The 53,445-nt window shown below is 70.5% G+C and carries 51 protein-coding genes and 2 riboswitches; of the genes, 32 read left to right on the top strand and 19 right to left on the bottom strand.

Annotation, left to right across the window (positions count from 1 at the left end; all coding sequences use genetic code 11):
• Positions 1–66: 66 nt before the first annotated feature.
• Entirely contained in the window at positions 67–1,575 is a 1,509-nt protein-coding gene (locus ACFVT5_RS24760) for a hypothetical protein (protein WP_389891912.1), read from the bottom strand.
• A gap of 142 nt (positions 1,576–1,717) precedes the next feature.
• Positions 1,718–1,930, bottom strand: a complete 213-nt coding sequence (locus ACFVT5_RS24755; protein WP_389891909.1) for a hypothetical protein — start codon at positions 1,928–1,930, stop codon at positions 1,718–1,720.
• A gap of 138 nt (positions 1,931–2,068) precedes the next feature.
• On the opposite strand from ACFVT5_RS24755, the gene ACFVT5_RS24750 reads away from it, so the two are divergent.
• Positions 2,069–3,043, top strand: coding sequence for a carbohydrate kinase family protein (locus ACFVT5_RS24750; RefSeq protein WP_389891906.1), 975 nt, complete (start codon positions 2,069–2,071; stop codon positions 3,041–3,043).
• Positions 3,044–3,066: 23 nt separating this feature from the next.
• Here the strand turns inward: ACFVT5_RS24750 and ACFVT5_RS24745 are convergent, their stop codons facing one another.
• Complete coding sequence (locus ACFVT5_RS24745) at positions 3,067–4,449, bottom strand: cysteine desulfurase/sulfurtransferase TusA family protein (protein WP_389891903.1); 1,383 nt, start codon at positions 4,447–4,449, stop codon at positions 3,067–3,069.
• 272 nt (positions 4,450–4,721) lie between these two features.
• Here ACFVT5_RS24745 and coxB point away from each other — a divergent pair, with 272 nt between their 5' ends.
• The 4 genes from coxB (at position 4,722) to ACFVT5_RS24725 (ending at position 9,272) form a co-directional block, all read left to right on the top strand.
• Entirely contained in the window at positions 4,722–5,714 is a 993-nt protein-coding gene (coxB, locus tag ACFVT5_RS24740) for a cytochrome c oxidase subunit II (RefSeq protein WP_389891900.1), read from the top strand.
• Entirely contained in the window at positions 5,711–7,456 is a 1,746-nt protein-coding gene (gene ctaD, locus ACFVT5_RS24735) for a cytochrome c oxidase subunit I (protein WP_389891897.1), read from the top strand. The genes coxB and ctaD overlap by 4 nt, the downstream gene beginning before the upstream one ends.
• Positions 7,453–7,851 (top strand): cytochrome c oxidase subunit 4, encoded by a 399-nt coding sequence (locus ACFVT5_RS24730; protein WP_389891894.1) that lies wholly within the window; start codon positions 7,453–7,455, stop codon positions 7,849–7,851. The genes ctaD and ACFVT5_RS24730 overlap by 4 nt, the downstream gene beginning before the upstream one ends.
• A 158-nt stretch (positions 7,852–8,009) precedes the next feature.
• Complete coding sequence (locus ACFVT5_RS24725; RefSeq protein WP_389891891.1) at positions 8,010–9,272, top strand: Ig-like domain-containing protein; 1,263 nt, start codon at positions 8,010–8,012, stop codon at positions 9,270–9,272.
• 53 nt (positions 9,273–9,325) lie between these two features.
• Here the strand turns inward: ACFVT5_RS24725 and ACFVT5_RS24720 are convergent, their stop codons facing one another.
• Complete coding sequence (locus ACFVT5_RS24720) at positions 9,326–9,727, bottom strand: hypothetical protein (RefSeq protein ID WP_389891888.1); 402 nt, start codon at positions 9,725–9,727, stop codon at positions 9,326–9,328.
• A 177-nt stretch (positions 9,728–9,904) separates the two neighbouring features.
• Here ACFVT5_RS24720 and ACFVT5_RS24715 point away from each other — a divergent pair, with 177 nt between their 5' ends.
• From ACFVT5_RS24715 to ACFVT5_RS24690, 6 genes are all read left to right on the top strand, one after another.
• A complete protein-coding gene (locus tag ACFVT5_RS24715; protein ID WP_389891885.1) occupies positions 9,905–10,525 on the top strand; it encodes a heme-copper oxidase subunit III in 621 nt (206 codons plus the stop codon).
• A 77-nt stretch (positions 10,526–10,602) separates the two neighbouring features.
• The gene (locus tag ACFVT5_RS24710; RefSeq protein ID WP_389891882.1) at positions 10,603–11,412 is read left to right on the top strand and encodes a c-type cytochrome; all 810 of its coding nucleotides are present in this window, start codon (positions 10,603–10,605) and stop codon (positions 11,410–11,412) included.
• Complete coding sequence (locus tag ACFVT5_RS24705; protein WP_389891880.1) at positions 11,409–12,467, top strand: Rieske 2Fe-2S domain-containing protein; 1,059 nt, start codon at positions 11,409–11,411, stop codon at positions 12,465–12,467. The genes ACFVT5_RS24710 and ACFVT5_RS24705 overlap by 4 nt, the downstream gene beginning before the upstream one ends.
• Positions 12,464–14,101, top strand: a complete 1,638-nt coding sequence (locus tag ACFVT5_RS24700) for a cytochrome bc complex cytochrome b subunit (RefSeq protein WP_389891878.1) — start codon at positions 12,464–12,466, stop codon at positions 14,099–14,101. Before ACFVT5_RS24705 ends, ACFVT5_RS24700 begins: the two co-directional genes overlap by 4 nt.
• 138 nt (positions 14,102–14,239) lie before the next feature.
• Complete coding sequence (gene trpD / locus ACFVT5_RS24695) at positions 14,240–15,304, top strand: anthranilate phosphoribosyltransferase (RefSeq protein ID WP_389891875.1); 1,065 nt, start codon at positions 14,240–14,242, stop codon at positions 15,302–15,304.
• Between the two features lie 93 nt (positions 15,305–15,397).
• Positions 15,398–15,514: riboswitch (SAM riboswitch) on the top strand.
• A gap of 198 nt (positions 15,515–15,712) precedes the next feature.
• Positions 15,713–17,083, top strand: a complete 1,371-nt coding sequence (locus ACFVT5_RS24690) for an aminotransferase class V-fold PLP-dependent enzyme (protein WP_389891872.1) — start codon at positions 15,713–15,715, stop codon at positions 17,081–17,083.
• Between the two features lie 37 nt (positions 17,084–17,120).
• Here ACFVT5_RS24690 and ACFVT5_RS24685 read toward each other — a convergent pair whose 3' ends face one another.
• Both ACFVT5_RS24685 and ACFVT5_RS24680 read right to left on the bottom strand, forming a co-directional pair.
• Entirely contained in the window at positions 17,121–17,402 is a 282-nt protein-coding gene (locus ACFVT5_RS24685) for an Lrp/AsnC family transcriptional regulator (RefSeq protein ID WP_389891869.1), read from the bottom strand.
• Positions 17,399–18,145, bottom strand: a complete 747-nt coding sequence (locus ACFVT5_RS24680; protein WP_389891866.1) for a rhomboid family intramembrane serine protease — start codon at positions 18,143–18,145, stop codon at positions 17,399–17,401. Before ACFVT5_RS24680 ends, ACFVT5_RS24685 begins: the two co-directional genes overlap by 4 nt.
• A 181-nt stretch (positions 18,146–18,326) precedes the next feature.
• Between ACFVT5_RS24680 and ACFVT5_RS24675 the strand changes: the two genes are divergently transcribed.
• From ACFVT5_RS24675 to ACFVT5_RS24655, 5 genes are all read left to right on the top strand, one after another.
• Positions 18,327–18,566, top strand: coding sequence for a hypothetical protein (locus ACFVT5_RS24675; protein ID WP_389891863.1), 240 nt, complete (start codon positions 18,327–18,329; stop codon positions 18,564–18,566).
• A gap of 34 nt (positions 18,567–18,600) precedes the next feature.
• Positions 18,601–19,950, top strand: coding sequence for an NYN domain-containing protein (locus ACFVT5_RS24670; protein ID WP_389891859.1), 1,350 nt, complete (start codon positions 18,601–18,603; stop codon positions 19,948–19,950).
• A gap of 342 nt (positions 19,951–20,292) precedes the next feature.
• Entirely contained in the window at positions 20,293–21,327 is a 1,035-nt protein-coding gene (locus ACFVT5_RS24665) for an NlpC/P60 family protein (protein WP_389891856.1), read from the top strand.
• 208 nt (positions 21,328–21,535) lie between these two features.
• Positions 21,536–22,564 carry an NlpC/P60 family protein gene (locus ACFVT5_RS24660; RefSeq protein WP_389891853.1) on the top strand — a complete coding sequence of 343 codons (1,029 nt, stop codon included), beginning with the start codon at positions 21,536–21,538 and terminating at the stop codon, positions 22,562–22,564.
• An 88-nt stretch (positions 22,565–22,652) separates the two neighbouring features.
• Positions 22,653–23,879 (top strand): hypothetical protein, encoded by a 1,227-nt coding sequence (locus ACFVT5_RS24655; protein WP_389891850.1) that lies wholly within the window; start codon positions 22,653–22,655, stop codon positions 23,877–23,879.
• Here the strand turns inward: ACFVT5_RS24655 and ACFVT5_RS24650 are convergent.
• Positions 23,836–25,110, bottom strand: a complete 1,275-nt coding sequence (locus ACFVT5_RS24650; RefSeq protein WP_389891847.1) for a glycosyltransferase 87 family protein — start codon at positions 25,108–25,110, stop codon at positions 23,836–23,838. The two genes, ACFVT5_RS24655 and ACFVT5_RS24650, sit on opposite strands and share 44 nt — an antisense overlap.
• Before the next feature lie 163 nt (positions 25,111–25,273).
• On the opposite strand from ACFVT5_RS24650, the gene ACFVT5_RS24645 reads away from it, so the two are divergent.
• A complete protein-coding gene (locus ACFVT5_RS24645) occupies positions 25,274–26,416 on the top strand; it encodes a glycosyltransferase family 4 protein (protein WP_389891844.1) in 1,143 nt (380 codons plus the stop codon).
• 78 nt (positions 26,417–26,494) lie between these two features.
• On the opposite strand, the gene ACFVT5_RS24640 is transcribed toward ACFVT5_RS24645, so the two are convergent.
• Positions 26,495–28,306: an AMP-dependent synthetase/ligase gene (locus ACFVT5_RS24640; RefSeq protein ID WP_389891841.1), complete on the bottom strand. Its 1,812-nt coding sequence runs from the start codon at positions 28,304–28,306 to the stop codon at positions 26,495–26,497.
• A gap of 268 nt (positions 28,307–28,574) precedes the next feature.
• Between ACFVT5_RS24640 and ACFVT5_RS24635 the strand changes: the two genes are divergently transcribed.
• From ACFVT5_RS24635 to ACFVT5_RS24610, 6 genes are all read left to right on the top strand, one after another.
• On the top strand, positions 28,575–29,369 hold the full coding sequence (locus tag ACFVT5_RS24635; RefSeq protein ID WP_389891838.1) for a metallophosphoesterase: 795 nt from the start codon (positions 28,575–28,577) through the stop codon (positions 29,367–29,369).
• 88 nt (positions 29,370–29,457) lie between these two features.
• Positions 29,458–29,898 (top strand): SRPBCC family protein, encoded by a 441-nt coding sequence (locus ACFVT5_RS24630; protein WP_389891835.1) that lies wholly within the window; start codon positions 29,458–29,460, stop codon positions 29,896–29,898.
• Between the two features lie 127 nt (positions 29,899–30,025).
• Positions 30,026–31,249, top strand: a complete 1,224-nt coding sequence (locus ACFVT5_RS24625; RefSeq protein ID WP_389891832.1) for an ArsA family ATPase — start codon at positions 30,026–30,028, stop codon at positions 31,247–31,249.
• Positions 31,250–31,317: 68 nt separating this feature from the next.
• Positions 31,318–31,860, top strand: a complete 543-nt coding sequence (locus ACFVT5_RS24620) for a DUF5304 domain-containing protein (RefSeq protein WP_389891829.1) — start codon at positions 31,318–31,320, stop codon at positions 31,858–31,860.
• Between the two features lie 54 nt (positions 31,861–31,914).
• Complete coding sequence (locus ACFVT5_RS24615; protein WP_389891826.1) at positions 31,915–32,856, top strand: ROK family glucokinase; 942 nt, start codon at positions 31,915–31,917, stop codon at positions 32,854–32,856.
• Between the two features lie 86 nt (positions 32,857–32,942).
• A complete protein-coding gene (locus ACFVT5_RS24610) occupies positions 32,943–33,683 on the top strand; it encodes an endonuclease/exonuclease/phosphatase family protein (protein ID WP_389891824.1) in 741 nt (246 codons plus the stop codon).
• Positions 33,684–33,716: 33 nt separating this feature from the next.
• Here the strand turns inward: ACFVT5_RS24610 and ACFVT5_RS24605 are convergent, their stop codons facing one another.
• Together ACFVT5_RS24605 and ACFVT5_RS24600 are read right to left on the bottom strand one after the other, a co-directional pair.
• Positions 33,717–34,409: a hypothetical protein gene (locus ACFVT5_RS24605; RefSeq protein WP_389891821.1), complete on the bottom strand. Its 693-nt coding sequence runs from the start codon at positions 34,407–34,409 to the stop codon at positions 33,717–33,719.
• Positions 34,402–35,181: an alpha/beta hydrolase gene (locus ACFVT5_RS24600; RefSeq protein WP_389891814.1), complete on the bottom strand. Its 780-nt coding sequence runs from the start codon at positions 35,179–35,181 to the stop codon at positions 34,402–34,404. Before ACFVT5_RS24600 ends, ACFVT5_RS24605 begins: the two co-directional genes overlap by 8 nt.
• A 282-nt stretch (positions 35,182–35,463) precedes the next feature.
• On the opposite strand from ACFVT5_RS24600, the gene ACFVT5_RS24595 reads away from it, so the two are divergent.
• The 5 genes from ACFVT5_RS24595 (at position 35,464) to ACFVT5_RS24575 (ending at position 40,639) form a co-directional block, all read left to right on the top strand.
• Positions 35,464–36,249: a lysophospholipid acyltransferase family protein gene (locus ACFVT5_RS24595; protein WP_389891811.1), complete on the top strand. Its 786-nt coding sequence runs from the start codon at positions 35,464–35,466 to the stop codon at positions 36,247–36,249.
• A gap of 59 nt (positions 36,250–36,308) precedes the next feature.
• Positions 36,309–37,520, top strand: coding sequence for a MacS family sensor histidine kinase (macS, locus tag ACFVT5_RS24590; RefSeq protein ID WP_389891809.1), 1,212 nt, complete (start codon positions 36,309–36,311; stop codon positions 37,518–37,520).
• Between the two features lie 103 nt (positions 37,521–37,623).
• A complete protein-coding gene (locus ACFVT5_RS24585) occupies positions 37,624–38,268 on the top strand; it encodes a response regulator (RefSeq protein WP_389891972.1) in 645 nt (214 codons plus the stop codon).
• Positions 38,269–38,443: 175 nt separating this feature from the next.
• Entirely contained in the window at positions 38,444–39,472 is a 1,029-nt protein-coding gene (locus ACFVT5_RS24580) for a 6-phosphofructokinase (protein WP_389891806.1), read from the top strand.
• A 162-nt stretch (positions 39,473–39,634) separates the two neighbouring features.
• Positions 39,635–40,639 carry a 2-hydroxyacid dehydrogenase gene (locus tag ACFVT5_RS24575; protein WP_389891803.1) on the top strand — a complete coding sequence of 335 codons (1,005 nt, stop codon included), beginning with the start codon at positions 39,635–39,637 and terminating at the stop codon, positions 40,637–40,639.
• Here the strand turns inward: ACFVT5_RS24575 and ACFVT5_RS24570 are convergent.
• Together ACFVT5_RS24570 and ACFVT5_RS24565 are read right to left on the bottom strand one after the other, a co-directional pair.
• Entirely contained in the window at positions 40,582–42,501 is a 1,920-nt protein-coding gene (locus tag ACFVT5_RS24570) for an anthranilate synthase family protein (RefSeq protein ID WP_389891800.1), read from the bottom strand. The genes ACFVT5_RS24575 and ACFVT5_RS24570 overlap by 58 nt on opposite strands.
• A gap of 123 nt (positions 42,502–42,624) precedes the next feature.
• On the bottom strand, positions 42,625–42,693 hold the full coding sequence (locus tag ACFVT5_RS24565; RefSeq protein ID WP_389891969.1) for a trp operon leader peptide: 69 nt from the start codon (positions 42,691–42,693) through the stop codon (positions 42,625–42,627).
• Positions 42,694–42,794: 101 nt separating this feature from the next.
• Between ACFVT5_RS24565 and ACFVT5_RS24560 the strand changes: the two genes are divergently transcribed.
• Positions 42,795–44,147 (top strand): class II 3-deoxy-7-phosphoheptulonate synthase, encoded by a 1,353-nt coding sequence (locus tag ACFVT5_RS24560; protein WP_389891798.1) that lies wholly within the window; start codon positions 42,795–42,797, stop codon positions 44,145–44,147.
• Positions 44,148–44,297: 150 nt separating this feature from the next.
• A complete protein-coding gene (locus ACFVT5_RS24555; RefSeq protein ID WP_389891795.1) occupies positions 44,298–44,588 on the top strand; it encodes a bacterioferritin-associated ferredoxin in 291 nt (96 codons plus the stop codon).
• A gap of 31 nt (positions 44,589–44,619) precedes the next feature.
• Here ACFVT5_RS24555 and bfr read toward each other — a convergent pair whose 3' ends face one another.
• On the bottom strand, positions 44,620–45,099 hold the full coding sequence (gene bfr / locus ACFVT5_RS24550; RefSeq protein ID WP_389891792.1) for a bacterioferritin: 480 nt from the start codon (positions 45,097–45,099) through the stop codon (positions 44,620–44,622).
• A 175-nt stretch (positions 45,100–45,274) separates the two neighbouring features.
• On the opposite strand from bfr, the gene ACFVT5_RS24545 reads away from it, so the two are divergent.
• The gene (locus ACFVT5_RS24545; protein ID WP_389891789.1) at positions 45,275–45,907 is read left to right on the top strand and encodes a sulfite oxidase-like oxidoreductase; all 633 of its coding nucleotides are present in this window, start codon (positions 45,275–45,277) and stop codon (positions 45,905–45,907) included.
• Between the two features lie 48 nt (positions 45,908–45,955).
• Here the strand turns inward: ACFVT5_RS24545 and ACFVT5_RS24540 are convergent, their stop codons facing one another.
• The 6 genes from ACFVT5_RS24540 to thiO all read right to left on the bottom strand — a co-directional run bounded on the left by ACFVT5_RS24540 (position 45,956) and on the right by thiO (position 51,852).
• On the bottom strand, positions 45,956–46,498 hold the full coding sequence (locus tag ACFVT5_RS24540) for a DUF4396 domain-containing protein (RefSeq protein WP_389891786.1): 543 nt from the start codon (positions 46,496–46,498) through the stop codon (positions 45,956–45,958).
• A 69-nt stretch (positions 46,499–46,567) separates the two neighbouring features.
• A complete protein-coding gene (locus ACFVT5_RS24535) occupies positions 46,568–47,434 on the bottom strand; it encodes a deoxyribonuclease IV (protein ID WP_389891783.1) in 867 nt (288 codons plus the stop codon).
• Between the two features lie 106 nt (positions 47,435–47,540).
• A complete protein-coding gene (gene pknB, locus ACFVT5_RS24530; protein ID WP_389891780.1) occupies positions 47,541–49,466 on the bottom strand; it encodes a Stk1 family PASTA domain-containing Ser/Thr kinase in 1,926 nt (641 codons plus the stop codon).
• A 135-nt stretch (positions 49,467–49,601) separates the two neighbouring features.
• Positions 49,602–50,396, bottom strand: coding sequence for a thiazole synthase (locus ACFVT5_RS24525; RefSeq protein ID WP_389891778.1), 795 nt, complete (start codon positions 50,394–50,396; stop codon positions 49,602–49,604).
• A gap of 5 nt (positions 50,397–50,401) precedes the next feature.
• The gene (thiS, locus tag ACFVT5_RS24520) at positions 50,402–50,632 is read right to left on the bottom strand and encodes a sulfur carrier protein ThiS (RefSeq protein WP_389891775.1); all 231 of its coding nucleotides are present in this window, start codon (positions 50,630–50,632) and stop codon (positions 50,402–50,404) included.
• Entirely contained in the window at positions 50,629–51,852 is a 1,224-nt protein-coding gene (gene thiO / locus ACFVT5_RS24515; RefSeq protein WP_389891772.1) for a glycine oxidase ThiO, read from the bottom strand. The genes thiS and thiO overlap by 4 nt, the downstream gene beginning before the upstream one ends.
• A riboswitch (TPP riboswitch) is annotated at positions 51,850–51,962 on the bottom strand. Its footprint overlaps the gene before it by 3 nt.
• A gap of 82 nt (positions 51,963–52,044) precedes the next feature.
• Here thiO and ACFVT5_RS24510 point away from each other — a divergent pair.
• Positions 52,045–53,289 carry an NAD(P)/FAD-dependent oxidoreductase gene (locus tag ACFVT5_RS24510; protein WP_389891769.1) on the top strand — a complete coding sequence of 415 codons (1,245 nt, stop codon included), beginning with the start codon at positions 52,045–52,047 and terminating at the stop codon, positions 53,287–53,289.
• Positions 53,290–53,445 lie beyond the last annotated feature (156 nt).

Below are 53,445 nucleotides of genomic sequence, written 5' to 3'. Positions count from 1 at the left end.
GGGGCGCCCCCCCCTCTTTTGCGGGGGGCGCCGCCACCGTCGTACCCGATGCCGTCCGATGCCCGGTCAGCGCACCCGGGGCGTGCCCTTCGGCGCGCTCTTCGCGACCGCCTTGCCGTGCGTGTCCACGACCGTCCGGTCACCGAGAGGCGCGTCGAGCCGTACGGTCCGCTTCTCCATGACGGCCATCGCGACGCAGATCGCGTCCTTCTCCGAGGTCCCGGTGACCTTCACGGTCACCTGGTCACCGCTCGCGCTCGCCGACGCCTCGTAGGTGCTGCACACCCCGGCGGTGAAGTGCAGCGTCAGCTCCGATCCCGACACCGTGTACCAGTCGACGGGGACGGTGCTGGTGACCGTGTCGCCGTTGCCGGACGGCGGCTCGGCGGGCTTCGCCGGCTCCTGGGGCGTCGCCGGTGTCTTCGGGGCCGCGAGATACGCGGGGTCCACCGCCGGATACGTCACGGTGAACGCGTCCCCCGCGCCCCGCGGCTCCACCGTGAACAGCCAGGACGGTACGAGTGCCTGCTGCCCGGCGACCGACTGGGCCGCGAGGCCGAAGGTGGCGTCCGTGACGTCGATCGCCGCCTGCTGCGGCAGCTCGGTGGTAGACCCGGTCCCGCAGGGCGCCTCCGGCCGGTCCTCGTGGGGGACGGGCGTCGCGCAGCCACCGATACCGACGCGTGAGCTGCCCTCCTTGTTCAGCAGGTCCAGCGTCTCCCGCGCGCCGAGCACCGGATACGTCGCCGACTTCGCGGGCGCCTTCAACTGCCCGCTCCCGCCGACGACTTCACCACCCGCCCCGATCTGCACCCCGGTCGTCCAGCCGTACGTGGGCAGCCCGCCGACCTCCGGCTGCGCGTTCACCACCCGTACCGCGCCCATGAGTTGACGTGCGTCGAGCTTGGCGTCGTCCTGGCCCAGGGCCTTCAGTACGGGAGCTGCGGCGGCCTTCGCGTCCCGCTCGCTCACGGGCTTCCCCGTGTCCGCGCGGATGTCCGTGGGGGTGTCCGGCGCGCAGGTGGTCCTGGCCGCGCAGTTGTCCGTGCCCGGCGCGTACCGCGAGAACGTCCAGGTGCCCGGCGCCTTCACGCTCACCCGCAGCGCCGGACCCGAACCGTCCTTCGCGCCACCCATGCGCCACGCGTCACCGGACCGCAAGGGTGTGCCCTCAAGGCCCAACGCCCGTGCGAGCCGCGTCACTTCACCCGCGCCGACCTCACCGCCCGGCCGGTACACGGCCGCGCTGCCAGGTCCGTCCGGCAGTGTGCCGGTGGCCCGGTACGTCGTCCCGTTCGGGTCGGGTTCACCCGGCGCGATGCCCGGCGGCGTACTTCCCGTGCCCGCCGGCGCACCCGCGTACCCGTCCAGCGCGAGCGGCGGCGGTACGGGCCCGTCGCCGCCCGGCGTACCGGACTTGCCGTCGCTGTGCCCGCTGTCCGACGCGGTCGCGAGATACATGCCGCCGCCCCCGGCCAGCAGCACCGCCGCCGCGACGGAGACGATCGTCAACGGGGAACGCCGCGTTCGCGTTCGCGTCCCGGTCGCGTCCTGGTCGCCTCGTTCGGTGCTCACCGCATCGCCCCTTCGCCTGTGCCGAGGTCACCGGGACCCGGCGGGTCTCTGGCCCATGTCCCCCGCGCGGGGGACGGCGATGGGACGTACCGGGGGAGCGCACGGTTCCCGCACGCGTCCCGGGACGATCCGTACGGGCGCCTCAGTCGCCGTACTCGGACATGGCGTCGAGCAGCTTCGCGGACGCGGCGGGGACGACCACACCGTGGATACCGTGGACGGGCGGCACCGGTCGCGGGGCGCCCGCCGGGGGCGTCACCCAGTGCGGCACCATCCGGGCGCAGTCGCCGCGCAGCGAGGCGAGCCCGCCTTCGAGGTCGAGCGGAGCGGAATCCCGGAACTGGAGGTTCTTCATACCTGAACCGTAGGCACCCCGGACCTTGCCGAAAAAGAGCTACTATCGGGTAGTTTTCCCACCTCGGAGCTGTTACCGGCGTCGTGGCGACCCGATAGCGTGAGATGTCAGCCCCCGCCACCCAGGAGCAGCCTCGCCGTGCGTATCGCAGTCACCGGCTCCATCGCCACCGACCATCTGATGACCTTCCCCGGCCGATTCGCCGACCAACTCGTCGCGGATCAGCTGCACACGGTCTCCCTCTCCTTCCTCGTCGACAGCCTCAACGTCCGCAGGGGCGGCGTCGGGGCGAACATCGCCTTCGGTATGGGACAGCTCGGCGCGACGCCGATCCTGGTGGGCGCGGCCGGTGCCGACTTCGGCGAGTACCGGGCCTGGCTGGACCGGCACGGCGTCGACACCGCGTCCGTCCGTATCTCCGAGGTGCTGCACACCGCCCGCTTCGTCGTCACCACCGACGCCGACCACAACCAGATCGGCTCCTTCTACACGGGCGCGATGAGCGAGGCCCGGCTGATCGAACTCAAGGCCGTCGCCGACCGCGTGGGCGGGCTCGACCTCGTCCTGATCGGCGCCGACGACCCGGAGGGCATGCTCCGGCACACCGAGGAGTGCCGCTCCCGGTCGATCCCGTTCGCCGCGGACTTCTCGCAGCAGATCGCCCGGATGAACGGCGACGAGATCCGGATACTGCTCGACGGCGCGACCTACCTCTTCTCCAACGAGTACGAGAAGGGGCTCATCGAGTCCAAGACGGACTGGTCCGACAAGGAGATCCTCGGCCGGGTCGGACACCGGGTCACCACGCTCGGCTCGCGGGGCGTCCGGATCGAGCGGGTCGGTCACGACCCGATCGAGGTCGGGGTGCCGGAGGAGAACGCCAAGGTCGACCCGACAGGTGTCGGCGACGCCTTCCGCGCCGGATTCCTCTCGGGCCTCGCGTGGGGCGTCGAACTGGAGCGGGCGGCCCAGGTCGGCTGCATGCTCGCGACGCTGGTCATCGAAACCGTGGGGACCCAGGAGTACCAGGTCCGCCGGGCCCACTTCATGGAACGCTTCACCAAGGCGTACGGCGACACGGCCGCGAGTGAGGTCCGGACCCACCTCGGCTGACCCGGAGCACCGGCGGGCCGGGGTCAGTGGGTGCGGCGGACCACATAGGCCGCACCCACGGGCGCCGGTTGTTCGCCCACGTACTCCTGGCCTCGCATCTCGCACCACGCCGGGATGTCCAGCCGGGCCGCCTCGTCGTCGGCGAGTACCGTCACGGTGCCGCCGACCGGCACGTCCCCGATCACCTTGGCCAGCTCGATCACCGGAACCGGGCAGCGCCGGCCCAGGGCGTCGACGACCAGCGACGACGGTGACCCGGAGGCATCGGGCCGGGTCACCGGAGCGCCCAGCCGTTCGCGGACCGAGGCGACCACACCCGGCAGCACCCCGAGGAACCGGTCCACCTCCGCACCGGTGACGCCCAGCGGCAACGACACCCGGACATTGCCCTCACTCAGTACGCCCATCGCCTTGAGCACATGGCTCGGCGTCAGCGTGCTGCTCGTACAGGAGGAGCCGGACGACACCGAGAACCCCGCGCGGTCCAGCTCGTGCAGCAGTGTCTCCCCGTCGACATAGAGACAGGAGAAGGTGACGAGGTGGGGCAGCCGTCGCACCGGGTCGCCCACCACCTCCACATCCGGCACCAGACCGGGCACCCGCACCCGGATCCGTTCCGTCAGCTCCCGCAGCCGCGCCCCCTCGGCCGCCGCTTCGGCCCGTACCGCACGCAGCGCGGCAGCCGCCGCCACGATCGCGGGGATGTTCTCGAAGCCGGCCGCCCGCCCCGACTCCCTTTCGTCCGCGGGCCCTTGCGGCGCGAACCGCACCCCCTTGCGCACCGCGAGCAGCCCCACGCCCGCCGGACCGCCCCACTTGTGCGCGCTCGCCGTCAGCAGCGACCACCCCCCGGCCACCGGCCCCCACCCGAGGGACTGCGCCGCGTCCACCAGGAGCGGCACCCCCGCCGCCCCGCACACCTCGGCGACCTCGGCCACCGGCTGCTCGGTGCCCACCTCGTGGTTCGCCGACTGAAGACAGGCCAGCGCGGTGTCCGCCCGCAGCGCGGCACTGTAGGTGTCCACCGCCACCGCACCGGACCGCGCCACCGGCACCTCGGTCACCTCGCCGCCCGCCGCCGCGTGGACCTCGGCGGCGTGCAGGACCGCGGAGTGCTCGACCGCCGACACCACCAGGTGCCGGCCGACCCGGCGCCGGCCCGCGAGCGCGCCGGCGACCGCGGTGTGCAGCGCACGTGTACCCGAAGAGGTGAAGACCAGCTCGTCCGGACGGCACCCCACGGCCTCCGCCGCCGCCTCACGCGCGGCGTCGAGCAGCATCCGGGCACGCCGGCCCTCGCGGTACAGCCGTGCCGGGTCGGCCCACCCCTCGTCGAGCGACGCCTGGAGCGCCTGTCGGGCGACGGGATGCAGCGGAGCGGAGGACGCGACGTCGAAATAGGACACGTCAGTAAGCTAACCCCTGTTCCGGAGGGGGCGTCAGAAGGGCATCCCGAGCGCCCGATCCGGGCCCCGCCACAGGGCTTCTACCAGGCCCGGCCACACCTTCGGGGAGTCGGGCGGCGCGTTGGGCACCCTCCCCGCGCGACCCCAAATTGCGTCCAGTAGGGTTTGGTCCGCATAAACATCCAAACCCCTGCCCGCGGCAGGGGGCGGCGACCGGACCAGCGTGAAGGCCGCAGCCGACCGCGCGGGCGAGACTCTCGGGAAGGCGCTACGTGAGTCCCAACGGCTCCGACCTCCCCCACTGCCTGAAGGGCGTGGGTGGTACCCCCAAGCCGCGGCGCCCGGTGCGGCGGACGCTGCTCCAGGCATTGACCGCGGGCCTGGTCCTGGCGACCGCCACCGGTTGCACATACGAGGACTTTCCCCGCCTCGGTATGCCCACCCCGGTCACGGAAGAGGCTCCGCGGATCCTCTCCCTGTGGCAGGGCTCGTGGGCAGCCGCGCTCGCCGTGGGCGTGCTGGTGTGGGGGCTGATCCTGTGGAGTGTGTTCTTCCACCGGCGCAGCCGCACCAAGGTCGAAGTTCCCTCGCAGACCCGGTACAACATGCCCATCGAGGCGCTGTACACCGTGGTCCCCATCATCATCGTCTCGGTGCTGTTCTACTTCACGGCCCGTGACGAGTCGAAGCTCCTCGACCTCAGCCCGAAGCCCGACCACACGGTCAACGTGGTCGGCTTCCAGTGGAGCTGGGGCTTCAACTACATCGAGGATGTGCCCGGTTCCACGGGCAACGCCAACACGGACCCGAACCTGGCGGCCATTCCGGACCGGTTCAGGAAGGACTACCCGGCCAACGCCGGCGGTGTCTACGACGTCGGCGTCCCCGGTACCCGTAACCCGCAGACGGGCAACCCCGGCCCCACCCTCTGGCTGCCCAAGGGAGAGAGCGTCCGCTTCGTCCTCACGTCGCGCGATGTCATCCACTCCTTCTGGGTGGTGCCCTTCCTGATGAAGATGGACGTCATCCCGGGCCACACCAACGCCTTCCAGGTGACCCCCGACAAGGAGGGCACCTTCCTCGGCAAGTGCGCCGAGCTGTGCGGCACCGACCACTCCCGCATGCTCTTCAATGTGAAGGTCGTCTCGCCCGAGCGCTACCAGCAGCACCTCAAGGAGCTGGCGGACAAGGGTCAGACCGGTTACGTCCCGGCCGGCATCGAGCAGACGCCCCACGAAAAGAACCGGGAGACGAACAACCTGTGAGCATCCTCAACGAACCCAAGGGTGCCGACGAGGCCGACGACTCGTACGAGAACGAGCTGCCGGTCAGGCGCAAGCGGCCAGGAAGCGTCGTGGTCTCGTGGCTCACGACCACCGACCACAAGACCATCGGTACGTTGTATCTGGTCACGTCGTTCGCGTTCTTCTGCATCGGTGGGGTCATGGCGCTGTTCATGCGCGCCGAGTTGGCCCGGCCGGGTACGCAGATCATGTCGAACGAGCAGTTCAACCAGGCGTTCACGATGCACGGCACGATCATGCTGCTGATGTTCGCGACGCCGTTGTTCGCGGGTTTCGCGAACTGGATCATGCCGCTGCAGATCGGTGCGCCGGATGTGGCGTTCCCGCGACTGAACATGTTCGCCTACTGGCTGTACCTGTTCGGGTCGATCATCGCGGTGGCGGGATTCCTGACACCGAGTGGTGCGGCGGACTTCGGCTGGTTCGCGTACTCGCCGCTGTCGGACGCGGTGCGGTCGCCGGGTATCGGCGCGGACATGTGGATCATGGGTCTGGCGTTCTCCGGTTTCGGAACGATCCTGGGCTCCGTCAACTTCATCACCACGATCATCTGCATGCGGGCACCGGGCATGACGATGTTCCGTATGCCCATCTTCGTGTGGAACGTGCTGCTCACCGGTGTGCTGGTGCTGCTGGCGTTCCCGGTCCTCGCGGCGGCGCTGCTGGCCCTTGAGGCGGACCGGAAGTTCGGGGCGCACATCTTCGACGCGGCCAACGGCGGCGCGTTGTTGTGGCAACACCTGTTCTGGTTCTTCGGGCATCCAGAGGTCTACATCATCGCGTTGCCCTTCTTCGGGATCATCTCGGAAGTGCTACCGGTGTTCTCGCGTAAACCGATGTTCGGTTACTCGGGTCTGATCGGCGCGACGATCGCTATCGCCGGTCTGTCGGTGACGGTGTGGGCGCACCACATGTATGTCACCGGTGGTGTGCTCCTACCGTTCTTCTCGTTCATGACGTTCCTCATCGCGGTGCCAACCGGTGTGAAGTTCTTCAACTGGATCGGCACGATGTGGAAGGGGTCATTGTCGTTCGAGACACCGATGTTGTGGGCGGTCGGCTTCTTGATCACCTTCACCTTCGGTGGTCTCACCGGTGTGATCCTGGCGTCGCCGCCCATGGACTTCCATGTCTCGGACTCGTACTTCGTGGTCGCGCACTTCCACTACGTCATCTTCGGCACCGTGGTCTTCGCGATGTTCTCCGGCTTCCACTTCTGGTGGCCGAAGTTCACCGGCAAGATGCTCGACGAACGCCTCGGGAAGATCACGTTCTGGACGCTGTTCGTCGGATTCCACGGCACCTTCCTCGTCCAGCACTGGCTGGGCGCCGAGGGCATGCCGCGCCGGTACGCGGACTATCTGGCCGCCGACGGGTTCACCGCCCTGAACACCATCTCCACGATCAGCTCGTTCCTCCTCGGACTCTCCGTCCTGCCGTTCTTCTACAACGTGTGGAAGACCGCCAAGTACGGCAAGAAGGTCGAGGTCGACGACCCCTGGGGCTACGGCCGTTCGCTGGAGTGGGCCACGTCCTGCCCGCCGCCGCGGCACAACTTCCTCACGCTGCCGCGGATCCGCTCCGAATCTCCGGCGTTCGACCTCCACCACCCGGAGATCGCGGCGCTCGACCAGCTCCAGAACGCGGGCTACGGCCCCACCGGTGACGCCGCCATCGCGGGCGGCAGGGAGGCCGGCAAGTGAAGATCCAAGGCAAGATGTTCATCTGGCTGAGCGTCTTCGTCCTCGCCATGGCGGTCGTCTACGGCGTGTGGTCGAAGGAGCCGGCCGGTACCACGGCGCTCTTCCTGACGTTCGGCCTGTGCATCATGATCGGCTACTACCTGGCCTTCACGGCCCGGCGGGTCGACGTGGGCGCGCAGGACAACAAGGAGGCGGACGTCGCGGACGACGCCGGCGATGTGGGCTTCTTCAGCCCGCACAGCTGGCAGCCCCTGACGCTCGCCACTGGTGGCGCGCTCGCCTTCTCGGGCATCGTCTTCGGCTGGTGGCTGCTGTTCTTCTCGATCCCGTTCATCCTGGTCGGACTCTGGGGCTGGGTCTTCGAGTACTACCACGGCGAGAACCAGAACCAGTAGGCGCAAGCCCTGGTCGGCATCAGCAGTCGCGCCCTTCACCGGCGCTCGGGCCCGGATCCTCCTCCTGGAGGGTCCGGGTCCGCCGTTTGCCGGACGGTGCCCCCTCGGACGGCTCACCCGCCGCGCTGGCCCGCGCGAAGCTTCTTACCGTGAGCTACATGAGCCACACACCGCGTACCCGTACGGTACTGAGCTGCAGTCTGCTGGTGGTCGCCCTCTGCGTGGGCGGCACCGCCTGCGGCGAAACCGACGACCATCCCCTGTCGGCGAAGCCGTACGACGCGGCGCGCCAGATCGTCTTCAGCGGTCCTTCGGGCAACCAGAAGGCGGACCCCGACAAGCCCCTTGAGGTCACATCCAAGGGCGGCGAGGGACGCATCACCGATGTGACCGCGACCGACGCTGTCGGCCGCTATGTGGCGGGAGAACTCTCCGCCGACGGCACCCGCTGGCACACCACCGTCCCGCTGGCCGCGGCGGCCCACTACACGCTCCGCGTCAGCGCCGAGGACAAGGAGGGCGCCCCCGGCAACAAGGTCATCACCTTCGACACCGGAACCCCGAAGGAGAAGAACACCCTGGAGGTCGGCTTCGGCCCCGACGAGGGCACCTACGGCGTCGGACAGCCCGTCATCGCCGAACTCAGCGAACCCGTCAAGGACAAGGCGTCCCGCCGCATCGTCGAGCGCGGCCTCAAGGTCGAGTCGAAGCCCGTCGTCGAGGGCTCCTGGTACTGGGTCGACGACCAGACCCTGCACTACCGCCCCAAGGAGTACTGGCCCGCCGACGCGAAGGTCACGGCGCGCAGCAACCTCAAGGGCATCAAGATCGCCGACCGCCTCTGGGGCGACGAGACGAAGCCCCTGAACCTCACCATCGGCGACCGCATCGTCGCCGTCACCGACGCCGCGGCACACGTCATGACCGTGTACCGCAACGGCGAGGAGATCAACGAGATCCCGGTCACCACCGGCAAGCCCGGCTACGAGACCCGCAACGGCGTCAAGGTGATCCTCGGCAAGGAGTACTTCGTACGGATGCGCGGTACCAGCATCGGTATCGCCAGCGGCAGCTCCGACTCGTACGACCTGCCCGTGTACTGGGCGACCCGGGTCACCTGGAGCGGTGAGTACGTGCACGCCGCGCCCTGGTCCGTCGGCTCCCAGGGAGCGGCCAACGTCAGCCACGGATGCACCGGTATGAGCACCGGGAACGCCGCGTGGTTCTTCGAGACCGTGAAGGAGGGCGACCTGGTGCAGGTCATCAACAGCAACGGCGAGGACATGGACGCGTTCGGCAACGGCTACGGCGACTGGAACCTGGACTGGGGCGACTGGGAAGAGGGCAGCTCGATCCTCGGCAAGCCCAGCGAGCGCAGGCCCCCCGCCGCCCAGATCGCCCGCCTGCGCCCCCAGGTCTGACACCGCGTGACACACGTACGGGCGGCACCGCCACAAGCCGCCCGTACGTCGGGTCAGGCGTCGAGGGAGAGTCGGCCGCGGATCAGACGGGCCAGCGCGGCGGCGAACTCGACCGGGTCGATCGGAAGGGTCACCGCCGCCTCCGCGCGGCTCCAGGTGGCCAGCCAGGCGTCCTGGGGCCGCCCCATGAGCAGCAGCACGGGCGGGCAGTTGAAGACCTCGTCCTTGATCTGCCGGCAGACGCCCATCCCGCCGGCGGGCACCGCCTCGCCGTCGAGCACGCACACGTCGATGCCGCCGCGGTCCAGTTCCTTGAGCACCGCGGGCAGCGTGGCGCACTCGATGAACTTGACCTCGGGAACGTCGGTCGCCGGCCTGCGGCCGGTCGCCAACCGGACCTGCTCGCGGGTGTTCGCGTTATCGCTGTACACCAGCACCGTGGCGGTCGGCTGCATGGTTCCTCCGTGTCGCTGGGGGCCTTGATCGGATCCGATGCCGCGGATGCTACTCCCTCACCCACCGCGTCAACACCGGTTCGGACACCGCTTCGATGGGCCATCCGGGCTGGACAGAACCGATGGACACTCCGAACGGGACCCCCCGGAGTGAGCGCAAGATAAGCGACCGACATAATGTCGGTCGTGGCGACAGCAACGACAGTAGACACCGGGCCCGCGCACCCGTCGGTCAACCGACCGAACCTCACCAGCGTCGGAACCATCATCTGGTTGAGTTCCGAGCTGATGTTCTTCGCGGCCCTCTTCGCGATGTACTTCACCCTGCGATCGGTGACCGGTCCCGCGCACTGGAAGGAAATGGCGCACAGCCTCAACATTCCTTTCTCGGCGACCAACACCACGATCCTGGTGCTCTCCTCCCTCACCTGCCAGCTCGGTGTGTTCGCCGCCGAGCGCGGTGATGTGAAGAAGCTCCGGATGTGGTTCATCGTCACCTTCATCATGGGTGCGGTCTTCATCGGCGGTCAGGTATTCGAGTACACCGAGCTGGTCATCAAGGACGGACTCTCCCTGTCCTCCGACCCGTACGGCTCGGTGTTCTATCTGACCACCGGCTTCCACGGACTGCATGTGACAGGCGGCCTGATCGCCTTCCTGCTGGTCCTGGGCCGCACCTACGCGGCCAGGAGGTTCACCCACGAGCAGGCGACCGCCGCGATCGTCGTGTCCTACTACTGGCACTTCGTCGATGTCGTGTGGATCGGCCTCTTCGCCACGATCTACCTGATCAAGTAATCGGACGGCGGCCACGAAGGCCGCACGCCCGACACCCAGAAGCATCGACGCAGAAGATCCTGACACCGGGGTAATCCGTGAAAAAGCTCTCCGCACGACGACGCCATCCGCTGGCGGCTGTCGTCGTCCTACTCCTCGCGCTGGCGGCCACCGGGGGGCTGTACGCCGTATTCGCCCCGGCGGACAAGGCACAGGCCGACACCACCGCCCAGTCCCTCGCCATCGAAGAGGGGAAGAAGCTGTACGCCGTGGGCTGCGCGAGCTGCCACGGCACCGGCGGTCAGGGCAGTACCGACGGCCCGCCCCTGGTCGGTGTGGGCGCCGCCGCCGTCGACTTCCAGGTCGGCACCGGACGTATGCCGCTCCAGCAGCAGAGCGCGCAGGCGCCCAAGAAGAAGGTCATCTACACACAGGCCGAGATCGACCAGCTCGCGGCGTTCGTCGCGTCGCTCGGCGCCGGCCCCGAGATCCCGACCGAGAACCAGTACAACCCCGCGGGCGCGGACATCGCCAACGGCGGTGAGCTGTTCCGCACCAACTGCGCGCAGTGCCACAACTTCACCGGTCAGGGTGGTGCGTTGACGCACGGCAAGTACGCGCCGAGTCTGGAGGGCGTAAGCCCGAAGCACATGTACGAGGCCATGCAGACCGGTCCGCAGAACATGCCGTCCTTCCCCGACACGACGATGACCGAGCAGAACAAGAAGGACATCATCGCGTACGTCGACGCCGTCAACGGTGACAAGACCGTGAACCCCGGTGGTCTCAACCTGGGCGGCCTCGGGCCGGTCAGTGAGGGACTGTTCGCCTGGATCTTCGGACTCGGCGCGCTGGTCGCCGTCGCCGTCTGGGTCGCCGCTCGGACCGCAAAGGCCAAGAAGTCATGAGTAGCCAAGACATTCCAGAAGAGAACCTGCCGGCTGAGCAGGACACCGCCCACGGGACCGTCGCCCTCGCGGACACCGACAACCCGTTCGCGGACCCCGGACTGCCGCCGCACGAGCACCGGGTCCAGGACATCGACGACCGGGCCGCCAGGCGGTCCGAGCGCGTCGTCGCCTTCCTGTTCACCCTGTCGATGCTGGCCGCCGTCGGCTTCATCGCCTCGTACGTGGGCATCCCCAAGGAGAAGTCCATCTACGTGTGGCCGATCGGCCACATCAACGCGCTGAACTTCGCGCTGGGCATGACCCTCGGTGTTGCGCTGTTCTGCATCGGCGCGGGCGCGGTCCACTGGGCCCGCACCCTGATGTCCGACGTGGAGATCGCCGACGAGCGGCACCCCATCGCGGCCGAACCCGAGGTCAAGGCCAAGGTTCTGGCCGACTTCAAGCAGGGCGCCAAGGAGTCCGCGCTCGGCCGGCGCAAGCTGATCCGCAACACCATGTTCGGCGCGCTGACCCTGGTGCCGCTCTCCGGTGTGGTGCTGCTGCGCGACCTGGGCCCGCTGCCCGGGACCAAGCTCCGGCACACCGCGTGGCGCAAGGGCAAGCTGCTCGTCAACATGAACACGAACGAGCCGCTGCGTCCCGAGGACGTGGCCGTCGGCTCGCTCACCTTCGCCAAGCCCGAGGGCCTGGAGGAGCACGACCACGACTTCCAGGTGGAGATCGCCAAGTCGGCCCTGTTGATCGTCCGGCTCCAGCCGCAGGACATCAAGGACAAGCAGGAACTGGCCTGGTCGCACGACGGCATCGTGGCCTACTCCAAGATCTGCACCCACGTCGGCTGCCCGATCAGTCTCTACGAGCAGCAGACGCACCACGTCCTCTGCCCGTGCCACCAGTCCACCTTCGACCTCTCCGACGGCGCCCGGGTCATCTTCGGCCCGGCCGGGCACGCCCTGCCGCAGCTGGAAATCGGAGTGAACGCGGACGGATACCTTGAGGCGCTCCGCGACTTCGCAGAGCCCGTCGGTCCTTCCTTCTGGGAGCGCGGATGAGTACTGAGAAGAACGAGACGAACGACGCCCGCCGCGAGGCACCCAAGGGCGAGCGCGTCGCCGACTGGGCGGACGGCCGGCTGGGGATCTACTCCCTCGCCAAGGCCAACATGCGCAAGATCTTCCCGGACCACTGGTCCTTCATGCTGGGCGAGGTCTGCCTCTACAGCTTCATCATCATCATCCTGACGGGTGTGTATCTGACGCTGTTCTTCCACCCGTCGATGAACGAGGTGGAGTACGCGGGGCCTTACGTCCCGCTCCAGGGCCAGCTGATGTCCGAGGCGTTCAACTCGACGATGCACATCAGCTTCGACGTCCGCGGCGGTCTGCTGATCCGGCAGATCCACCACTGGGCGGCGCTGGTCTTCCTGGGCGGCATGTTCGTCCACATGATGCGTGTCTTCTTCACCGGTGCGTTCCGCAAGCCGCGTGAGGTCAACTGGCTGTTCGGCTTCCTGCTGTTCGTCCTCGGCATGTTCACCGGATTCACCGGTTACTCGCTCCCCGACGACCTGCTGTCCGGCACCGGTGTCCGCTTCATGGAGGGCGCGGTCCTGTCCGTGCCGATCGTGGGCACGTACCTGTCGTTCTTCCTGTTCGGCGGCGAGTTCCCGGGCGGCGACTTCGTGGCCCGGTTCTACTCGGTGCACGTCCTGCTGCTCCCGGGCATCATGCTCGGCCTGGTCGTCGGCCACCTGATCCTGGTCTTCTACCACAAACACACCCAGTTCGCGGGCCCCGGCCGGACCAACAAGAACGTCGTCGGCATGCCGCTGCTTCCGGTCTACATGGCCAAGGCCGGAGGCTTCTTCTTCCTGGTCTTCGGTGTGATCGCGGTCATCTCGGCGCTCGTCACGATCAACCCGATCTGGGCGCTCGGCCCCTACCGCCCGGACCAGGTGTCCACCGGCGCGCAGCCCGACTGGTACATGGGCTTCTCCGAGGGACTGATCCGCACCATGCCGGGCTGGGAGATCAACTTCCTGGGCCACACACTCGCCCTGGGTGTGTTCATCCCGCTGATGATCTTCCCGATGGTCCTGGTCGCCATCGCGGTGTACCCGTTCATCGAGTCCTGGGTCACCGGCGACAAGCGCGAGCACCACATCCTGGACCGCCCGCGCAACGCCCCGACCCGTACCGGTGTCGGTGTCGCGTGGATCACCTGGTACGTGGTCATGCTGATCGGCGGTGGCAACGACCTCGTCGCCACGCACTTCCATCTGTCGATCAACGTCATCACCTGGTTCGTACGGATCGCGTTCTTCGTGGCGCCGGTCATCGCGTTCATCGTCACCAAGCGGATCTGTCTCGGGCTCCAGCGCCGGGACCGGGACAAGGTGCTGCACGGACGCGAGTCCGGCATCATCAAGCGCCTGCCGCACGGTGAGTTCATCGAGGTGCACGAGCCGCTCAACCAGCAGACGCTGCACACGCTCACCGCGCACGAGCAGTACCAGCCGGAGGCCATCGGCCCCGAGGTCGACGAGAACGGTGTCAGGCGCAAGATCTCGCGCGGCCAGAAGCTGCGGGCGAAGCTGTCCAAGGGCTACTACGGCGAGGACGGCCAGATCCCGAAGCCGACGGTCGAGGAGTACGAGGAGATCACCAGCGGTCACGGTCACCACTGATGCCCTGACCTGACGCCCTGACCTGAGAAGGTCGCCACGGCGAGAGCCCCGTCCATTGCCCGGACGGGGCTCTTCGCTGTCTCCGGGGCTGGATAGGGTGGCCCTGTCGGCACGAACGTCTACGACCCAGGAGCGACCATGAGCGCTGTGACCCCCGCTGGAGGCGACACCACGGCGGGCCGTTCCTGGCCCCGGGTCCTGGACGCGCTTCTGTCCGGGCAGGACCAGGGCGCGGACGCGACGGCGTGGGCGATGGACCGGATCCTGCGCGGTGAGGCCACCAACGCGCAGATCGCCGGGTTCGCGGTCGCGCTGCGGGCCAAGGGCGAGACCGTCGAGGAGATCACCGGACTCGTCCGGACCATGTACGAGCACGCCCGGGTGATCGAGGTGCCGGGGCCCAGCGTGGACATCGTGGGCACCGGCGGGGACGGCGCCCGTACCGTCAACATCTCCACGATGTCGGCGATCGTCGTCGCCGGGACCGGCGCGAAGGTGGTCAAGCACGGCAACCGCGCGGCCTCCTCGGCGAGCGGTGCGTCGGACGTCCTGGAGAAGCTCGGCGTCAATCTGAACCTGACCCCCGAGCGGGTCGTCGAGGTCGCCGAAGAGGCCGGGATCACCTTCTGCTTCGCGGTGAAGTTCCACCCGGCGCTGCGCCATGTGGCGGCGGCCCGCGGTGAGTTGGGCATCAGGACCACCTTCAACTTCCTTGGCCCGCTGACCAATCCGGCCCGGGTGAAGGCTCAGGCGACCGGCGTCGCGGATGCCCGGATGGCGCCGATCATGGCCGGGGTCCTCGCCGAGCGCGGCTCGTCGGCGCTGGTGTTCCGCGGCGACGACGGTCTGGACGAGCTGACGACGACCGCGACCTCGAAGGTGTGGGTCGTACGCGGCGGCGCGGTCAGTGAGCAGGCGTTCGACCCGCGCGACGTGGGGATCGAACTGGTGCCGGTGGAGGCGCTGCGCGGGGCCGATGCCTCGTACAACGCCGATGTCGCCCGCCGGCTGCTCGCCGGCGAGACCGGGCCCGTACGGGACGCGGTGCTGCTCAACTCGGCGGCTGCGCTGGTCGCTCTGACGCCGGGGGACGGGTCGCTCACGGAGCAGATCCGTGCCCAGATGTCCCGTGCGGCCGAGTCCATCGACTCGGGGGCGGCGCGGCGGGTCCTGGAGCGTTGGGTGAACGCGACCACCAAGTGACCGGTCGCTCCTGCGGGGGAGAGCCTCCCCCGCAGGGGTCCGGTATCTGGACGCGCGTGGCCCACGGTCCGCGTGTCTGTCATAATTTCGGCAGGTCATGAGTGACGGCGAATCGGCCCCGGCCCGCTGTCCGGCAACCCTCCGTCCGTGGCGGGGTGCCCCGGGTGAAGACCAGGTCGTAGGCAGCGAGGTCTACGGCAAGCGCGGACCCCTCGCGTCACCAGGGGTCCTGGTCGTCGAGGGAGCAGTCTCGTGAGCAAGCGAATGCGATAGGGCGCAGCGCCCCGCCTCCGCCCACACCCCAGTCCGGTGTGATCGTCCCCTTTCCCGTGCCGTCCTGGTGCGGCCCGCGTTGTCGCGTGGCCCCGACGGCACGGTCAACTCGCTTGCCACTCACGGGAGTTCGCCATGTCCGTCGCCACTGTCGCCACCGTCGCCCCGACCACGTGTACGCCGCTGCCCGTCCTCGGTCGTGAGGTGAGCGTGCCCCTCGTCACCGGGGGCGAGGTCACGTACGCAGCCCTCGACTACGCCGCCAGCGCCCCCGCCCTCCAGCGCGTCTGGGACGACGTCGCCGCCTACGCGCCCTACTACGGCAGCGTCCACCGTGGCGCCGGATATCTCTCGCAGCTCTCCACCGACCTGTTCGAGAACGCCCGGGAGACCGTCGCCCGCTTCCTGGACTGCCGCGCCGACGACCAGGTCGTGTTCACCCGCTCGACCACCGACTCGCTGAACCTGCTCGCCGCCGCCCTGCCCGCGGGCTGCCAGGTCTTCGTCTTCGAGACCGAGCACCACGCCTCGCTGCTGCCCTGGCGCGAGGCCCACGTCACCTACCTCGACGCGCCCCGCACCCACGCCGACGCCGTCCGCACCCTGGAGCGCGCCCTCGCCGACCGTGACACACGGGGACCCGCCCTGGTCTGTGTCACCGGCGCGTCCAATGTGACCGGCGAGCTGTGGCCGGTGCGGGAGCTGGCCGCCGCCGCGCACGCGCACGGCGCCCGGATCGTCCTCGACGCCGCCCAGCTCGCGCCCCACCACCCCGTCTCCGTACAGGAGTTGGACGTCGACTGGGTCGCCTTCTCGGGCCACAAGCTGTACGCGCCGTTCGGCTCCGGTGTGCTCGCCGGACGCGCCGACTGGCTGCGGGACGCCGAGCCGTACCTCGCCGGCGGCGGTGCCTCACGCAAGGTCGCCCGCCGTGCCGACGGAGGTGTCGACGTCGAGTGGCACGACAGCGCCGCCCGGCACGAGGCCGGCTCGCCCAATGTGATCGGCGCCTACTCCATCGCCTCCGCCTGTACGGCCCTTCAGGAAGCGGGTTTCGACACGCTCGTGGCGCGGGAGCTGCGGCTCATCGACACCGTGCGCACGGGCCTCGCCGAGGTGCCCGAGGTGCGGATCCTGTCGCTGTTCGGCGACGACGCCCCGCGCGTGGGCGTCCTCTCCTTCGTCGTCGACGGCTGGAACAGCTCGCACTTCGCGGCGGCGCTCTCCGCCGAGTACGGCATCGGCGTACGCGACGGTCTGTTCTGCGCCCACCCGCTGGTCCGCACGCTCCTGGGCGCGGACCCGGGGGACACCGGCGAGTGCGGCGCGCCCGAGGCGGCGCCGGGGGAGCCGTCCCTCAACGCCATCCGCGTCAGCTTCGGCGCCGGCACACCCGACGAGCACGTGGAGCGTTTCGTACGGGCCGTCCGGGAACTGGTCACCCAGGGCGCCCGGTGGAGCTACCGCACCGAGGACGGCCGCTGCGTCCCGGACACCGGGGAGTGAACCCCGTCGGACAGGGTCGGGCAGGGGCGGAGAGGACCTAGGAGTCCAGGCCGATCGCGAACGCGGCCTCCAGGTCGTGCTGCGAGTACGTACGGAACGCCACATGCGTGTCCGTGCCCTCGACACCCTGGATCTTGCTGATACGGCCGGGGATGACATCCGCCAGATCGTCATGGGCCTGAACCCGGACCATGGCGATCAGGTCGTAGGTGCCGGTGACCGAGAAGACCTCGCTGACGCTGTCCAGCGCGGCGATCGACTCGGCGATCTCCGGAATACGGTCCACGCTGGTCTTGATGAGCACGATCGCGGTGATCACGGCTGGCTGTCTCCCTCGGTGGCCGTGGCTGGTGGTTTCACTCTAGCCGTCCGGCCGAAACGGCCCCACGCGTAGAGGAACCCCAGCGAGAAGCCCACCACATGCGCCAGATAGGCGACCCCAGGACCCTGGTGGGCCTGGCGCGCGGCCAGCCATTGCAGTGTCGCCCAGAACGGCAGCACCACCCACGCCGGAAAGCGCAGCGGCAGGAAGAAGAGGAACGGGAACAGGCTGGTGACCCGCGCCTTGGGGAAGAGGAGGAGGAAGGCGCCGAGCACCGCCGAGATCGCGCCCGAGGCGCCCACCAGAGTCTCCGCCGAATCGGCGTGCGCCAGCGCGTACCCGAACAGCGCGAGGTAGCCGCAGCTCAGATAGAACAGCGCGTAGTGCACCCGGCCCATCCGCTCCTCGGCCATGATCCCGAACACGTACAGGAACAGCACGTTGCCCAGCAGGTGCAGCCAGGAGCCGTGGACGAACAGGGCGGTCGCCGGGGTGAGCAAGGCCGCGGGGTTCCCGCTGAACAGGTCCGCCGGAATCACCCCCCAGCGCGCGAAGTACGCCCGCTGCGCCATGAGGATCTGGTCTCCGGTCCCGTACTCCGGATTGAGCCCGGAGGCGGGTCCGACGAAGAAGACCAGACAGCAGACGGCGATGAGGGTGTAGGTCACCGGGGCGGCCGGCCGGCCGTGTGTCAGGCGTTCGATCGCTGTCCCTGTGGTGCCACCCCGAGTGCCGATCATGACCAGATGATGACGGAAAGCGGCCATACCTGACAGATCGCCTCGCCGGTTCCGATGCCGGAGCGGGGGCGCCCGGCCAGGCCGTAGGGTTACGGCCACACGCGCCGGGTAGGACGGGCGCACCATGGAGGAGACGGGTGCACCACGGCGCGCCCCCGGTACGAAGGAAGCGACGGCCCCGATGACGGTTCCCCTGCCGACCGACCGCACCCGCTGGCGGTGCACGCTCTGCGGCAACCTCACCCGCTTCGACGTGACCCGCTCGTCGAAGGTCGTCGAGTACGTCCACCTCGACCTGGCCGGTGAGCCGAAGGTCGAGGAACGCGACGTGGTCAGTGAGAGCATCGAGTCCGTGCGCTGTCGCTGGTGCAACGCGGTGGATCAGGTGGAACTCGTGGACAGGCCGGGCGCCGGCTCCTGACGGAGCGGGCCCCGCACAGCTAGTGGGGTGAGCGATGGTGGAGAGCGGAGGCGGGGAGCTGGACGACGGCGCCGCCGAGGTGCTCGACCGCCCGCTGCCCGAAGGTGTGCGGCGCCGGGTCGTCCAGATCGTGTCGGACGGTTTCGGCGGGCTCACCGTGGCCGAACTGCCCACACCCCTACGGCAGTACGCGCGCTTCACCCCGACCCGGCGCGTCAAGTTCGCGGGCAACGCCATGGCCGCGGCGCTGGAGAGCGACACCCTGTTCCGGCAGCGCATCGCCGAACGCCTGCGCGAGACACAGCCGGAACTCGTCGGCGCCCTCGACTCCGGGGCGCCACCGCCCGCCGCCGATCCGCTGGACGTCGCCGCCGCCGCGTATGTGCTGCGCCCCACCGGCTGGGTGAAGCTGGTCGCCGCCGCGGGCGAGGAGGCCCAGCGCGCGGACGCCGAGCGCGTCGACGAGGAGACCCGCCAGGAGCTGGAGCGGCTGCGCGAGGAACTCGCCGGTGCCAGGGCGCAGATCCGCGGCGAGACGGAACGGCTGCGCGCCGAAGTCGACGCGGCGAAGAAGGAAGCGGAATCGCTTCACCGCAAGCTGCGCGGGGCCCTCAGCGACGTCAAGCGCGGTGAGGCGGCGGTCCGCAAGGCCCACGCCGAGACGGACACGGTACGGAGCGAGGCGCACGCACAGGTGTCGGCGGCCGAGAGCGAGACCCGCCGGCTCAGGACACGGCTCGGGGAGGCCGAGGCCGCGCTGGAGGCCAGCCGCAGGGCCGCCCGTGAGGGGCGCAGCGTCGAGGACATGCGGGTGCGGCTGCTGCTCGACACCGTCCTGGAGTCCGCCCAGGGACTGCGCAGGGAACTCGCCCTGCCGCCCGTGTCCGTACGGCCCGCCGAGACCGTGGACGCCGTCGAGCCGGGCCGGATGACACCCAAGGACATCGCCGCGCGCGCCCTGTCCGAGCACGACCCGGCCATCATCGACCAGTTGCTCGCGCTGCCGCAGGCCCATCTCGTGGTCGACGGCTACAACGTCACGAAGACCGGCTATCCGCAGATGCCGCTGGAGAAGCAGCGGCTGCGGCTCCTCGGACAGCTGTCGCTGCTCGCCGCGCAGACCGGTGCCGAGGTCACCTGTGTCTTCGACGGCGCCGAACTCGCCGCGCCCGTGCTGCTGGCGCCGCCGCGCGGAGTGCGGGTGCTGTTCTCCAAACCCGGGGTCACCGCCGACGAGTTGATCCGCCGGCTGGTGCGCGCCGAGCCGCCGGGGCGGCCCGTGATCGTCGTGTCCACGGACCGCGAGGTGGCCGACGGGGTCGCCAAGGCGGGCGCGCGTCCGGTCGCCTCCGTGGTGCTGCTCAAGCGTCTCTCGCACGGCTGAGCGTCCCGTCGGTTCCGGTGCCCCGCTGTGCGCGCGGCATAAGGCTCGTAGGCACCCTAAGTCCCCTCCATCCCCTCCGTAACGTCTGTTCCGCATGCCCGAATTGGCGGGATCTGATCGCGACGTAGGGTCAATCGAGCATCACTGCACGTGAGTTGTCGGCAAAGAAACCTCGTAGTGACAGAGTTTTTTCTCGTCAGGATTTGAACTGATCACAAGAAGGTCACTAAGGTCAGGCACCGAACCTCCACTCGGGTGATCACTCATAAGGAGTGACGGTGGAGGGGCACCGCCCACCGGATGTTGTCGGTAGGCGGCTGAGGGAAGAAGGAGCTCGCCTCCGTGGCGTCCCACCGTCGACCGAAGCAGCCGAGCCGCACCCGCGTGACCGTGCTCACCGCGACCGCCGCCGCAGCCGTGGCACTGACCTCCCAGGCCGCTCAGGCCGCGCCGAGCGCCAAGCCGAGCAAGGACGAGGTCAAGTCCAAGGTCGACAAGCTCTACGAAGAGGCGGAGAAGGCCACCGAGAAGTACAACGGGGCCAAGGAGAAGCAGGACAAGCTCGAAAAGCAGATCGGCAACCTCCAGGACAAGGTGGCCCGAGGTCAGGACGACCTCAACGACCTGCGCGGCGGCCTCGGTTCGATGGCCAGTGCCCAGTACCGCACCGGCGGCATCGACCCCTCCCTCCAGCTGTTCCTCTCGGCGGACCCGGACGACTACCTCGACAAGGCGTCCACGCTCGACCAGCTCAGCGGCCAGCAGGTCGAGGCGCTGAAGAAGATCCAGGAGAAGCAGCGCGCGCTCTCGCAGCAGCGCCAGGAAGCCTCCGACAAGCTCAAGGACCTCGCCGACACCCGGACCGAACTCGGCAAGAAGAAGAAGGAAGTCCAGGGCAAGCTCGGCGAGGCGCAGAAGCTCCTCAACACCCTCACCGCGCAGGAGAAGGCGGCCATCGCCGCCGACGACCAGCGCGCCAGCCGCGCCAGCGAGCGCAGCGCCCTCGGCGGCTCGGGCAAGCCCGCCACCGGCCGCGCCGGTTCGGCCTACGGCGCCGCCCAGAGCAAGATCGGCTCGCCGTACGTCTACGGCGCCAGCGGCCCCAGCTCCTTCGACTGCTCGGGCCTCACCTCCTGGGCCTTCGCCCAGGCCGGTGTCCAGATACCCCGGACCTCGCAGGCCCAGGCCAGCTACGGCACGCGCATCGCCTCGCAGAGCGACCTCCAGGTCGGCGACCTGGTCATCTTCTACAGCGACCTGCACCACGTCGGCTTTTACGCGGGCAACGGCCAGGTGCTGCACGCCCCGCGCACCGGCGCCAATGTGCGCTACGAGTCGATCAACAACATGCCCTACCAGTTCGGGGTCCGTATCTGACCTCGGGTGTCCGTGCCGATACCGCCCGAACGGGCGAATTCCGGTGCGGCCCGCTGACCCCACGCCCCGTCGGTGACCTGCGTCTCCGGCGGGGCGTCACCGTGTGTGCACGGCGCGGTCTTTGGTCCCTGGGTGATCGCCCGGCTACTGTCTGCCGCGCATTCCCCCGAACCCGGGGGTCCGTCAGCGGAAGGGAGAGCGGCTTCCCGTGGGGTCCCATCGCCGTCCCGCAGCCTCCGGTCTCGACCGGAGCACCCGAGTCACCGTCCTGTCCGCCGCCGCGGCCACCGCGGCAGCCGCCTTCGGCGCGGCACCCGTGGGCGCCGCGCCCCGGGACACCCCGGCCGAGACCAGGACCGAGGTGGACCGGCTGTACGCGCAGGCGGAACAGGCCACCGAGGCGTTCAACAGCGCCGGCGAACGCGCCGACCGGCTCCGCGAGCGGGTGTCCACGGCACAGGACCGGATCGCCCGGGGACAGGACCGCGTCAACACCATGCGCGGCGCGCTCGGCGCACTGGCCGGAGCGCAGTACCGGGCGGGCGGTGTCGACCCCTCCCTCGCGCTGCTGCTCTCCTCCGACCCGGCCGGATACCTCGACAGGGCGGCGACCCTGGACCGGGTCGGAGCCCTCCAGGCCGGTGAGCTGAAGGAACTCCTCGCCGCGCAGCGTGGCCTCGCCCAGGAACGCGCCGAGGCCACCCGCACCCTCGCCGAACTGGACCGCAGCCGCCAGGCGGTGGCCCGTCACAAACGGGTCGTCGAACGGAAGTTGGGCGAGGCCCGCCGGCTCCTCGACGCACTGCCGCCGGGCCAGCGCGACGCCTACGACCGGGCATCCCGCTCCGGCCGGGACACGCTGCCCGACCTCGGCGGGGCCACCGCCCCGTCGGCGCGCGCGGCGGCGGCCGTCGCCGCGGCCCGCTCGGCCGTCGGACGCCCGTACGTATGGGGCGCCAACGGCCCCTCCGGTTTCGACTGTTCGGGCCTGACCCAGTGGTCGTACGCACAGGCCGGCGTCGGACTGCCGCGCACCTCGCAGGCCCAGCGGTACGCGGGCCGTCAGGTACCGCTCTCGCAGGCCCGCCCCGGCGACCTGGTGGCGTACCGCAGCGACGCCAGCCATATCGGGATGTACGCCGGCAACGGCCAGGTGATCCACGCGCCCTACCCGGGCGCCCCGGTGCGCTACGACCCCGTCGGGATGATGCCGGTCTCCTCGGTCACCCGGGTCTGACCCGGCGGTCACCCTGGTCCCACCGGGCGCGGCCGGATCCGTACCGCGCCCTGTTCGCGTCGGGCCCGTCACCTCGTACGATCGGCCGGTGGCGGGTCGACGGCAGGGCAGGCGGACGGCGGTGCTGTGGCTCGTACTGGCGGCCATCGGCGCCGCCCTCGTCGGCTGCGGCGGCCCGGCGGCGCCCGACACGGCGACCGGTGAGATCCAGCGGCTCCTGGACCTGCGGGCACGCGCGGTGCTCGCCCTCGACGAAGCCGGCTACCGGGCCACCGGCGACCCGTCCACGGCGACCGGCGCGCCCGCGCCCGGCGGCGACACCTTTCGCAACCTCCGCGCGATCCCGCTCAGCTCCTGGGCGTATCGCGTCACCGACGTCCACCGCTCGGGCACCCGCGCCACCGCGGACGCCGACCTCAGCTACCGGATCGCGGGCTACGACCGCGCCCCGGTCGTCACCCCGCGCACCCTCGACCTCCGCGAACGCGACGGCCGGTGGTACGTGACCGGGGAACGCCCCGCGAAGAAGGCGGGCCAGCAGCTCTGGGACCAGGGCGAGGTCGGTGTGGCACGGGGCACGCACAGCCTGGTCCTGGGCATCGGACAGGACGACGCACGACTGCGCGGGTTCGCCGGCCTCGCCGACCGCGCGGTGCCCCAGGTGAGCGCCGCGTGGGGCAAGGACTGGGCCGGGCAGGTCGTCGTCCTCGTACCGAAGTCCCTGGACGCCATGGCGGGGCTGCTGGGGGCGCCCGCGGCCGGGTACCGGGGAATCGCCGCCGTCACCACCGGGGAAGCCGGTGGATCGGCGCAGGCGCCCGCGGACCGGATCATCGTCAACCCGGACGCGTACGGCGTGCTCGGCGACTTCGGCAAGCAGGTCGTGCTCACCCATGAGTCGACCCATGTGGCGACCCGCGCCCGGACCTCAGCGGCGACCCCACTCTGGCTCTCCGAGGGCTACGCAGACTGGGTGGGCTACCGGGACACCGGGCGCACCCCCGCACAGGCCGCTCCCGAACTGGAGGCGGCGGTGGTGGCCGGACGGGTGCCCGCCGCGCTGCCGAACGACGGGGACTTCGGCTTCAGCCGGGACGCCGACGCGCTCGCCCAGGCGTACGAGGGCGGCTGGTTGGCCTGCTTGATGATCGCCGAGCAGTGGAGCGAGTCCGAGCTGAACGCGTTCTACCGGGCGGTCGGCGCCCAGCGGAAGCGGGCGGGCGCGGTCGAGACGGCGCTGCGCGACGTCCTGGGCACCACACCGGAGCGGTTCACCGAGCGCTGGCAGCGGTATCTGAGGACCCGACTCGGCTGACCCGGCGCGCCGCGACCGGTCCCCGCCGCTGCCGCGCGGGCTCGGTGACGGTACGGCGCCACAACCGCACCGCGGCCAGCACGGTCGCGGCCACCAGCAGACCGTTGCGGGCGCCGAGCAGGGCGATGCCGAGCCAGTCGCTCGCGACGACGTGCGGGAACCAGATCGGGAACTCCAGGACCGTGACCAGCGTCGCCGCCAGGACCAGCAGGGCGGGCGCCGTCATCCGGGTGCCCCGGAAGACGAGACACACGGCGGCCAGACCCACCAGCCACACCAGGTACTGGGGGCTGATCACCCGGCTCGTCGTGGTGAACAGCAGCACCGCCACGAACGCCGCGTCGGCGGGTGTGCTCGCCGTCCAGGCACGGGCCCGCAGCCGCCACAGCACCAGCCAGCCGAGGGCGAGCACCGACAGGGCCTGCGCGAGGAAACTCACCAGCGGCACATACGGGCCCAGGAACTCCACCGAGCCGAAGTTGAGCTGGGCGTGCCCCGACCAGCCGAAGTGCCGGGCGACGTGGAAGACCAGGGAGCCGAGCGACTCGATCTCGGTGCCCCGGTCCCGCTGGAAGCCGAGGAAGGACAGCGCGCCCGGCATCGTCACCGCGAACCCGCCGAGCAGCGCGGCGCCCGTGACCAGGGCCGCCGCCCAGGACCTGCGCGTCGCCCGGCCGCGCGGGGTGCCGGTGAGCAGCAGCACCGGCCACACCTTGACCATGGCGCCCAGGCCCGCGAGGACGCCCATCACGCGCGGGTGCCGGGCCCCGGCGAGGAGGCCCGTGACGGCGACCGCGGTCACCATCAGGTCGTAGCGGGAGTACGCCGTCGGGCCGAGCAGCGGGACACCGACCACCCAGACCCAGGCGCCGCGCGGGGATTTGCCGGGGCGGGTGCCCGCGTACTGGAGCAGCCCGAGGACCAGGGCGTCCGCGCACAGGACGAGGACGAAGAACGCCGACGCGTAGTCCAGGAACGGCAGCAGGCCGGGGGAGAGAATCGCGAAGGCGGCGGCGGGCGGGTACTGCCAGGTGACGTCGTCCAGCGGGAAGGTACCGTGGCGCAGGATCTCGAACCAGCCCTGGTAGATCATCGAGACATCGCTGGTCACATCGGGCCCGGGGAAGCCGATGACCTTGAAGACGAGCAGCAGGAGCACGGCTCTCGTCGCGAGCCAGGTCATGAGGATCCAGCCGTATTCGGGGACCCTTTTCCCCCATGCGCCCGTCATACCCACCTCGTTCTCATAGCCCTTTTATTGTCTTTATCGCTATTTGTCCGGGGTCTCCATGATGCAGGGCACCGCCGTGCGGGTGCCATCAGGCGGGGCCGGTGCGGGCCGTCCGGCCGGTGGCGTTCGGCGGGCGCGGGGCCGTTCGGTACTGTCGGCGGCGATGCACAAGACCCTGATCGTCACGAACGACTTCCCGCCCCGGCCCGGTGGCATCCAGGCGTTCCTGCACAACATGGCGCTGCGCCTGGACCCGGACCGGATCGTGGTCTACGCCTCCACCTGGAAGCGCGGCCACGAGGGCGCCGAGGCCACCGCGGCCTTCGACGCGGAACAGCCCTTCACGGTCGTACGGGACCGTACGACGATGCTCCTGCCGACCCCCCGGGTCACCCGGCGCGCGGTCGGACTGCTGCGTGAGCACGGCTGTACGTCGGTGTGGTTCGGGGCCGCGGCACCGCTCGGTCTGATGGCGCCCGCGCTGCGCTCCGCCGGGGCCGAGCGGCTGGTCGCCACCACCCACGGGCACGAGGCCGGCTGGGCCCAGCTCCCCGCATCGCGGCAACTGCTGCGGCGCATCGGCGAGTCCACGGACACGATCACCTATCTGGGTGAGTACACCCGCTCCCGGATCGCCGCCGCGCTGACGCCCGAGGCCGCCGCGCGGATGGTCCAACTCCCGCCCGGCGTAGACGAGAAGACCTTCCACCCGGGCTCGGGCGGCGACGCGGTCCGGGCCCGGCTCGGCCTCGCGGACCGGCCTGTCGTGGTCTGCGTCTCGCGGCTCGTCCCGCGCAAGGGCCAGGACACCCTCATCGAGGCGATGCCCCGGATCCTCGCCGCCCGCCCCGACACGGTGCTGCTGATCGTGGGCGGCGGCCCGTACGAGAAGGACCTGCGCCGGCTCGCCCGGGACACCGGAGTCGCCGACTCCGTGCGCTTCACGGGCGCCGTGCCCTGGTCCGAACTGCCCGCGCACTACGGCGCCGGTGACGTCTTCGCCATGCCGTGCCGTACCCGCAGGGGCGGCCTCGACGTCGAGGGCCTCGGCATCGTCTACCTGGAGGCGTCCGCGACCGGACTGCCCGTCGTCGCCGGCGACTCGGGCGGCGCCCCCGACGCCGTACTCGACGGCGAGACGGGCTGGGTGGTACGCGGCGGCGACGCCCCGCAGACCGCCGACCGTGTCCTCACCCTCCTCGCGGACCCGGAACTACGCGCCCGCATGGGCGAACGGGGCCGCGCCTGGGTGGAGGAGAAATGGCGCTGGGACCTGCTGGCGGAACACCTGAAAGAGCTTCTGTAGAAGCTCAGGCAGAAGCCTCAGGCAGAAGCCTCATGCAGGAACTTCCGCAAGAACTTCTGTGGCCCTTCGCGCCGCTCGTCAGCCCTGGTAGATCGACTCGATCTCTTCGGCGAAGTCCTTCGCCACGACATTCCGCTTGAGCTTCAGCGAAGGCGTCAGATGTCCCGAGTCCTCCGTGAACTGGGACGGCAGCACCCGGAACTCACGGACGGACTCCGCCTTCGACACCGCCGCGTTGCCGTCGTCCACGGCACCCTGAATCGCCGTCAGCAGCTCCGGGTCCTCGCGGAGCGACAGGGCGGTTGAGCCGTCGGGTTTGCCGTGCTCCCGCGCCCACCGCCCGAGGAACTCCTCGTCCAGGGTGATCAGCGCGCCCACGAAGGGCCGGCCCTCGCCGACGACCATGCACTCGGCGACCAGCGCGTGCGCCCGGATCCGGTCCTCGATCACGGCCGGGGCGACGTTCTTGCCGCCGGCCGTCACGATGATCTCCTTCTTGCGGCCGGTGATCCGCAGATACCCGTCCTCGTCCAGGGTGCCGATGTCGCCGGTGTGGAACCACCCGTCGGCCAGCGCCTCCGCCGTCGCGGCCTCGTTGTTCCAGTACCCCGAGAACAGATGCTCGCCGTGCAGCAGCACCTCGCCGTCGTCCGCGATCCGCACCACCGAGCCGGGCATCGGCTGGCCGACCGTACCGATCTTCTGCCGGTCCCAGGGGTTGAACGTCGTCGCCGCGCACGACTCCGTCAGGCCGTAGCCCTCCAGGACCGTGAAGCCGATACCGCGGAAGAAGTGGCCGAGGCGCTCACCGAGCGGCGCGCCGCCGGAGATCGCGTACTCACCGCGCCCGCCGAGCACCGCGCGCAGCTTGCCGTAGACCAGCTTGTCGAAGGCCCGGTGCTTGATCCGCAGCCCCAGGGACGGCCCCGACGGCGCGTCGAGGGCGCGGCTGTACGCGATGGCCGTGTCCGCCGCCCGGTCGAAGATCCTGCCCTTGCCATCGGCCTGCGCCTTGGCCCGCGCCGAGTTGTAGACCTTCTCGAAGACCCGCGGCACACCGAGGATCAACGTCGGCCGGAACGAGGCGAGTTCATCGGTCAGATGCTTGATGTCCGCGACACAGCCCAGCTTGATCGGCGCCATCATCGACGCGACCTGCACCAGCCGCCCGAAGACATGCGCGATCGGCAGGAACAGCAGCACCGAGCACTCACCCGTACGGAACAGCGGGCGCAGCCGCTCCACGGCGTTGCCGCACTCCGCGAAGAAGCTGCGGTGGGTCAGCACACAGCCCTTCGGGCGGCCCGTGGTGCCCGAGGTGTAGACGATGGTCGCCGGGTCGTCGGCCTTCGCGAGCGACGAGCGCTCCTCGACCGTCGCGTCGTCGATGTCCGCGCCGAGGCGCCCCAACTCCTCGACGGCACCGGCCGCGCCGCCGCCCGCGTCGATCTGCCAGACATGGGTGAGCGCCGGCAGCCGGTCCCGTACCGCGTCGACGACCTTGGTGTGCGCGTCCTGCTCCACCAGGCAGGCCACCGCGCCCGAGTCGGAGAGCACCCACTGCACCTGCTCCGGCGAACTGGTCTCGTACACCGGGACCGTCACGGCGCCCGCGCTCCAGATCGCGAAGTCGAGGAGCGTCCACTCGTAGCGCGTACGCGACATCAGGCCGATCCGGTCGCCGGGCCGCACACCCGAGGCGATCAGACCCTTGGCCGCCGTCTGTACCTCCTTGAGGAAGACCGTGGCCGTCACGTCCCGCCAGGCGCCGTCGACCTTCCGGGCGATCACGGCGACATCCGGATGCTGCGTGGCGTTTCTGCGGACGATGTCGGTCAGATTGCCGTCCGCGGGGACCTCGTACAGGGCCGGAAGACTGAACTCGCGCAAGACTGCTGCTCCTCGTAGGGCGCCGGCGCCACGACGTTGTGTTGCTGCGACGGTGCGGTCCAGACGGTGCGGTCCAAAGGCTCGGACACGGCCCGGACGTTACCCATCGGTACGGCTTCTTCGATAGAGGGTTCCGGCCAGATGTTCGCTGCGTCACATGTCGTGGAGTTCCTGCGCGCAGAGTAGTCCAACGGCTTCCTGACTTGGAAGCCGCCGCAGGTCCGGCCGCCCCTACCTTCCGTCGGCCGCCCGGCCTAGGGTGATCGCCATGGCAGGCACCCGAGCCGGAGCGCGCTCCACGCGGATCCATGTCGTCAGCGACGTGCACGGCAACACCCGTGACCTGGCCCGCGCGGGCGAGGGCGCCGACGCCCTGATCTGCCTCGGTGACCTGGTGCTTTTCCTCGACTACGCCGACCATTCGCGTGGTATTTTCCCCGACCTCTTCGGCACCGAGAACGCCGACCGCATCGTCGAACTGCGCACCTCGCGCCGCTTCGAGGAGGCCCGCGCGTTCGGGGCGAACCTGTGGGCGGGCGTCGGTGACCGCGCCGCCGCCATCGAGAACGCGGTGCGCGGACAGTACGCCGAGATGTTCGCGGCCTTCCCGACACCTACGTACGCGACGTACGGCAATGTCGACATTCCGACTTTGTGGCCCGAGTACGCCCGCCCCGGTACGACCGTCCTCGACGGACAGCGGGCCGAGATCGGCGGCCGGATCTTCGGCTTCGTCGGCGGCGGACTGCGCACCCCGATGCGTACGCCCTACGAGATCAGCGACGAGGAGTACGCCGCCAAGATCGAGGCCGTCGGCGAGGTCGACGTGCTGTGCACCCACATCCCGCCGGACGTTCCCGAACTCTGCTACGACACCGTGCCGCGCCGCTTCGAACGGGGCAGCCGCGCCCTCCTCGCCGCGATCCACCGCACCCGCCCCCGGTACGCGCTTTTCGGCCATGTCCACCAGCCGCTGGTCCGGCGGATGCGGATCGGCGCCACGGAGTGCGTGAACGTGGGGCACTTCGCGTCCGCGGGCAGGCCCTGGGCCCTGGAGTGGTGACGGGCCGGGCCCTGGAACGGCGACACCGCGCTGCGCGGTAGCCTTCACAGCGCACCCCCACCGGACCGCATCTGGAGGAGCCACGGCGATGGCGGAACACACCAGTTCGAGCATCACGATCGAGGCGGCACCGGCCGACGTCATGGGAGTGATCGCCGACTTCGCGCGCTACCCGGACTGGACCGGCGAGGTCAAGGAGGCCGATGTCCTGGCCACCGACGCGCAGGGCCGCGCCGAACAGGTCCGCCTGGTCATGGACGCGGGCGCCATCAAGGACGACCAGACCCTCGCGTACACCTGGACCGGCGACGACGAGGTCAGCTGGACCCTCGTCAAGTCCCAGATGCTGCGCTCCCTGGACGGCTCCTACCTCCTCAAGCCGGCCGGCACGGGCGGCACGGAGGTCACCTACCAGCTCACGGTGGACGTCAAGATCCCCATGCTCGGCATGATCAAACGCAAGGCCGAAAAGGTCATCATCGACCGGGCTCTGGCGGGCTTGAAGAAGCGAGTCGAGACGGGCTCCTAAGCCCCCACCTCCTGTTGTGGGCAGGCGTTCCGCACGGCGATGGGGGTCCCTCCCGGTCGAGCGAAGCCGAGACTGGGGGAGGGTGGGCACAACACCCAAGTACCGCCCACCTCAAAGGACCGTAAGCATGCGTACCCTCCTCGTAACAGGCCACGGCGGCGCCGGAAAAACCACGGCAGCGGCAGCAACCGCACTGGGAGAAGCCCGGCAGGGCCACCGCACACTGATCCTGGGCGCCGACCCCATCGACACCCTCGGCACCGCACTCGGCGTGCCCACCGGCCCCACCCCCGTGACCGTCGAACCCGGCCTCACCGCCGTCCGCCCGGACGCCTCCACCGCGTTCCGCCACGGCCTCCTCAGCCTTCAGGACCGCCTCGGACCGGCCCTCGGCCTGCTCGGCGCCGCCCGGCTGGACGACGAGGAACTCACCCCTCTCCCCGGCGGCGCGGAACTCGCCCTGCTCGGCGCCCTGCCCACGGCCGCGTACGGCCCTTACGACGTGGTGGTCGTCGACCTCCCCCCGCTTCCGGCGGCCCTCGCCCTGCTCGCGCTGCCCGAGCAACTCCGCCGCTATCTGCGCCGGCTGCTGCCACCCGAACGGCAGGCGGCCCGCGCGCTGCGGCCCCTGCTCGGCCGCCTCGCGGGAGTCCCGCTGCCGTCGGCGGGCCTGTACGAGACCGCCGAGGGCTGGGATGTCGCGCTGGCCGCCGTCCAGGCCGTGATCGAGGACCCGTCGACCACCGTCCGGCTGGTCGCCGAACCGGGCCCCGCCGCGAGCGACCTGCTCCGTGTCACCGCGCCCGGACTCGCCCTGCACGGTCTGCGGGTCGACGCGCTCCTCGCGAACCGCGTCCTGCCCGAGGACACCGCCGACACCTGGCTCGCCGGACTCGTCGCCCAGCAGCGCAAGACGCTCACGGACTGGACGGCCGGCGACGGGACGCAGGGTACGGACGGGACAGGCGAGGCCGACGTGGCCGGCGGGGCGCACTCCGTCCACGAGATCCGGCATCTGGGGCGTGAACCGCGCGGCACCGACGACCTCGCCGCACTCGGCGTACCCACGGTGTCCACCTCGCCGCACCGCGTCACCTGGCCGCTCACCGACCACAGCTCCGACGAGGCCGGCGGCCTCTTCGTCTGGCACATCCCGCTGCCCGGCGCCGTACGCGACACGCTCGACCTGGTACGGCGCGGGGACGAACTCGTCGTCACCGCCGGGCAGTTCCGCCGGGTCGTCGAACTGCCGTCCGCGCTGCGCCGCTGCACGGTCGCCGGTGCCGGGCTGCGCGAGGGCGCGTTGCGGATCCGTTTCGTACCGGATCCGGAGCTGTGGCCGCGGGCGTGAAACACGGGGCCGCGTTCGGGTACCGTCGAAGGTACGAACCGTTGGCCATCCGCAGGAGTCTGACCGCCATGAGCGATGCCACCGAGCGTCCCGTTCCCGAACCCGGCGGAGAGACGCACCCCGAGCACCCCGAGCACCCCGAGTCCTTCGACGCCGACGCCTGGTCCACGGCCTGTGCCGAGGATCTCGCCGCAGAGAAGGCCCGCCGCCGCAGCCGGCCCGGCTCGGCGCCCGGCTCGGCGGCCGAGGAACTGCGCCGCCTGGTCGACACCGTCGCCGAGAAACTCTCCGGACTCCAGTCGCCGCTGCTCGGCGGCATGGCCCAGGGCGCCGCGCAGCAGGTCGTCCAGCAAATGGTGCAGCAGGCGAAGGCGGCCGTCGAACCGGTCATCGAGCGCAACCCCGATGTCTTCGACCACCTCGCCGCCGCGGGCTCCGAACTCCTCGCCGCCTACCGCTCCGCGGTTGAGGCGCAGGAGCGCCGCTGGACCCGCGGACCGGACGCCGCCGGCCCCGCCGACCGGGACCCGAGCGATACGCGGGAGTCCCGCGACCCCCGTGATCCGCGCGACGAGGGCCCCGGACCTGGGGAACACATCGACCTCGACTGATGCCCCCTCGGGTACGGTTGGCCGTAGCGGGGCTCGACCGAAACTGAGGGACACATGGGACTCACCATCGGCGTCGACATCGGCGGCACGAAGATCGCGGCCGGCGTGGTCGACGAAGAGGGCACGATCCTGGAGACACACACCGTGCCCACTCCGGCGACCGCCGAGGGCATCGTCGACGCGATCTGTGCTGCCGTCGCCGGCGCCGGCTCGGGGCACGACATCGAGGCGGTCGGCATCGGCGCCGCCGGTTACGTGGACGACAAGCGCGCCACGGTGCTGTTCGCGCCCAACATCGACTGGCGCCATGAACCGCTGAAGGACAAGGTCGAGCAGCGGGTCGGGATGCCGGTCGTCGTGGAGAACGACGCCAACGCGGCGGCGTGGGGCGAGTACAAGTTCGGCGCGGGCCAGGGCCACGAGGACGTCATCTGCATCACGCTCGGCACCGGCCTGGGCGGCGGCATCATCATCGGCAACAAGCTGCGCCGCGGCCGGTTCGGCGTGGCCGCCGAGTTCGGCCACATCCGCGTCGTACCCGACGGACTCCTGTGCGGCTGCGGCAGCCAGGGCTGCTGGGAGCAGTACGCGTCGGGCCGCGCCCTCGTGCGGTACGCACGCCAGCGGGCCAACGCGACCCCCGAGAACGCGGCGGTGCTGCTCGGTCTCGGTGACGGCACGATCGGCGGCATCGAGGGCAAGCACATCAGCCAGGCCGCCCGTCAGGGTGATCTCGTCGCCATCGACTCGTTCCGTGAACTGGCCCGCTGGGCCGGGGCCGGACTCGCCGATCTGGCCTCGCTGTTCGACCCGTCGGCGTTCATCGTCGGCGGGGGAGTGTCGGACGAGGGCGAGCTGGTGCTCGACCCGATCCGCAAGTCCTTCCGCCGCTGGCTCATCGGCGGCCAGTGGCGCCCCCACGCCCAGGTACTCGCCGCCCAATTGGGCAACAAGGCGGGCCTGGTAGGAGCGGCGGACCTGGCCCGCCAGGGTTGACAGACCCCCTCACCGTTGTGGGCACATCGCCCCGGTACCGGGTGCCTTGAAAGGTACTTGGGCCGGGGCGGCGCTACGTTGAGCGCATGCTCCCCAACTCCCGGACCGAACCGGACGGTTCAGCCGTCGTCCGCGTACTGACGTACAACATCCGCTCCATGAGGGACGACTTCGCGGCCCTCACCCGAGTGATCCGCGCCTGCGCCCCCGACCTGGTCCTTCTGCAAGAGGCCCCTCGATTCTTCCGATGGCGGAAAAAGCTGGCCCGGCTGGCCGCCGCCACCGACCTGGTCGTCCTCTCCGGCGGTGCCACCGCTGCGGGCCCGGCCCTGCTCTGCTCCCTGCGCGCCACGGTCGAGCGCACCGAGGACGTCCTGCTGCCGCTCACCCCCGGCGAGCACCGCCGCGGCTTCGCCACCGCCGTCGTGCGCTTCGGCCGGGCCCGACTGGGCGTCCTGAGCTGCCATCTGTCCTTGCGTGAGGACGAGCGGTACGAGCAGGGCGGCATGCTCCTGGACCGGCTCGCGGGCCTTGGCGTGGCGCACGCCGTCGCGGGCGGAGACCTCAACGACCGCCCCGACGGCCGTACGTTCCGTCGGCTCGCCGCCTCGCTCCAGGACGGCTGGGCCGTCAAACCGTGGGGCGGGGAGCAGACCTTCACCCCCGAGGAGCCCCGGCGGCGGATCGACGCGATCTTCGCGACGGCGGGCGTGGAGGTACTCGGCTGCGGGGTGCCGACCGAGCAGCCGGGGGTCACCCGGGCAGACCTGAGGGCGGCCACCGACCATCTGCCGGTACTGGCCGCCCTCAGAATCCCCGCGTCGTAACCCCCTGGGAGAGCGCGCCGGGAGCCGGTTGGGTCACACCACCGCGCCGCGCCCCGGGTCGTCGTCATCGTCGTCGGGGCGCATCCGCATCACCAGGGTGCCGAAGCCGCCGAGGAAGCCGCCGATGCCGACGGTCGCCAGCCACCACGTCATCTCCCAGCCGAACAGCACCGCGAGCAGCAGCAGGAGGGGCCCGCCGAGCACCGCGAGCCACGCGAACTTGGCGGTGACGTCGGCGGCGGGCAGCGGCGGCGGCTCGGGCGGTACGAAGTGCCCTTCGTCGTCGCTGTCGAAGTCGTCGTCGGAGGGCTCCGGCGCCGTGTAGTCACGCGGCCCGCCGACCCCCGGAGCGAAGGCGACCGAGCTGCCGAGGGGTTTGCCGGGCCCGGAAGCGCCGTCCCCGGAACCGGAACCGGCACCCGCACCGGGACCCGCGCCGGAGTCCGTATCCGTACCCGAGCCCGCGTCGCCCGACGCGCCCTTCGCCGGTCTGTCGTCCCCTGTCACGTTCGGCTCCGCCTCAAGCAGGGCCAGGTCCTCGATCGACTTGAACGGCTTGGCGCCCGGCGGGTCCGGGGGCTCCGTGCCGTACCCCGCGACGATCGCCTCCCAGGCCGCCGTCTCGTCGATGGGCACCGCTTCGCCCGGGTCCGGCTCCGGGTCCCCGGGCACGGGGCGCTTGTCCGGCTCGCGGCTCTCGTCGCGGTCCGCGTCGTGCTCAGCCACCGGTGGCCGTCCCTTCCTTGCCGACACTGGGAGCGAGCCGGCCGATGAACGCGAGGCTCTCCGTGAAGATCCGGTCCGCGTCGTGGTCCAACGTCGCGACGTGGTAGCTCTGTTCCAGCAGGATCTCGGTGACATCCGTGGACGAGACGCGGCCCAGGATCCGGGCCGAGTCGGCGGGCGGCACCACATGGTCCCGCGTGCTGTGCAGCAGCAGCATCGGCTGGGTCACCTGCGGCAGCTCCGCGTCGACCACACCGAAGAAACGGGACAGCGAATACGCGGCGTGCAGCGGCACCCGGTGATACCCGACCTCCTCGGCGCCCTCCTTCGCGATATCGCTGACCAGGCCCTTGGTCGAGGGCACCAGATACCGGGCGACCGGCAGCGTGCGCGCCGCGAGTCCGTGCGCCTTGATCGCCGGGTTGACGACGACGATGCCCCGGATCGCGTCACCGTGCCGCGCGGCGAGCCGCAGCGTCAGGGCGCCGCCCATCGAGAGACCGAAGACGAAGACCTCGGCACACCGCTCACGCAGGGCGGACAACTCGCGGTCCACCTCCGCGTACCAGTCCTGCCAGCCGGTGACCTGCATGTCCTCCCAGCGCGTGCCGTGTCCGGGCAGCAGCGGCAGCGACACGGTCAGACCACGCTCGGCGAGATACTCCGCCCAGGGGCGCAGCGACTGCGGGGAACCGGTGAATCCGTGACAGAGGAGGACACCGACCTCGCCGCCCTCGTGGCGGTACGGCTCGGCTCCGGGGAGGACCGGCACCTTCGGTCTCCTGTTCGTGTGAAGGGATCGGCTGACGTGTTCGTGTGAAGCGGTGTGAAGCGGTGTGAAGCGATGTGAAGCGGTGGGAAGTGATGTGAAGCGGTCGGCTGACGTGGTCGCACGGCACGCGAGGGAACGTTGGGGATGTGCCGCGACTTCGCCGGCGTACTTCACCGTACGCGACCGCACTGACACCGACCAGGGTCGTCGGGCCCAGCGGGCACACCGCGGGTTAAGGTCTGACCGACAGACACAGGAGGCAGTCGGTTGATCTACGGGGCAATGAAGTTTTCCATCGGAGGGCCGCTGAAGCTCGCCTTCAGGCCCTGGGTGGAGGGCCTGGAGAACATTCCCGCCGAAGGTCCCGCCATCCTGGCGAGCAATCATCTGTCGTTCTCGGACTCCTTCTTCCTGCCCGCGGTGCTCGACCGTAAGGTGACGTTCATCGCGAAGGCCGAGTACTTCACCACGCCCGGTATCAAGGGCCGGATGACGGCCGCCTTCTTCAAGGGCGTCGGACAACTGCCCGTCGACCGCTCCGGCGCGCGCGGCGCGGGCGAGGCCGCCGTCAAGAGCGGAATCGACGTCCTCGCGCGCGGTGAGCTGTTCGGCATCTACCCGGAGGGCACCCGCTCACCCGACGGCCGTCTGTACCGCGGCAAACCGGGTGGCCTCGCGCGCGTGGCGCTCGCCTCGGGGGCGCCGGTGATCCCGGTCGCGATGATCGACACCGAGAAGATCCAGCCGCCGGGCAAGGTGATGCCGAAGCTGATGCGCCCCGGTATCCGGATCGGCCGGCCTCTCGACTTCGACCGCTACCAGGGCATGGAACACGACCGGTTCGTGCTGCGGGCCGTGACCGACGAGGTCATGTACGAAATCATGAAGCTCTCCGGTCAGGAGTACGTCGACATCTACGCGACCGCGGCCAAGCGGCAGCTCGCGGAGGCCGCGAAGCAGGAGAAGGCCGACAAGGCGGCCAAGGCGGCGGCGGACAAGGCAGCCGCGGCCAAGGCGGCGGCCGACGGGACCGGGGACGGCGACGAGCAGGAGCGGCCCGGCCGCTGAGCGGCGGCGGGCCCGCCGAGGCAGCGGGTGCCCGGGAGGGCGACCCAGGGGTGGGGAACATGGCCAGGCGTGAACGCGTCATGAAGATGTCGGTCGAGCAGCCGCTGTGGCGCGCGCTCACCGCGTACCGCGTCCTGACGATGCTGTACGCCATCGCCCTGTTCCTCTACACCTACGACACCTTCGAGCGCCCCTCGGTCGCCATCGCCTTCTACGCCGTCCTCGTCGTATGGACCCTGGCCACGCTCGGCAAGGTCGCGAACGCCGCGCGCTGCACCAAGCGGTTCCTCGCCGCCGACCTGACCATCGCGCTGACCGGCATCCTCCTCACCCCGGTCGCCGCGACCCACGAACGCATCCTCGACGGCGGTCCCACACTCCCGTCGATATGGACCGCCGGAGCCGTCCTCGCGTACGCGCTCAAGGGCGGCTGGCGCTGGGCGGCCGTCGCGTCGGCGCTCGTCGGGGTCGCCAACATCGTGCAGCGCGGCGCCCCCACCCGCGACACCCTGCACAACGTCCTCCTCGTCTGGGTCGCGGCCATCGCCATCGGCTACGTCGTCGAGGTCGCCCGCGCCTCCGAACGCACCCTCGCGCGCGCCCTGGAGATCGAGGCCGCGACCCGGGAACGCGAGCGCCTCGCGCGCGACATCCACGACAGCGTCCTCCAGGTCCTCGCGATGGTGCAGCGCCGCGGCAGCGCCCTCGGCGGTGAGGCGGCCGAGCTGGGCCGGATGGCGGGCGAGCAGGAGGTCGCGCTGCGCACCCTCGTCGCCGGCGGCATGGTGCCCGCGTCGCGCGCGTCGGAGGACGCCTCGCAGGGCGCGCTGGTACGGGCCGTCGAGGAACCCGACGACGAGCCGGGCGACGGGCCGCGCGATCTGCGCTCACTGCTCGCCCGGCACGCCGGATCCCGGGTGACCCTGTCCGAGCCGGGCGCCCCGGTGCTGCTCGGACCGGTCGCGGCACGGGAGTTGGCGGACGCTGTCAGTGCCGCCCTGGACAATGTCCACCGGCACGCGGGTGCCGGGGCCAGGGCGTGGATCCTGGTCGAGGACGAGCCGGACGAGGTGATCGTGACCGTGCGGGACGACGGTCCTGGCATCCCCGCTGGCAGGCTCGCGCAGGCCGAGGGCGAAGGGCGCCTCGGTGTGGCCCTGTCGATCCGGGGCCGGCTGCGGGACATCGGGGGCACCGCCGAGCTGGTGTCGGTACCGGGCCAGGGCACGGAAGTAGAACTGAGAGTTCCACGGGGGAAGGCGGACCGATGACGGGCCGGTACGAGAAGGGGGCGGCGGCATGACAGCGGGAGAGCGGGCCGGAGAGCGGCACCAGGAGTCGGCCGGACCTGAGCGGTCGGCGCCGATCAAGGTCATGGTGGTGGACGACCACCCGATGTGGCGGGACGCTGTCGCGCGTGACCTTGCCGAGGCCGGGTTCGACGTGGTCGGCACCGCGGGCGACGGCGAGCAGGCGGTGCGCCGCGCACCGGCCGCCGGACCCGACGTCCTCGTCCTGGACCTCAATCTGCCCGCCAAGCCGGGCGTTCAGGTCTGCAAGGAACTCGTCGGCGCCAACCCGGCGCTGCGCGTCCTGGTCCTGTCGGCGAGCGGTGAGCACGCGGACGTCCTGGAGGCGGTGAAGTCGGGCGCCACCGGCTATCTGCTGAAGTCGGCGTCGACCGAGGAGCTGATCGACGCCGTGCGCCGCACCGCCGTCGGCGACGCGGTGTTCACACCGGGCCTCGCCGGTCTCGTCCTCGGGGAGTTCCGCAGGCTCGCCTCCGAGCCCGCGCCGTCCGCGCCCGACGAGCCCAAGGCGCCCCAGCTCACCGACCGTGAGACGGAGGTCCTGCGGCTGGTCGCCAAGGGCCTGAGCTACAAGCAGATCGCCGAACGCCTCGTCATCTCGCACCGCACCGTGCAGAACCATGTGCAGAACACCCTGGGCAAACTCCAGTTGCACAACCGCGTCGAGTTGGTGCGGTACGCGATAGAGCGCGGCCTGGACGACGCGTGACCGTCCGTCCCGGTCGGCGGTCAGCATTGCTACGCCGACCGCTCCTTCGGGTGAACGGCCAATGATCAACTCCCCGCAATCTTCCCGGAATTGACCATGCGACCCATCCCGGAGTGACGTGGATCACTACTAGCGTGGCCCCCATCGGCTCACCCCAGAGCGAAGGGACACTTCCATGCGCGTCGGAGTACTGACCGGAGGCGGCGACTGCCCCGGGCTCAACGCCGTCATCCGGGGCATCGTCCGCAAGGGCGTGCAGGAGTACGGCTATGACTTCGTCGGTTTCCGGGACGGCTGGCGGGGTCCCGTGGAGGGGGACAGCATCCCGCTCGCCATCCCCTCGGTGCGCGGCATCCTGCCCCGCGGCGGCACCATCCTCGGCTCCTCGCGCACCAATCCCCTCAAGGTGGAGAACGGTATCCGCCGGATCAAGGAGAACCTCGCCAAGCAGGAGGTGGAAGCCCTCATCGCGATCGGCGGCGAGGACACTCTCGGCGTCGCCGCACGCCTGTCCGACGAGTACGGGATTCCGTGTGTCGGCGTGCCCAAGACCATCGACAACGACCTGTCGGCCACCGACTACACCTTCGGCTTCGACACCGCCGTCGGCATCGCCACCGAGGCGATCGACCGGCTGCACACCACCGCCGAGTCCCATATGCGGGTCCTCGTCGTGGAGGTGATGGGCCGGCACGCGGGCTGGATCGCCCTGCACTCGGGCCTCGCCGGCGGAGCCAACGTCATCCTGATCCCCGAACAGCGCTTCGACGTCGACCAGGTCTGCGCCTGGGTGACGTCCCGGTTCAAGGCGTCGTACGCCCCGATCGTCGTCGTCGCCGAGGGTGCGATGCCCAAGGACGGCGACGCGGTGCTCAAGGACGGCACCCTCGACTCGTTCGGGCATGTGCGGCTGTCGGGTGTCGGCGAGTGGCTGTCCAAGGAGATCGAGTCCCGCACCGGCAAGGAGGCCAGGACCACGGTTCTTGGGCACGTCCAGCGGGGCGGGACGCCGAGCGCCTTCGACCGCTGGCTCGCCACCCGCTTCGGACTGCACGCGATCGACGCCGTGCGGGACCGTGACTTCGGCAAGATGGTCGCCCTGCGCGGCACGGACATCGTCCGCGTCCCGATCGCGGAGGCCACGGCCAAGCTGAAGACGGTCGACCCCGAGCTGTACAAGGAGGTCGGCGTCTTCTTCGGCTGACCCACTGGTTCCGGCTGACCCACTGGTTCCGGCTGACCCATCGGTCCGGCTGACCCATCGGTCCGGCCGACCCATCGGCCGTCGACCGGGTACCGAGCGCCCGGGTGGTCACCGTCCTATATTCGGCGGTGACCACCCCTCGCGGGAGTGACGGGAGCGCGCATGGAAATCCTCGCCTTCGGTGTGCAGTCCGACGAGCGGCCCCTCATCGAGCAGGCGTTCGCCGGTCACCACGAGGTGCGCTGTCTGGACGTCTTCCTCAACGAGGACACCGCCCCGATCGCGGCCGGCTACGAGGCCATCTCCACCAGCGTCAACGCGGACCTCGGGCACCGGGTCCTCCAGACCCTCGCGGCCGGCGGCACCCAGATGATCGCCCAGCGCTCCACGGGCTTCAACAACATCGACCTCCCCGTCGCCGAACGCCTCGGCATGACCGTCGCCCGGGTCTCCTTCTACTCGCCCTACTCGGTCGCCGAGTTCGCCTGGACCCTCGGTATGGCCGTCAACCGCCGTATCGTCCGCGCCTCGAACCGCACCCGTGACTTCGACTTCCGCCTCGACGGACTGATGGGCCGCGATTGGCACGGCCGCACCGTCGGCGTCGTCGGCACCGGCAAGATCGGCGAGGCGTTCACCCGGATCGCCCACGGCTTCGGGATGCGGCTGCTCGGCTGGGACATCGCCGAGAACCCGGCCTGCACCGCGCTCGGCATGGAGTACACCGACAAGGACCGACTGTTCGCCGAGTCCGACCTGATCAGCCTGCACGTCCCGCTGCTGCCGGACACCCACCACCTCGTGGACGCGGCGGCGCTCAAGGCGATGAAGGACGACGCCGTCCTGGTGAACTCCAGCCGGGGCGGCCTCGTCGACACCCGGGCCCTCGTCGCCGAACTGCGCGAGGGCCGCTTCACCGGCGTCGGACTCGATGTGTACGAGGCCGAGGCCGGGCTGTTCTTCCTCGACAAGTCCCTTGAGGCCGTCGAGGACGACACCCTGGCCCGCCTCGTCACCTTCCCGAACGTCGTCGTCACCTCGCACCAGGCGTACTACACACGCGACGCCGTCCAGCAGATCATCGACACGACGCTGCGCAACATCCTCGACTACCGCGTGGGGCGCCGCTCCGAGAACGTCCTTGTGCCCGCGGCGCCGACCAGCTGAGTGAGCAGTTCCCCTACGATCCCCGCTCCGCGCAGCGACAGCACCGACTCGGGGTGGAACTGCACGCCCGTGAACCCCGGCCCACGCAGCGCGTGCACCTCGCCGGTCTCCGCGTCCCGGCTGACCTCGACGCCGTGCGCGGCCAGCTCCTGGGCCGCGTCGTCGTCGCAACGCGCCACGAAACTGTTGTAGAAGCCGACGGTCTCCGTCCGCCCGAACAGCCCGATCTCCGTCTGCGCGCCCTGGTACGGCACCTCCTTGCGGACCAGGTCGAGCCCCAGCTCGGCCGCGATCAGCTCATGTCCCAGACACACACCCAGGACCCCGTACCGGTGCTCCCTGATCAGCTCGGCCGTCAGCGACCGCAGGAACCGCATCTTCGGGTCGGCCGCGTCGGTCGGATCACCGGGCCCCGGTCCGATCACCACCGGACCCGGGTGCCGCAGGACCGCCGCGCGCAGCCCCTCCTCGTCGTACCGCCGTACGGTCACGTCGAGCCCCGACGAGCGCAGCACATGCGCGAGCATCGCCGTGAAGGTGTCCTCGCCGTCCACGACCAGCGCGTGCCCCCGGAGCCCGTCCGCACGCTTCTGCATCCGCAGCCAGAACGGCGCGAGACCCGCCCGTCGCCCGTCGAGCGCGGCCCGCACCCGCGGATCGTCGGCCAGTACGGGGCGTACGTCCGCGGTGTCCGGTCCGGCGGGCAGCACCCCGAGCGCGGTCAGGACGCCCGCCGCCTTGGCGTGGGTCTCGGCGACCTCGCCGTGCGGGTCCGAGCCGCGTACCAGCGTCGCCCCGACCGGCACCCGCAGCCGCCCGGCCGCGTCGATGTCGGCGGTCCGGATCAGGATCGGCGAGTCCAGGGTCTGGGCGCCCCCGGCGTCCCGTCCGACCAGCGCCAGCGCGCCCGCGTAGTACCCGCGCCCCACACCGTCCGGTCCGAGCGGCTCGTACCGCTCGATGACCCGGCACGCGTTCTGCACCGGCGACCCCGTCACCGTCGCCGCGAACATCGTCTCCTTCAGCACCTCGCGTACATCCAGCGAGGAACGGCCCCGCAACTCGTACTCGGTGTGCGCGAGATGGGCCATCTCCTTGAGCCGGGGCCCGACGACGACACCGCCCATGTCGCCGACGGTGCACATCATCTTCAGCTCCTCGTCCACGACCATCGACAGCTCCTCGATCTCCTTGCCGTCGGCGAGGAAGGTGAGCAGCCCTTCGGCGGTCGGGCCGCCCGCCGGGTAGCGGTAGGTGCCGCTGATCGGGTTCATCACGACGGTGCCGCCGCTCATCCGCACATGCGCCTCCGGACTCGCGCCCACCAGCGTCCGCGCCCCGGTGTGCACCACGAACGTCCAGTACGCGCCCTGCTCACCCACGAGCAGCCGCCGGAACAGCGCCAGCGCGTCCGCCCGCCCGAACCCGGGGATCTCGCCCGTGTACGTCCGCCGGATCACGAAGTTGGCGCCCTCGCCCCGCCCGATCTCCTCGCGCAGCACCCGCCCGACGATCTCGGCGTACGCGTCGTCGGCCACGTCGAACCCGCCGCCCTCGACCCGCACCCCGTGCGCCGGCAACTGCTCCAGGGCGTCCGCCAGCGGCAGCTCGTACGTCTCGTCGGCGGTCAGGACGGTCAGCGGCGTGCCGTCGTCGCGGACGTCGAAGCCGCGCTCCCGGATCTGCCGGAACGGCACCAGGGCCAGCGAAGGCCGCTCACCCACCGGGATGTCCGCCAGCCGTTCGATGTAGCGCACCGGCCCGAGCAGCACCTCGACGGTGTCGTGGTCATGGCCGGGCGTACGGCGGCGCAGCAGTGCGAACGGCGGGCACTCGGCGTCGAGCAGTCGGCGCAGGTCCATGGGTCGTTCCTTCCGGTCGGGTCCGTACGCGCGCTGCGCACGGGTGGGTCGAGAGGAGGAACGGCCCCGGAAACGGAAGAAGGCCGCCCCTCGGGCGGCCTTCGCGTGATCGGGTACGCGCAGTCAGTGGGCCGCCGGATGAGCGGTCCACCACCAGTTCTGAACGGAGCTGTGGAGTGAGTGCGCGAACATGCCAGGCACCCTACCCGAAGTCCGGCACGTCGCACGGACAACTCGTCTCACAACGTGAGCGGTGGGGTGGACGCCCGACACGACCCCGTAATGTGGGCGAGGTGACCGTGAACGCTAAGCCCAGCGCGAGCGCTGGCAACACCTGGCGGAACCTGCCCGCGGCGCAGCAGCCCGAGTACCCCGATGCCGAGGCTCTGCGCGACGTGATCGCCGACCTCGAAAGCTATCCCCCGCTCGTCTTCGCCGGGGAGTGCGACCAGCTGCGTGCCCGGATGGGAGCCGTTGCCAGGGGCGAGGCGTTTCTGCTCCAGGGCGGGGACTGCGCGGAGTCCTTCGACGCCGTCGGCGCCGACCAGATCCGCGCCAAGCTGAAGACCCTGCTCCAGATGGGCGCCGTCCTCACCTACGCCGCGTCCGTGCCCGTCGTGAAGGTCGGCCGGATCGCCGGGCAGTACTCGAAGCCCCGGTCCAAGCCGACCGAGACCCGCGACGGCGTCACCCTGCCGACCTATCGCGGCGACTCCGTCAACGGCTTCGACTTCACCGAGGCGCAGCGCGTCCCGGACCCCGACCGGCTGAAGCGGATGTACCACGCCTCCGCGTCCACGCTCAACCTGGTCCGCGCCTTCACCACCGGCGGATACGCGGACCTGCGCCAGGTGCACGCCTGGAACCAGGACTTCGTGAAGTCGTCCCCGTCCGGCCAGCGGTACGAGCAGCTGGCCCGCGAGATCGACAACGCCCTCAACTTCATGCGGGCCTGCGGCACGGACCCGGAGGAGTTCAAGACCGTCGAGTTCTTCGCCTCGCACGAGGCGCTGCTCCTCGACTACGAGTCCGCGCTGACCCGCGTCGACTCCCGCACGGGACGGCTGTACGACGTCTCCGGACACATGGTGTGGATCGGTGAGCGGACCCGGCAGCTCGACGGCGCGCACATCGAGTTCGCGTCCCGGATCAGCAACCCGATCGGCATCAAGCTCGGCCCGTCGACGACGGTGGACGAGGCGCTCACGTACATCGACCGTCTCGACCCGGACCGCGAGCCCGGCCGGCTGACCTTCATCGTCCGCATGGGCGCCGACAAGGTCCGCGACAAGCTCCCCGAGCTGGTCGAGAAGGTCACGGCGTCCGGCGCGACCGTCGCCTGGGTGACCGACCCGATGCACGGCAACACCTTCGAGGCCGCGTCCGGTCACAAGACCCGCCGCTTCGACGATGTGCTGGACGAGGTCAAGGGCTTCTTCGAGGTCCACAAGGCCCTCGGCACCCACCCCGGCGGCATCCACGTCGAGCTGACGGGCGACGACGTCACGGAGTGCGTGGGCGGCGGCGACGAGATCTTCGTCGACGATCTGCACCAGCGCTACGAGACGGCGTGCGACCCCCGGCTCAACCGCAGCCAGTCCCTGGACCTGGCCTTCCTGGTCGCGGAGATGTACCGGGACCAGTGACACCGGCGGCTACGCACACGAGGCGCGGATCGATGTGATCCGCGCCTCGCCTGTGGGAAGGGGCTTTTGCCCGGCCCGGACGATGGGTAAGGTTAGGTTAGCCTCACCGACTCATCGGGGCGGCCCCTCATCAGCGATCCCGCCCGGGAGGTGAACCGCGTGTACGTCTGCAACTGCTTCGGTGTCACCGAGGCGCAGGTGAAGCGGCACGCGGAGGACGGTGCCTGCACCCCCCGCCAGATAGCGTCGGCCTGCAAGGCGGGCACGGACTGCGGTTCGTGCGTACGCCGCATCCAGGCGCTGCTCGGCCGTGGCGCGTGCCCCAGCCGGGTGGCCGCCGACCAGGGGCGTCCGGCGTTCGCCGAAGTCTCCGCCGCCGGTCTTTCCGCCGCGGATCTCTCCGTCGCCGATCGTTCCGTCACGGAGTCCGAGGCGGCCTGAACGTTTCGCCGGAGTCCGCCGAGCTGTCCGCTCAGCTGTCCGGCTGCTCGATGACCTGGGCGATGTAGAGCGCCTCTCCGAGCTTCTCGACCAGCTCCAGCTGGGTGTCGAGATAGTCGATGTGGTGCTCCTCGTCCTTGAGGATGTCCTCGAAGATCTTGGCCGATGTGATGTCCGCCTTCGCCCGCATCACCTCGATCCCCCGCTTGAGCCGGTCGATGGCCTCGACCTCGACCTGCCGGTCGGCCTGGAACATCTCGGTGACCGTCTGGCCGATCCGCACATGGAAGAGCCGCTGGTAGTTGGGCAGGCCCTCAAGGAAGAGGATCCGGTCGGTCAGGACCTCCGCGTGCTTCATCTCGTCGAACGACTCGGCCCGGGTGTATTTGGCGAGCTTCGTCCAGCCGAAGTTCTCTTGCATCTTCGCGTGCAAGAAGTACTGGTTGATCGCCGTCAGCTCGGCGGTGAGCTGCTCGTTGAGGAATTCGATGACCTCGGGGTCGCCCTGCATCGCAGAGGCTCCTTCCGGACGGGGGGACTGGGGCAGGTGCGCGCATCCTCGCACCGGCATCAGGGGCCGTCCAGTAAGTACATGCTTAGTAGGAGTTGCCCCAATCGACGTCGGACGGACCCTGCCCGGGTCGGGCTGGTCACGTCCACTGTCGCGGGTCTGTCAGGATGGATACATGGGTCATCCGGTGGAGCACGAATCTCGACAGGCAGGGGCGTCGGAGCTTCCACCGGGACAGCGGCTCCAGCGCGGCTGGCCCGTGACGCACTACGGTCCGGTGCCCAAGTTCCGGCCCGAGCGCTGGGAGTTCAGGGTCTTCGGCGCGACGGCCGACGGTGACAAGCACTGCTGGAACCACGACGAGTTCTCCGCCCTGCCGTACGCCACGGTGATGGCCGATCTGCACTGCGTCACCAAATTCAGCATGCTCGGCGCCGAATGGGGCGGTGTCCGGGCCCGCATGGTCCTGGAACTCGCGCCCCCGGCGCCGAACGTCACCCATGTGATGGTCTGGGCCGAGTACGGCTTCAGTTCGAATCTGCGTATCGACGACTTCCTGTCCGAGCGGACCATGTTCGCCACCCACAAGGACGGCGAACTGCTCACCGCCGAGCACGGCTTCCCGCTGCGGCTCGTCGTGCCTCATCTGTACGCCTGGAAGGGCCCCAAGTGGGTCCGCGGTGTCGAGTACATGACCGCCGACCGCCGGGGTTTCTGGGAGGAGCGGGGCTACCACAACATCGGTGACCCCTGGCGTGAGCAGCGGTACTCCTATCAGGAGGAGCCCGGGGACGGCCCCGAGTTCTGATCCCGCATACCACCCATACCCGCTATACCCCCCAGGGTCCTGTCCCCGTCAGTGGTACTGGTGCATCACCGCGTGACCCTTGCCGCGGCCGATCAGCCACTTGTTCACCGGTGTCGTGATCACGAAGGCCGCCGCCAGCGCGATGGCGAGGATCCACCAGAACATCGGGTCCGAGAGATGCGCGTCCATGCCGCCCGGCCACAGCGCGATCACACCGTTGTCGATCAGCTCCATCACCGCGATGGACAGGGTGTCGGCGGCCAGCGCGACGCGGAACGCGGTCCTGAAGTCGACGCCGGCCCGGAGCACGCTGCGCAGCGTCAGTGAGTAGCCGAACACGAAGGCCAGGACGATCGCCAGGGCCATCGTCTGCACATTGCCCCAGCCGAGCGCCGTGCCGATCACCATGCCCAGGATCTCGCCGATGGCACATCCGGTGAGGCAGTGCAGGGTCGCCTGGACGGCCATGGACCAACTCGCCTTGCCGGTGCCGTGACGGCCATGGCCTCCGTGACCGCCGTGCTCGGCATGCCCGGTGTGCTCCGCCTGATCTGCCGTGTCCGCGTGATGGGCGTGCGCGTCGTGCTGCATGAGTGACCCCCAGGGTCGGGCTACGGTTCCTGCCGTCAACAGAAACCGTATACCCCTAGGGGGTATTCCTCAATCCCGGAGCTTCTTCAGCCGCTCCACATCAGCCGCGTGCCCCTCCTTGCCCCCGGGCGTCTCGATGATCAGCGGTACACCCGCGGTGGCCGGATGCCGCATCAGCGCCCGGAACGGTTCCTCACCGATCCGCCCGGCCCCGATGTTCGCGTGCCGGTCCTTGTGGGCGCCCACCACGTCCTGCGAGTCATTGGCGTGGATCAACCGCAGCCGCCCCTCGCCGACGGAGTCCACCAGCAGGTCGAGCGTCTGCGCCATACCGTCAGGGCCCGTCAGGTCGTGCCCCGCGGCGAAGATGTGACAGGTGTCCAGGCAGACGCCCAGCTTGGGATGGGCGTCCAGCGCGTCGAAGTACGGCCCGAAGTCCCAGGTGCGCGAGCAGAGCGAGGAGCCCTGGCCCGCCGTCGACTCCAGGAGCAGATACGGGTCGTCGTCATGCGTCAGCTCGTCGAGGAGCGGCAGCATCCGTTCCCGTACCTGGGCCAGGGCCACCGCGCGCGGCCGGCCGCCCGTCGCGGAGCCCGTGTGCACGACGACGCCCAGCGCGCCGATCGCGCGGCCCCGGCGCAGCGAGTGCCGCAGCGACTCCACGGACAGGTCGACGGTCGCCTCGGTGTGCGAGCCGAAGTTGATCAGATACGGCGCGTGGACGTACGCGGGGATGCTCTCGGCGGCGCAGGCGGCACGGAACTCCTCGTCCTGCCGGGGGTTGCCCGCGGGGGTCGCCCAACCGCGCGGATTGGCGACGAAGACCTGGACGGTCTCGGCGCCCATCTCGCGCGCGTAGCCGAGGCCGACCTTCGCGAGGCCGCCCGCCACGGGGACATGGCCGCCGACGGGGTTACGGAACTGGGTGCTGGTCACACGTTTCAGGGTGTCACGCGCGCGTGCCGGGTCCTTCGGCGGATGGGCACGGGTGCAGGTGCCCTCGGCGGACCGTGAACGTACCTCAGCGAATCGTGAACGCGCCTCAGCGGACCGTGATCGTGACGGTCGAGTTCTTGGGCGCCTCGTCGCCGCCCTTCACGGACTGGCTCTTCACCGTGTCGCCGCCGAAGAGTCCGAACAGCCCGCGGTCCTCGTTGACCTTGAAGCCCGCGCTCTCCAGCGTCCGTTTGGCGTCGTCCGCCTGCTGTCCGACGACGTCCGGGACCTCCACCATCTCGGGGCCCTTGGAGATCGTGAGCGTGACGGTGTCGCCCTCGGCGGCCCGGCTGTCGGCGCCGGGGGACTGCCGGGCGACCTCACCCGCGTCGAACTCCGACGTGACCTGCTCGGTGGCGATCTCCACCTTGAGGCCCGCGTCCGTCAGTTCCTGGGTCGCGTCGTCCACGGACTCGCCCGTCACATCGGGGACGTCGACCGGAGTGCCCTTGCTGACGGTGATCGCCACGGCCGAGCCCGCACGGCGGGTCTCCCGTGCCGCCGGGTCCGTACTGATCACGGCGCCCTTGGCGATCGCGTCGCTGAAGTCCTGGGTGACCATGCCCGGTTCCAGACCGGCGTCCTTGAGCCGGGTCCGCGCGTCGGCCAGCGGCAGGCCCTCGACATCGGGCACCTTGACCGTCTCCGGGCCCAGCGAGATCGTCAGGCCGACCTTGCCGTTGTCGCGGATACGGGTCCCGGCGGCGGGGTCGGTGGCGACCACGGTGCCCCGCGGATCGGTGTCGCTGTACGCGCGCTTGACCTCGCCCACGTCGAGCCCGGCGTCCGCGAGCCGCTTCCTGGCGTCCGCCTCGGACTGGGTGAGCAGCGCCGGGACCTTGGTGAACTGGCCCGAGTTGATGTACCAGACACCGGCGCCCAGACCGAGCAGCAGGAGCACGGCGACCACGGCCGCGAGCGGGCCGCGCCGGGAGCGCGGGAAGCGGGGCGCGGGACCGGACGGCGGCGGGACCTCGAAGCGGCTGGTGCGGTGGAAGTCGTCGTCCTCGTTCACGGGCAACGGCATCTGGACGGCCACCGCGCGCGGGATGACGCTCGTACGGTCGTCGGAGGTGTCCCGCAGGTCCTCGGCCCGCGCCCGGGGCGGCACCGCGTCCAGCTGCGCGTCGGTGAGTCCGGTCCGCGCCTGACGGGTCCGTGCCAGCAGGGCCACCGCGTCGTGCGGCCGGACCTCGGGGGTACGGGCGGTCGCCGCGGCGACGAGGTCGTCCAGCTCGTAGGGCAGCCCCGGCACGGCGGCCGACGGCGGCGGTACGTCCTCGTTGAGGTGCTGGTAGAGCACCTGCGCGGGGGAGTCGCCCGAGCGTGGCTTGGCGCCGGTCAGCATCTCGTAGAGGACCACCCCGCACGCGTACACGTCGACACGGGGGTCCGCGGTGCCGTGCTCGATCTGCTCCGGGGCGAGATAGGAGACGGTGCCCAGGACGGCGCCCGTCGTGTTCGTGACGGTGTCCACGGCCCGTACGAGGCCGAAGTCCGCGACCTTGACCCGGCCGTCGTCCCCTATGAGGACGTTCTCCGGCTTCATGTCCCGGTGCACGAACCCCGCCCGGTGCGCGGCACCGAGCGCCGCCAGGACCGGTTCCAGGATGTCCAGGGCGGCCCTCGGCCGCAGCGCCCCGCGCTCCCGCAGCACGTCCCGCAGGGTGCACCCGGCGACGTACTCCATGGCCAGGTAGACGTACGCCCCGTCCGCGCCCTGGTCGTAGACGCCGACCACATTGGGGTGCGACAGCCGCGCCACCGACTTGGCCTCACGGATGAACCGCTCGACGAACGAGACGTCGGCGGCCAGCGTGGGGTGCATCACCTTGAGCGCGAGCACACGGTCGAGGCGGGTGTCCATGGCCCGGTAGACCGTGGCCATCCCGCCGACCGCGATGCGTGCGTCGACGCGATACCGGCCGTCGAGCACCTGCCCGACGAGCGGGTCCTGAAGGGTCGTGTCCACGCCCGCGAGTCTACGAGGCGCCGCGCGCGGCCTGACCGGGCAGTACGAGACAGGGCCACGACTGAAGCACTCCTGTGACGACAGTGGCTCGGGCGCCGGTGTTCTCACCCACCGCCCCATCCACCCAAGACGCGCCTAAAAGGCGGGGCGCTCCGGGTCCAGGGAGGCCAGGCCCTCGGCGGGAGAGCTGGCGGTGCCGTACAGGCGCCGGGGAATCCGCCCCGCCCGGGAGGCAAGCCGCCCCGCCTCAACAGCCCGCCGCATCGCCTCAGCCATGAGCACCGGTACCTGAGCCCGCGTAACAGCGGACGCGAGCATCACCCCGGCGCACCCCAACTCCATGGCCAGCGCCGCGTCGGACGCCGTCCCCGCCCCCGCGTCCAGAATCACCGGCACCCCCGCCCGCTCCACGATCAACTGGAAGTTGTGCGGATTGCGGATCCCCAGCCCGGACCCGATGGGCGACCCGAGCGGCATCACCGCCGCACACCCCACGTCCTCCAGCTTGCGCGCGAGCACGGGATCGTCATTGGTGTACGGCAGCACCGTGAACCCGTCGTCGACCAGGGTCTCGGCCGCGTCGAGGAGTTCCACCGGATCGGGCAGCAGCGTGTACTCGTCGGCGATCACCTCCAGCTTCACCAGATCCGTACCGAGCGCCTCGCGCGCGAGGCGTGCCGTCAGCACGGCCTCACCTGCGGTGAAACAGCCCGCCGTGTTGGGCAGCACCTGGATCCCGAGCCGTTCGAGTACGGAGAGCACCGAGCCCTGGGTGCCCGGGTCGACCCGGCGCATGGCCACCGTCGTCAGCTCCGTACCGGACGCGATCAGGGACCGCTCCAGGACATCGAGGCTGGGCGCACCGCCCGTACCCATGATCAGGCGGGACGAGAAGGACGTACCGCCGATGACAAGCGGGTCGTCGGCCATGCCGGTCAGCCTCCTTGGACGGCGGTGAGGACTTCCACGCGGTCGCCGTCGGCGAGCGTGGTGGCGGCCCACCGCGCGCGTGGGACGACGGTTTCGTTGAGGGCGGCGGCGACACCGGAGGGGGCCGCCGTGACCGTCGTGACGAGGACGTCGAGGGTGGTGCCGGACGGCACGTCCCGCGCCGCGCCGTTGACGCGGACGGAAACAGGGGCCAAAGGCGGTACCGACGCGGTCATACGGGCAGCTCCACGGGGACGGGCGCGGTGGCGCCGAAGCGCTGGGGTGCGAAGGGCCGTGCCTCGTCCGGCAGTTCACCGGTGACGAGGACCTCGGCCATGATGTCGCCGGTGACGGGCGTCAGCAGGACACCGTTGCGGAAGTGGCCGGTGGCCAGGAGCAGGCCCGGCAGATCGGTCGGGCCGAGCAGGGGCGCGTTGTCCGGTGAGCCGGGGCGCAGGCCCGCGCGGGTCTCCGTCAGCGGCAGTTCGGTGATGCCGGGCACCAGTTCGTGCGCGTCGCGCAGCAGCTCGTACACACCGCCCGCGGTGACCGTGGTGTCCCAGCCGAGTTCCTCGCTGGTGGCGCCGACGACCAGTTCGCCGTTCGCGCGCGGGACGAGGTAGACATGGCTGCCCCGGACCACGGCCCGTACGGTCCGGTTCAGGAACGGCGCGTACCGGTCCGGCACGGTCAGCCGGAGCACCTGGCCCTTGACCGGGCGTACTGGCGGCAGTACGGCGTCGGGCACGCCCGCGAACCGGCCGCTGAGGCTGCCCGCCGCGAGGACCACCTGATCCGCGGTGAGCGGGGTGCCGTCGGCCAGGACGACTCCGGCGGCCCGCTCCCGTACCACGGTGAGCCGCTGGGCCCACTGGCGGTGGAAGACCACCCCGGCACGCTCGCAGGCCGTCACAAGGGCCGTGGCGAGGCGTCTCGGGTCGATCTGATGGTCACCGTCGACCCGCAGCCCGCCGCGTACGCCCGGCGCGAGCATCGGCTCCAGACGGCGGCACTCGCGCCCGGACAGCCACTCCGACTCCAGGCCGCAGCGGCTCTGAAGGGCGTGCAGCTCCCGCAGATGGGCGCGGTCGTCGGCGTCCAGCGCGACCGCGAGGGTGCCGCAGGCGCGGTGGCCGAGGTCGTGCCCGGTGGCCTCGGTGAGTTCGGCGACGAAGTCCGGATAGCGGCGTGCCGAGGCGAGGTTGAGGCCGAGCAGGGTCTCCTCGCCGTAGTGCAGTTCGGTGACGGCGGCGAGCATCCCGGCCGCGACCTGTGCGGCGCCCCCGCCGGGATCGGGGTCCACGACCGCCGTACGCAGCCCGCGCAGCGCGGCCCGCCAGGCGCTCACGAGACCGATGACCCCGCCCCCGACGACAAGGACGTCCGAGGCATGATCGTGGTTGGTGTGACTGTGGTGCGTGTTGTCGTGCTTCGTACGGTCCGAGGTACGCGACATGGGTGTCCAGCCCCTCCCTTCGCCGGCATGACCCGGATCAGGTTCGTACGGTCGGAGGCCGTCCAGCCTCCCTCTCAGCCCGGTCCGTCCGGGCTCCCGCGAGTGCTACTCGGCCACCCTAACCCGTGGTGTGCAACAGGTCACGGGCCCCATCACCTGACTGACTGAACGTCAGTTGTCTATGGTGATCGAGTGAGCGAGCAGACGCAGGTGGGCGACGGGACGGCGGGGCGCCCGCGCGCGGGTGGACGGGTCGTCATCGCGGGCGCGGGCATGGCCGGGGTGCAGACGGCGGTGGCGCTGCGCGAGCGGGGATTCACCGGGAGCGTCACGCTGATCGGCGCGGAGCCGCACCAGCCGTACGACCGGCCGCCGCTGTCCAAGGCGGTCCTGCTCGGCAAGGCCGAGGGGTCCGCCTTCGACATCGACTTCGAGGCGCTCGGCGTGGAGCTGCGGCTCGGCCTGGAGGTCACCGGGGTGCGCCCCGGGGACCATGAGCTGGACACGGAGTCCGGCGCGGTCCCGTACGACGTGCTGGTCGTCGCGACCGGTGCCGAACCGATGCGGCTGCCCGGGACCGAGGGGGTGCCCGGGGTGCATCTGCTGCGCACGCTGGACGACGCCGAGCGGCTGCGGCCCGTGCTCGCCGCGAAGCACGACATCGTGGTCGTCGGCGCGGGCTGGATCGGCGCCGAGTTCGCGACCGCCGCGCGCGAGGCGGGGTGCGCGGTGACCGTCGTGGAGGCCGCGGGGCGTCCGCTCGCCGGGGCGCTGCCGGCGGAGGTCGCGGAGCCGATGATCGACTGGTACGCGGATGCCGGGGCGGAATTGCGCACCCACGCGCGCGTGGCGCGCGTCGAGCCCGGGACGGTCGTCCTGGACGACGGTACGGCGCTGCGGGCGGGTGCCGTCGTCGTGGGCATCGGGGCACGGCCCGCGACGGGGTGGCTCGCCGGTTCCGGGATCGCGCTCGGCGAGCAACGGGAGGTCGTCGCCGACAACCGGCTGCGGACGTCGGTGCCGGATGTGTACGCGGTCGGCGACTGCGCCTCGTTCCCCTCCGCGCGCTACGGTACGCGGCTCCTCGTCCACCACTGGGACAACGCCCTCCAGGGTCCGCGTACCGTCGCGGCCGACATCATCGGCGAGACCCCGGCCGTGTACGACCCGGTGCCGTACTTCTGGTCGGAGCAGTTCGGCCGTTTCGTGCAGTACGCGGGACATCACGCGGGCGCCGAGACGACCCTGTGGCGAGGGAGCCCCAGCGGGGCCGCCTGGTCGGTGTGCTGGCTCCGCGACGACCGCCTGATCGCGATCCTGGCGGTGGGCCGCCCCCGAGACCTGGCCCAGGGCAGAAAACTGATCACCGCGTCCACCCCCCTGAGCATCCCCCTCCTGACAGACCCGTCCCGCCCCCTGAAATCAGCAACGAAGTAGCCCCCGGAACCCGCAACCACCCTGCGAGGGCACCGCAGTAAGTCTCGACGACGGCCGGGCCTTTCTCCGCCCCGACGGCGGGACGCGGGACGGCGCTTTCGGGCGGTGCCAGGCCGTCCCGGGTTTCGGTGTGGTCCCGGCGGCGGCCAGGCGTCT

It is taken from the genome of Streptomyces sp. NPDC058001 (assembly GCF_042886315.1).
Taxonomy (GTDB): domain Bacteria; phylum Actinomycetota; class Actinomycetes; order Streptomycetales; family Streptomycetaceae; genus Streptomyces.
The sequence above is the reverse complement of the archived record's forward strand: the minus strand, read 5'-3'. Positions and strand labels throughout refer to the sequence as shown.

Excerpts from the sequence above, each read along its gene's own strand:
- thiO (WP_389891772.1), bottom strand. The coding sequence starts at position 51,852 with ATGTCGCGTACCTCGGACCGTACGAAGCACGACAACACGCACCACAGT.
- ACFVT5_RS24630 (WP_389891835.1), top strand. The coding sequence starts at position 29,458 with ATGGCGGAACACACCAGTTCGAGCATCACGATCGAGGCGGCACCGGCC.
- ACFVT5_RS24585 (WP_389891972.1), top strand. The coding sequence starts at position 37,624 with ATGGTGGTGGACGACCACCCGATGTGGCGGGACGCTGTCGCGCGTGAC.
- ACFVT5_RS24620 (WP_389891829.1), top strand. The coding sequence starts at position 31,318 with ATGAGCGATGCCACCGAGCGTCCCGTTCCCGAACCCGGCGGAGAGACG.
- ACFVT5_RS24570 (WP_389891800.1), bottom strand. The coding sequence starts at position 42,501 with ATGGACCTGCGCCGACTGCTCGACGCCGAGTGCCCGCCGTTCGCACTG.
- ACFVT5_RS24715 (WP_389891885.1), top strand. The coding sequence starts at position 9,905 with ATGTCGGTCGTGGCGACAGCAACGACAGTAGACACCGGGCCCGCGCAC.
- ACFVT5_RS24645 (WP_389891844.1), top strand. The coding sequence starts at position 25,274 with ATGCACAAGACCCTGATCGTCACGAACGACTTCCCGCCCCGGCCCGGT.
- ACFVT5_RS24675 (WP_389891863.1), top strand. The coding sequence starts at position 18,327 with ATGACGGTTCCCCTGCCGACCGACCGCACCCGCTGGCGGTGCACGCTC.
- trpD (WP_389891875.1), top strand. The coding sequence starts at position 14,240 with ATGAGCGCTGTGACCCCCGCTGGAGGCGACACCACGGCGGGCCGTTCC.
- ACFVT5_RS24575 (WP_389891803.1), top strand. The coding sequence starts at position 39,635 with ATGGAAATCCTCGCCTTCGGTGTGCAGTCCGACGAGCGGCCCCTCATC.
- ACFVT5_RS24580 (WP_389891806.1), top strand. The coding sequence starts at position 38,444 with ATGCGCGTCGGAGTACTGACCGGAGGCGGCGACTGCCCCGGGCTCAAC.
- ACFVT5_RS24625 (WP_389891832.1), top strand. The coding sequence starts at position 30,026 with ATGCGTACCCTCCTCGTAACAGGCCACGGCGGCGCCGGAAAAACCACG.
- ACFVT5_RS24670 (WP_389891859.1), top strand. The coding sequence starts at position 18,601 with ATGGTGGAGAGCGGAGGCGGGGAGCTGGACGACGGCGCCGCCGAGGTG.
- ACFVT5_RS24700 (WP_389891878.1), top strand. The coding sequence starts at position 12,464 with ATGAGTACTGAGAAGAACGAGACGAACGACGCCCGCCGCGAGGCACCC.
- ACFVT5_RS24705 (WP_389891880.1), top strand. The coding sequence starts at position 11,409 with ATGAGTAGCCAAGACATTCCAGAAGAGAACCTGCCGGCTGAGCAGGAC.
- ACFVT5_RS24540 (WP_389891786.1), bottom strand. The coding sequence starts at position 46,498 with ATGCAGCACGACGCGCACGCCCATCACGCGGACACGGCAGATCAGGCG.
- ACFVT5_RS24525 (WP_389891778.1), bottom strand. The coding sequence starts at position 50,396 with ATGGCCGACGACCCGCTTGTCATCGGCGGTACGTCCTTCTCGTCCCGC.
- ACFVT5_RS24615 (WP_389891826.1), top strand. The coding sequence starts at position 31,915 with ATGGGACTCACCATCGGCGTCGACATCGGCGGCACGAAGATCGCGGCC.
- macS (WP_389891809.1), top strand. The coding sequence starts at position 36,309 with ATGGCCAGGCGTGAACGCGTCATGAAGATGTCGGTCGAGCAGCCGCTG.
- ACFVT5_RS24755 (WP_389891909.1), bottom strand. The coding sequence starts at position 1,930 with ATGAAGAACCTCCAGTTCCGGGATTCCGCTCCGCTCGACCTCGAAGGC.
- ACFVT5_RS24720 (WP_389891888.1), bottom strand. The coding sequence starts at position 9,727 with ATGCAGCCGACCGCCACGGTGCTGGTGTACAGCGATAACGCGAACACC.
- ACFVT5_RS24610 (WP_389891824.1), top strand. The coding sequence starts at position 32,943 with ATGCTCCCCAACTCCCGGACCGAACCGGACGGTTCAGCCGTCGTCCGC.
- ACFVT5_RS24595 (WP_389891811.1), top strand. The coding sequence starts at position 35,464 with ATGAAGTTTTCCATCGGAGGGCCGCTGAAGCTCGCCTTCAGGCCCTGG.
- ACFVT5_RS24635 (WP_389891838.1), top strand. The coding sequence starts at position 28,575 with ATGGCAGGCACCCGAGCCGGAGCGCGCTCCACGCGGATCCATGTCGTC.
- ACFVT5_RS24690 (WP_389891872.1), top strand. The coding sequence starts at position 15,713 with ATGTCCGTCGCCACTGTCGCCACCGTCGCCCCGACCACGTGTACGCCG.
- ACFVT5_RS24545 (WP_389891789.1), top strand. The coding sequence starts at position 45,275 with ATGGGTCATCCGGTGGAGCACGAATCTCGACAGGCAGGGGCGTCGGAG.
- ACFVT5_RS24680 (WP_389891866.1), bottom strand. The coding sequence starts at position 18,145 with ATGATCGGCACTCGGGGTGGCACCACAGGGACAGCGATCGAACGCCTG.
- ACFVT5_RS24650 (WP_389891847.1), bottom strand. The coding sequence starts at position 25,110 with ATGACGGGCGCATGGGGGAAAAGGGTCCCCGAATACGGCTGGATCCTC.
- bfr (WP_389891792.1), bottom strand. The coding sequence starts at position 45,099 with ATGCAGGGCGACCCCGAGGTCATCGAATTCCTCAACGAGCAGCTCACC.
- thiS (WP_389891775.1), bottom strand. The coding sequence starts at position 50,632 with ATGACCGCGTCGGTACCGCCTTTGGCCCCTGTTTCCGTCCGCGTCAAC.
- ACFVT5_RS24725 (WP_389891891.1), top strand. The coding sequence starts at position 8,010 with ATGAGCCACACACCGCGTACCCGTACGGTACTGAGCTGCAGTCTGCTG.